This is a genomic window from Hassallia byssoidea VB512170 (assembly GCF_000817785.2).
GTDB lineage: Bacteria > Cyanobacteriota > Cyanobacteriia > Cyanobacteriales > Nostocaceae > Hassallia > Hassallia carrinoi.
This window is the reverse complement of the sequence record NZ_JTCM02000056.1, coordinates 1-42,023: the sequence shown is the minus strand read 5'-3', so window position 1 is coordinate 42,023 and position 42,023 is coordinate 1. Positions and strand designations below refer to the sequence as shown.

General features: G+C 40.9%; 28 protein-coding genes and 2 pseudogenes. 8 read left to right on the top strand and 22 right to left on the bottom strand.

Features of this window, described 5'->3' with window-relative positions:
- The first annotated feature begins 383 nt into the window (after window positions 1-383).
- The 3 genes from PI95_RS21430 to PI95_RS21420 all read left to right on the top strand — a co-directional run bounded on the left by PI95_RS21430 (window position 384) and on the right by PI95_RS21420 (window position 6,903).
- On the top strand, window positions 384-803 hold the full coding sequence (locus tag PI95_RS21430) for a carboxymuconolactone decarboxylase family protein (protein WP_039739074.1): 420 nt from the start codon (window positions 384-386) through the stop codon (window positions 801-803).
- Between the two features lie 625 nt (window positions 804-1,428).
- On the top strand, window positions 1,429-3,993 hold the full coding sequence (locus tag PI95_RS21425) for a two-partner secretion domain-containing protein (RefSeq protein WP_052324766.1): 2,565 nt from the start codon (window positions 1,429-1,431) through the stop codon (window positions 3,991-3,993).
- 204 nt (window positions 3,994-4,197) lie between these two features.
- Complete coding sequence (locus tag PI95_RS21420; RefSeq protein ID WP_336507476.1) at window positions 4,198-6,903, top strand: CHAT domain-containing protein; 2,706 nt, start codon at window positions 4,198-4,200, stop codon at window positions 6,901-6,903.
- 76 nt (window positions 6,904-6,979) lie between these two features.
- Here PI95_RS21420 and PI95_RS21415 read toward each other — a convergent pair whose 3' ends face one another.
- The 5 genes from PI95_RS21415 to PI95_RS21395 form a co-directional block, all read right to left on the bottom strand.
- Entirely contained in the window at window positions 6,980-7,642 is a 663-nt protein-coding gene (locus PI95_RS21415) for a Uma2 family endonuclease (RefSeq protein ID WP_039740458.1), read from the bottom strand.
- A gap of 45 nt (window positions 7,643-7,687) precedes the next feature.
- Window positions 7,688-8,431, bottom strand: a complete 744-nt coding sequence (locus tag PI95_RS21410) for a DUF928 domain-containing protein (protein WP_052324768.1) — start codon at window positions 8,429-8,431, stop codon at window positions 7,688-7,690.
- Window positions 8,432-8,498: 67 nt separating this feature from the next.
- Entirely contained in the window at window positions 8,499-10,859 is a 2,361-nt protein-coding gene (locus PI95_RS21405) for a CHASE2 domain-containing protein (protein ID WP_039739077.1), read from the bottom strand.
- A 20-nt stretch (window positions 10,860-10,879) separates the two neighbouring features.
- Window positions 10,880-12,103, bottom strand: coding sequence for a DUF1822 family protein (locus PI95_RS21400; RefSeq protein WP_039739078.1), 1,224 nt, complete (start codon window positions 12,101-12,103; stop codon window positions 10,880-10,882).
- A complete protein-coding gene (locus PI95_RS21395; RefSeq protein WP_039739079.1) occupies window positions 12,100-13,671 on the bottom strand; it encodes a hypothetical protein in 1,572 nt (523 codons plus the stop codon). Before PI95_RS21395 ends, PI95_RS21400 begins: the two co-directional genes overlap by 4 nt.
- 535 nt (window positions 13,672-14,206) lie before the next feature.
- Here PI95_RS21395 and PI95_RS21390 point away from each other — a divergent pair.
- The 3 genes from PI95_RS21390 (at window position 14,207) to PI95_RS21380 (ending at window position 19,138) form a co-directional block, all read left to right on the top strand.
- Window positions 14,207-16,948: a hybrid sensor histidine kinase/response regulator gene (locus tag PI95_RS21390; RefSeq protein WP_039739081.1), complete on the top strand. Its 2,742-nt coding sequence runs from the start codon at window positions 14,207-14,209 to the stop codon at window positions 16,946-16,948.
- 6 nt (window positions 16,949-16,954) lie between these two features.
- Window positions 16,955-18,163 carry a hybrid sensor histidine kinase/response regulator gene (locus tag PI95_RS21385; protein WP_039739082.1) on the top strand — a complete coding sequence of 403 codons (1,209 nt, stop codon included), beginning with the start codon at window positions 16,955-16,957 and terminating at the stop codon, window positions 18,161-18,163.
- A gap of 462 nt (window positions 18,164-18,625) precedes the next feature.
- Entirely contained in the window at window positions 18,626-19,138 is a 513-nt protein-coding gene (locus PI95_RS21380) for a L,D-transpeptidase (RefSeq protein WP_039739083.1), read from the top strand.
- A 168-nt stretch (window positions 19,139-19,306) separates the two neighbouring features.
- Here the strand turns inward: PI95_RS21380 and PI95_RS21375 are convergent, their stop codons facing one another.
- On the bottom strand, window positions 19,307-20,905 hold the full coding sequence (locus tag PI95_RS21375) for an Hsp70 family protein (RefSeq protein WP_039739086.1): 1,599 nt from the start codon (window positions 20,903-20,905) through the stop codon (window positions 19,307-19,309).
- A 45-nt stretch (window positions 20,906-20,950) separates the two neighbouring features.
- A complete protein-coding gene (gene uvsE, locus PI95_RS21370; RefSeq protein WP_039739087.1) occupies window positions 20,951-21,895 on the bottom strand; it encodes a UV DNA damage repair endonuclease UvsE in 945 nt (314 codons plus the stop codon).
- A 406-nt stretch (window positions 21,896-22,301) separates the two neighbouring features.
- On the opposite strand from uvsE, the gene PI95_RS21365 reads away from it, so the two are divergent.
- Entirely contained in the window at window positions 22,302-22,535 is a 234-nt protein-coding gene (locus tag PI95_RS21365) for a hypothetical protein (RefSeq protein ID WP_039740462.1), read from the top strand.
- 142 nt (window positions 22,536-22,677) lie between these two features.
- Here PI95_RS21365 and PI95_RS21360 read toward each other — a convergent pair whose 3' ends face one another.
- From PI95_RS21360 to PI95_RS21350, 3 genes are all read right to left on the bottom strand, one after another.
- A complete protein-coding gene (locus PI95_RS21360; RefSeq protein ID WP_039739088.1) occupies window positions 22,678-24,240 on the bottom strand; it encodes a bifunctional ADP-dependent NAD(P)H-hydrate dehydratase/NAD(P)H-hydrate epimerase in 1,563 nt (520 codons plus the stop codon).
- 3 nt (window positions 24,241-24,243) lie between these two features.
- Window positions 24,244-25,122, bottom strand: coding sequence for an SDR family NAD(P)-dependent oxidoreductase (locus PI95_RS21355; protein ID WP_039740470.1), 879 nt, complete (start codon window positions 25,120-25,122; stop codon window positions 24,244-24,246).
- 114 nt (window positions 25,123-25,236) lie between these two features.
- Complete coding sequence (locus tag PI95_RS21350) at window positions 25,237-26,169, bottom strand: hypothetical protein (protein WP_052324769.1); 933 nt, start codon at window positions 26,167-26,169, stop codon at window positions 25,237-25,239.
- 110 nt (window positions 26,170-26,279) lie between these two features.
- Between PI95_RS21350 and mnmA the strand changes: the two genes are divergently transcribed.
- Window positions 26,280-27,335 (top strand): tRNA 2-thiouridine(34) synthase MnmA, encoded by a 1,056-nt coding sequence (gene mnmA / locus PI95_RS21345; RefSeq protein ID WP_039739089.1) that lies wholly within the window; start codon window positions 26,280-26,282, stop codon window positions 27,333-27,335.
- 115 nt (window positions 27,336-27,450) lie between these two features.
- Here mnmA and PI95_RS21340 read toward each other — a convergent pair whose 3' ends face one another.
- From PI95_RS21340 to PI95_RS21290, 12 genes and pseudogenes are all read right to left on the bottom strand, one after another.
- The gene (locus tag PI95_RS21340; protein WP_063842312.1) at window positions 27,451-28,137 is read right to left on the bottom strand and encodes an FkbM family methyltransferase; all 687 of its coding nucleotides are present in this window, start codon (window positions 28,135-28,137) and stop codon (window positions 27,451-27,453) included.
- 295 nt (window positions 28,138-28,432) lie between these two features.
- Window positions 28,433-29,545, bottom strand: a pseudogene (locus tag PI95_RS35310) (Gfo/Idh/MocA family protein); the annotation flags it as partial.
- 60 nt (window positions 29,546-29,605) lie between these two features.
- A pseudogene (locus PI95_RS36110) lies at window positions 29,606-30,595 on the bottom strand (glycosyltransferase family 2 protein); the annotation flags it as partial.
- Between the two features lie 44 nt (window positions 30,596-30,639).
- Complete coding sequence (locus PI95_RS21330) at window positions 30,640-31,290, bottom strand: class I SAM-dependent methyltransferase (RefSeq protein WP_039739091.1); 651 nt, start codon at window positions 31,288-31,290, stop codon at window positions 30,640-30,642.
- 205 nt (window positions 31,291-31,495) lie between these two features.
- Window positions 31,496-32,734 carry an O-antigen ligase family protein gene (locus PI95_RS21325; RefSeq protein WP_039739092.1) on the bottom strand — a complete coding sequence of 413 codons (1,239 nt, stop codon included), beginning with the start codon at window positions 32,732-32,734 and terminating at the stop codon, window positions 31,496-31,498.
- Window positions 32,735-32,775: 41 nt separating this feature from the next.
- Window positions 32,776-34,083 carry a glycosyltransferase gene (locus tag PI95_RS21320; RefSeq protein ID WP_039739093.1) on the bottom strand — a complete coding sequence of 436 codons (1,308 nt, stop codon included), beginning with the start codon at window positions 34,081-34,083 and terminating at the stop codon, window positions 32,776-32,778.
- Between the two features lie 35 nt (window positions 34,084-34,118).
- Window positions 34,119-35,405 carry a glycosyltransferase family 4 protein gene (locus PI95_RS21315; protein ID WP_052324770.1) on the bottom strand — a complete coding sequence of 429 codons (1,287 nt, stop codon included), beginning with the start codon at window positions 35,403-35,405 and terminating at the stop codon, window positions 34,119-34,121.
- A 68-nt stretch (window positions 35,406-35,473) separates the two neighbouring features.
- Entirely contained in the window at window positions 35,474-36,178 is a 705-nt protein-coding gene (locus PI95_RS21310) for a class I SAM-dependent methyltransferase (RefSeq protein WP_039739095.1), read from the bottom strand.
- Between the two features lie 122 nt (window positions 36,179-36,300).
- The gene (locus PI95_RS21305; protein WP_039740478.1) at window positions 36,301-37,515 is read right to left on the bottom strand and encodes a glycosyltransferase family 2 protein; all 1,215 of its coding nucleotides are present in this window, start codon (window positions 37,513-37,515) and stop codon (window positions 36,301-36,303) included.
- A 36-nt stretch (window positions 37,516-37,551) separates the two neighbouring features.
- The gene (locus tag PI95_RS21300; protein WP_039739097.1) at window positions 37,552-38,154 is read right to left on the bottom strand and encodes a serine O-acetyltransferase; all 603 of its coding nucleotides are present in this window, start codon (window positions 38,152-38,154) and stop codon (window positions 37,552-37,554) included.
- Window positions 38,155-38,217: 63 nt separating this feature from the next.
- Window positions 38,218-40,404, bottom strand: a complete 2,187-nt coding sequence (locus PI95_RS21295; protein WP_039739099.1) for a GumC family protein — start codon at window positions 40,402-40,404, stop codon at window positions 38,218-38,220.
- Between the two features lie 106 nt (window positions 40,405-40,510).
- Window positions 40,511-41,320, bottom strand: a complete 810-nt coding sequence (locus tag PI95_RS21290) for a WecB/TagA/CpsF family glycosyltransferase (protein ID WP_039740479.1) — start codon at window positions 41,318-41,320, stop codon at window positions 40,511-40,513.
- Window positions 41,321-42,023 lie beyond the last annotated feature (703 nt).

The window sequence follows — 42,023 nt, the reverse complement described above, 5'->3', positions numbered from 1 at the left end:
AAGGGGAGACGCGAAGCGCGAACATAAAAAATACTCGTGGGTGGTTGCGGATCTACCTAACTTGCCTGTCCACATTTGTCGTGGGTTATTGCAGGGGGTTGCAGTGTCGGGTTGCAGTGTCGAAATAGCCCCAACAACCAGCAACAAACTTGCCCCGTCCTTTCAGGACGATTGCATTGGAAGAGGTACGAAGCCCCGACCAATGCCGTCGGACACGCAACCCCACACCCTAACCATGCAACCCTGTTTATGACTGGGAATGCTTGCTTCGTAGTCAGCGATTCATCGCTCAATTTTGTCAACAGTCCGAAAGCTTTTCCGACAAGTTTTCAAAATTAATTTGATAGACCGCTAGATTATACTGAAGCTTTTATTCTTTTATTATGTCTGACACGCAATCGACCAATCTACCCCCTGACCTTGCAGCCTTTGGTGATAGCTACGCCGAATTATTTGGTGAAGTGCCACCATTACCGAAAGCAAAATTCGAGTTTAGTAGTGAAATAGACCCGGAGGGATTGCGACTCGCGGAGAAATTTCGCGCTCACGCTTTCTACAACAAAACTTTCGACACCAAGACAACGCAATTAATGCTGTTTGGGATGCTGTTAGTTATGGGTGTCCCAGCCGCACACCACCATGCGATCGCCGCTCGTCGCGCCGGCGCCAGTTGGCAAGAACTGCATCAAGTCACCGAACTCGCATCAGCTGTCGTCGCTTTAGGTCCCTTCAACAATGGTAGCGCCATTTTAAACGAACTCCGCCACCAGGAAGGCGAACACAACCAACAAAGCAACAAGTAGTCAACGAAGAGGCAGAGGGGCAGGGAGCGGGGAACAGGGGAGAAGATCCAGGGGCGGGGTTTCCCCGCCCTTCACCTTATAAAAACATACCTACGCTCGTAGAGACGTTCCAGACCGAACGTCTCTACAATATTCCAGACCGAACGTCTCTACAATAAAGGTAAGGATTTCCCACCATTACACAAGTTTCGAGTTCAAAGGCTCATCCTTCGAGTTCAGAACATCAAGTTTCGAGTTCCGAACACGAATGTTGAGCCTCAGAACATCAAGTTTCGAGTTCCGAACACGAATGTTGAGCCTCAGAATATCAAGTTTCGAGTTCCGAACACGAATGTTGAGCCTCAGAACATCAAGTTTCGAGTTCCGAACACGAATGTTGAGCCTCAGAACATCAAGTTTCGAGTTCCGAACATGAAAGTTGAAGTTAATAGGGCGATCGCTCGCGGTGGATTGCACGCAACTAATATCTTATCCGGCGTTGACACACATATAGTAGAGACGTTCCGGTGGAACGTCTGTACATGTAAAAATTTGAAATTCATTTTCAGATTCCCCAACCCCATATTTCAACTGAGCGCCAAATAGCTGTATAGTCAATAAAAGCCTAGAGGAGCATCTCCAGTTTATGAAACTGCTTTTCATGCGCTTCTGGCTGATTCATGGCAGTGCGCTACTATTTTTATTTACTTCTCAACCAACAGTTGCACAAATTACCCCGGATGCAACCCTACCGATAAACTCCAGAGTCAGACAACAGAACAATGTAAACCTCATCGAAGGAGGAACAACCGCAGGAACAAATCTATTCCACAGCTTTGAGACATTTTCTATTCCTACTGGTGGTGTCGCTTTCTTTAACAATGCTCTAAATATTCAAAATATTATCAGTCGGGTAACGGGTAAATCTATTTCTAACATTGATGGTACAATCCGCGCTTTGGGTGCAGCAAACTTATTCTTGATTAATCCGAATGGAATCGTATTTAGTCAAAATGCCAAGTTAGATATCGGTGGCTCATTTTTGGCAAGTACTGCTAATGCCATCGAATTTGGCAATCAAGGCTTTTTCAGCGCTTCTAACCCAGAAGCACCTCTCCCCTTGCTGACAATAAATCCTTCGGCGTTGTTCTTCAATTCCTCTGCAACTGCACCAATTGAGGTTAACTCAGTTGCACCTTCACGATTAGATCCATCAAGCACATCCACCGCAAATGGTCTGCGTGTTCCAGATGGTCAGAATTTATCTTTAGTTGGCGGTGATATCAATATAAATGGTGGCGGATTATTTGCTTTTGGTGGTCGAGTAGAGTTAGGAGGATTTAGAAGTGCGGGAACAGTTAACTTAAATGGAAATGGCAGCAATCTGAGTTTAAGTTTTCCTGATGGGGTAGAGCGAAGTGACGTATCGCTGATCAATAATGCTAATGTGAATGTGCGCGGTCAAGATGCTGGCAGTATTGCGATTAATGCCCGAAATTTAAATCTGGCAAATCAAAGCCGGATACTGGCTGGGATAGCAGAAGGGCTGGGTTCAGCGAAAAGCATTGCCGGAAATATTGACATTAATGCACAAGCAGCAGTAAATGTTCAAAATGAGAGCCTTATTGATAATAGAGTACAAGAAAAGGCAATTGGACAGTCAGGTGATATTAACATTAACACCGGCTCACTATTTCTGGGCAATAATGGAAACTTGAATGCCAGCACCCGTGGAATCGGCAATGCTGGTAATATCACCATTAATGCTAAGGATACAGTTTCTGTTGATGGGGTGGGCAGTATTATTCCGAGTGCAGTATCTAGCGATGCCGAGGCTACAGCGGTGGGTAAAGCAGGTAACATCAGCATTACCACAGGGTCACTATCTCTGACTAATGGCGGTGTTATATTGTCCTTTTCTGGAAGCGGGGATGGTGGCAATATTACTGTGAATGCACGAGATACAGTATCTTTTGATGGAGTGGGCATCAATGGAAACGGCGATCCAGTGCGTAGCGGAGTATTCAGCGGTATTGTTTTACCTGAAGCCGTGGGCAAAGGAGGAGACATCAGCATCACTACTGGTTCCCTCACTGTCAGAAATGGAGCTGCATTTTCTGCCAGGACTTTTGGCAAAGGAGATGCTGGCAATATTACTATTAATGCTAGAGATGCTGTCTTATTTGATGGGGTGGGCAGAAGAGGACCAAGTGGTGCATTCACTATTGTGAGGGAAACAGCAGTGGGCAATGGAGGTGACATCAACATTACCACTAATGCCTTAACTGTGAGAAATAACGCTGAACTGAATGCTAGTAGTTCGGGACAAGGATCTGCTGGAGACATCAAAGTTGATTCTAACTTCATCCGGCTTGAGAATCAGGCAGGTATCTTAGCGACAACTGAATCTGGTAACGGTGGAAATATTACTTTAGGAATTCAAGACTTCTTGCTATTGCGTCGTGGAAGCCAAATCTCCACTAGTGCCGGTACTGCTGCTCTTGGCGGCAACGGCGGTAACATTAATATTAATGCCCCCAATGGCTTTTTACTTGCTGTCAAAAATGAAAATAGCGATATCAGCGCTAATGCTTTTGAAGGTTCTGGTGGCAAAGTGCAAATTCAAGCTTTTGGTATTTTTAATATCGAACAGCGTAGCCGAGAAGACTTAGTACGCCGCATAGGAAAAGACGATCCCCGCGAATTAAATGCTCAAAATTTACAGTCAAACGACATCACGGCAATTTCCCAGGAAAATGCGGCGTTGAGCGGACAAGTAAATATTATTACCCCTGAAGTTGACCTGAGTTCTGCGTTAGTGGAATTACCAGATGATATAAGCGATCGCTCTAATTTAATTGCTCAAGGTTGTCCGGCAAATCAAGGCAATAAATTTACAATCACCGGACGCGGAGGTTTACCACCTTTACCAACTGAAGCACTGCGTAGCGATCGGACTGCAACTGTCGAGTGGGTGACGCAGGGGGAGAGGGGGAGAGGGGGAGAGAGGGAGAGAGGGGGAGAGAGGGAGAGAGGGGGAATTACTAATTTAAGTGGCTCTAAGTTGCCAAATCAAATGGTAGCAGCTACTGGTTGGGTAATTAACAATAAAGGTGAGGTGACATTAATCGCCTCTGCACCCACAATACATACAAATAACTTTTTGTCAACGCCAGCTTGCCCGAATCAAGCACCCGTCAGTCAAGATTGAGGGATAAAGGAGATGAGAAGAAAACGGTGGCGATTTATTGTAGCGGTACGACGTTTTTTAAAGAATAAACTTCAAATTGCAGAAGTTAGGAAAAAAGGTAACAAAAAACCTTTTCTCCTCCCCCTTTCCCCTTTCCCCCTTCCCCTTTCCCCTTTCCCCCTCTTTCTAACAGTGTTATTTATCACTTGTTCAATTTCATCGCCGGTGTTTTCTCAAGTTGAACCCCCAAATGGTGAAGTATTGATTGAACAAGGTCGAAAAATGTATGAAGCTGGAGAGTTATCGACAGCGGTGATGATTTTGCAACAAGCAGCTTCTTCTTTGCGAACTCAAAAAGATAAATTAGGTGAAGCGATCGCTTTAAGTAATCTCTCGTTAGCTTTTAAGCAACTCGGACAATGGGAAAAAGCAGATCGAGCGATCGCTCAAAGTCTTTTAATCTTAACAACCTCACAAAATACTTTAAATTCGGCATCAGTTTTGGCGCAAACATTAGAAATTCAGGGAAATCTGCAATTAGAACTAGGTAAAGCAGAACTTGCTTTAGACACATGGAAACAAGCTGAAAATATCTATGCGAAAACAGGTGATGAAGTTGGCAAAACTCGCAGCCTGATTAACCAAAGCATTGCCCAACAAGCTTTAGGGCAATACATACAATCTCGGATGATATTAGAGGAAATGTACCCCCGTCTGGAGAAGCAACCAGACTCATTGGTTAAAGCTACTGCTTTACGCAGCTTGGGTGATGTGGTGCAATTGGTTGGTAATTTAGAACTATCCTTAAAAGTTTTGCTGAGAAGTCGGGACATAGCCGAAAAATTACAATCTCCTCCAGAAATAAGCGCCGCTTTGCTCAGTTTAGGTAACATTTACGCAGCTAATGGTAATAGAGAATCGCGGCTGGACGCAATAAGTATTGAAGAGTATACGCCCTTGCAGTATTTAACCAAATCTATCTTCACTCAAAATATAAAAGCTATCAAATTTTACCAGCAAGCAGCGCAATTTTACTCACAAGCCGCTACGATATCTACTTCACCGCTTGGACAAATCCAAGCACAACTAAATCATCTGAGTATGTTGTTGTCACTGCAAAAATGGTCGCAAGCACAACAATTATCGTCTGAGATACAGTTAAAGCTGAGGAAAATACCACCCAGCAAGACGGCAATTTATGCCCAAATTAACTTAGCTGAGAGTTTGGTATATTTAAAACAAGCTACCAATGCAGACATCCCATCCTGGAAAGAAATTGCTGAAAGTTTGGCAACAGCGATTCAACAAGCTAGAAGCATTGAGGATAAGCGTTCCGAAGCTTATGCGATCGGTGCGCTGGGTGGATTGTATCTGAAAACCGAAGATATAACGAACGCGCAGAAATTGACAGAGCAAGCTTTGATACAAGCTCAGGCAATTAAAGCTAAGGATATTGCTTATCTTTGGCAATGGCAATTAGGACAGATACTCAAAATTAAAGGCGATATCAGCGGGGCGATCGCCTTCTATACTCAAGCAGTAGATACCCTGAAATTTTTACGCAATGATTTGATTGCCCTAAATCCAGATGTGCAATTTAGCTTTCGAGATAATGTAGAACCTGTATATCGGCAATTAGTTGATTTACTCTTGCAACCAAAAAATGGGGAGTGGGGAATAGGGAATAGGGAATGGGGAAAGACAATAAAACAAACACATGAGGGTGAAGTCAAGACAAAAGGAGAAAGCACCACTCCCTACTCCCTACTCCCCACTCCCCAATTTTCAGTTAGTCAAGATAACTTAAAGCAAGCGCGGAATGTGATTGAAGCTTTGCAATTAAGTGAACTAGAAAACTTTTTTCGGGAAGCTTGTTTACAAGAGAAACCAAAACAAATTGATGACGTGGTTGACAAAATTGATTTGACAGCCGCAGTTATTTATCCGATTATTTTAAAAGACCGGATAGAAATTATCCTCAAGCTACCAAATCAAACTCAACTTAGCCACTACAGAACTGACGAACAAGCAAAAGAAGTTGAAAGTACGCTAGATAAATTAGGGCAATATCTCAAAGAACCGGACCGGATTAATGATGTTAAAAAACTCTCACAAAAACTGTATGAATGGTTGATTCAACCACTGGAAGCTGATTTAGCAAAGATAGACATGAAAACCTTAGTGTTTGTACTGGATGGTTCTTTGCGAAATATTCCGATGGCTGTTCTTTATGATAATAAACAGAAACAATATTTAATCGAAAAGTATGCGATCGCCTTAGCTCCAGGTTTGCAACTTATTGACCCCAAACCTTTGCAAGGTAGAGAATTAAATGTTTTAATTGCTGGAGTTAGCGAACAACGCGAAATCGAAGGTCGCTCATTTCCTCCGCTTAACAACGTGATAGTGGAATCAGAGAAAATTCACTCAACGATACCCAAAAGTCAAGAACTTCTCAATCGCACTTTTACTGAAAAAAATGTCCAAAATCGAATTAAAGAAGCACCATTTAGTGTAGTTCACATAGCGACTCATGGTGAGTTTAGTTCTAACGCCGAGAAAACCTTTATTCTCACTTGGGAACAGCTGTTGAAAGTAAAAGATTTTGATAACTTATTGCGGCTTCGTAATACAAGCGATCGCGCAATTGAATTACTTGTCCTCAGTGCTTGTCAAACCGCTAGTGGTGACAAGCGAGCTACCTTAGGTTTAGCAGGAATAGCCGTGCGAGCTGGTGCCCGCAGTACTTTAGCAACTTTATGGTCAGTAGAAGACGAATCAACTGCCGAATTAATGAATCAATTTTATCAAGAGTTAGCACAAGGCGAAGCTAAAGCCAAAGCTTTGCGTCACGCTCAACTTGCTTTATTAGCTAAATATCAAACTCCTTATTTTTGGGCACCTTATGTTTTAGTCGGAAATTGGCTTTAGATGGGCAATCGGTAATGGGGCATAGGGCATGGGGCATTGGGCAATTACCAATGCCCCATTACCCATTACCTTGATATTAAAGCGTATTTGGGTCGATTCCTTGCTGTTTTAATTTAAATAAAAGATTTTGCAATTGTTCTTCTGGTGTTGGATATCTGTTGCCATTTTGGTCATACCAATATAGCCATTCTCGCGTTAGTCCTTGATAGGTTCCTCTTGCGCGTCCAATACCTAAATTTATCTCAGGCATCCAGACTACATCGCCAGATTGTAAGATATATTGACCTTCAACTAGCCGATAAACTTCTAAACGTTGTCGCTTACGCCGCAGACGTGTAGGAGCATAAATGACATAATACAAAATGCCTAATTGGGCATAATCTACTTTCTTTTGTTCATATTCACCGTTATAAGTTTGGGAAACAACTTCTAAAGCTAAAATTGGTTCAATTCCATCTTCTTCCCAAAGAACATAACTGGAACGTCCATTTTCTTCGAGAAAACGTTCTACACCCAAACTAAGAAATCCATCCGGAACGATAGCAGGTTTACTTGGTGCATAATAAATTCCCATATTGATACCGAAAAACCAATCATCACGGTTTTGCCATATCAAAGCTAAGATAGCTAATAATAAATTAGGAATTAATATTTGCAGTTCGTTATCCACAGGTGTATCATCAGAATCAGGTAATTCTGCCGATGAAGGTAGGCAGTGTAATGGATTGTAGTTGAACATAAGCAGTCTGAAATCCTCTAAATCTCTACTCAGCGTCCTCATAGCTTAACGGTAGCTTTTCACTTCACCGACAATCGGTTGTTGGGCTAAATTCTCCAAGCCAACATCTCGCAACAAATTAGCCCAATCATTAATAAAGAGGGTATTTTTAGGTTCCGCAAAATGAAGTTTAGCTAACTCGGTCAAAGCTGAATACCAAATACCATTTTCAGCATAAATAGCAATGCGCGATCGCTTATCGTTAGCTGCTTGCAAGAGTCTCTCTAAATCTGGTTTGAGCGCTTCTCTTTCTACCCATCCATGCACAAATACTGGGTTAGATAAATTTTGCCGACTACAGTAAATTTTAAAGTACCATTGATAGCTTTTGTTAAGTTCTAAGCTGACTGTGGATGGTACGCTGAGGCTAACTATCCCTGCTGTTTCCGGCAGCTTAAAATAAGTTCGGTAAACATCATTGTTTGCTTCATCCTGCAAGGCAAACTCTCCCCCGGATGTATTACTAAACTGATAAGGGACAAAAAACCAAAACGTAGGATGTTCCTCAACCGTTAAACCGGGATTTTTAGCGGGTATTAAGGCAGTAACTGGCACTTGCACAGGTGGACATTCTCCCCGACTTCCCGTTCCTACCCTTCTGGAAGGTCTGCCTCGACTCGATCCATCTGCTTCTTTTTGATTAAAACGAATTTGTATATTAGATGAATCGAAATATGCCATGACTGGCATCATGTAGCTGATGCACAGCGATGTAAAAGTAATGGTAAATGCAATGATTGATTTTCTCATTAGTCATTGTCACCTAAAATATGAAAATCTCTCTTCCAAGCGTCCAAGCGTCCCTACTCCCTACTTTCTACTTTCTACTTTCTACTCCCCAGTTTTTAGTGTATACTGCGACAATTACACTACAAGCTAGGAAAACCAAGGCTGAGGGAACAAGCGGTATCCATATCCCTTGTATTAATATATAAAGGCAAACTCCATATAAAATAGCCAAACCGCAGGCGATCGCTATTCCTAAGTGTAATGGTGAGCGGAAGTACCAAGCAATCATACCTCCGCCAATAGACCAGCACCAGATCCAAATAACTTCACCCCATTTCGGCAAGACCGATAATAATGGTCTGCGATCCAACACAGCACTAAGAATCTGACTTACCATATGCGCTTGAACGACTATCCCTGACATCGGTTGGTAGGGCATTTTTTGGGCACTGTAGGGAGTAGACCAATAGTCATGATAACTTTCAGCTGTAGTGCCAATGATGACAATGCGATCGCGCAATAAATCTGGTGTGAGTTCATTGTTGAGAACTTGTTTAAGTGTAACTTGTGGAGCGATCGCAGGTGAGGAACGCCAGTTGAGCAGCACTTGATGACCTAAATTATCGATTCCATGATAACCCCCGCTGTTTGACTCTAAGTTTTTGAAGACGACATTGCCAAGCTGAAAGTTTTTTTCGGGATTAAGTTGTGGTATAATGCCAAAATCAGCCAAGTAACGGCTAGCTAAACGAAAGCTGAAGGATTTGTCGGTTAAACAAGGAAGTGCTGGTGCCATCGCCAATAATTGTCGGCGGATAACGCCGTCGGGATCGGTCAAAACATCACTAAAGCCTTGGCGTTGCACACTCACTTCTGGAGGTGGGGGGATACCAGGGTTTTTGTCATCTTCACTGGTTTTGCAGATTGCGAAAAAGCGATCGCTATTTTGCATTGTCTTGGCTAAAGAAGCATAATCTGCGCTGACTGGATTCTCGCGATAAATATCCAAGCCGATCGCTCGCGGTTCAAACTGTTCTAATTTTCTCACAACGAGTGCCAAAGTTTTGTCTGATAATGAAGCTCCACCTCTTTCTTTGGCGCTTTGTGTGCGAACATCAGCTTCGGTGATGCCAACCACTAAAATGCGTTGATCTTGTGCTTCATAAGGACGCGATCGCATGACATAATCGAAAGACTTCAGTTCTGACGACTGCAAAATCCCAAGCGATCGCATGGCGATTATCAAAGCGGTTACGATCAAGCTGACTTGAAAAGCGATCCGTAGAATACGACGATTTGGTGAGGATTTGCGCTTCGGAGCAACAATCGGTTTTTGCCAAACTAGCGGTGCTTCAGATGGATTTTGACACATCACAGGCAACCAACTAGCACAGGGAAACTCATTTTCTAAACCTTGCAACCTATCTTGTGCTTCTCGCACTGCCAAATAAAAAGACTCACCATCAGCAAATGCTGCGAGAAAATGCTTCAAAAATTCTTGTGCGACTAAATCCGGCACAGGTTCGCGCATGACAATCATTTGCGGAATCTGCAAAGAAGCTAAATTCCGCGCCAAGGAAAGCCCATCGCAGGAGTTAAAAATAGCTAAACGCAACCCGCGAGCGATCGCTGCTTTCAACGCATTTTTCAACTGAGGAACCGTCAGACAATCAGTTTTATTAATATGAATTCGCCCGGTTTCTCCATCAGTTTGAGTTGAACCATGTCCGGCAAAAAAGAGAATATCCCAACCCTGTTTATCCCACAGCCATTTATCTAACTCTTGTCGTTGTGGCTCTACGAGAAAAACTGTTTCAGCGCCTGGTAATTGTTCTAAAATTGCTCTATCTTTTTGGACATCAATTCCTTCACTATTGCCAATAATCGCTAAAATTCTTAACTTATCCCCTGGTTTTTTAGATAATGGCTTAACTCGTTCAATCTCCGCAGCACTGATGCCGACAATACTTGATTGATAATCTTCAAATAAATCCCACAGATGCCAAGGAAGCCGTTTTACTTCTTCGTCTTCTGTTGCCAAAATTACCCGAATTTCCTCATCAGGAGCTAATGTTGTGCGTAATTTTTGGTCAATATTGCGAAATGCCTCGGACTTCAGCCAAGTATTGATTCCCTGAGATAAATCATCACACAAATTAATAAAATCCACCGAAGAAATATTAGTTACGTCATCTTCATCTATTTCGATTTCTTCATCTTCTTTATTTACGTATTTCCGCCAACCCAAACTAGGATAAAGCGCTTCATAGAGCAACTGATAAAGTAACTGCCAACGCCTGTAGAGTTGCCAAAGCGACGATGCCGGTGGTAAGCTACCTGTAAATTGCATGGCAATGGGATTGCCTTCTTCCCATAGCTGAACTGTCACCGAGGGAAAGCCCCGCCTTAAATCACCTCTTCCCAAATTCAATACAACTAATTTACTCATGCTTGGAAATTAACCAGCGGTTAAAGCACAAAGTCTTCTTTAATACTGATATCACCAAAAGCTATTTTAATACTAAAAATTTTTCCTCGATGAGATTTAAATTTTTTTAATTGAATCAAATGATCGTGATTTCTTGATTGTACTTCCTGAAGAGTTTTCCCTGATTCCGAGAGCAAAACCAGTCTGAGATGGGGTGGCAAGTAAATTTCTTCATTTGCCGGATGCAGTTGCACGCGAATACTGATTTTTTCATCCAACTCTGATGTTAAACCCAGTAGCAGCACAACGGCAGTACCACCCAATTGCATCCCCAAATCAATCAACTTGGCTCCCTTAACACGCGGGTCGTTCAATGTCGCATCACTTCTAAATTGAATGGCTAAAGTCTTCTGTTGTGAACTCATAATGGCATCAAAAGACTGCCAACCCACCTCAAAGATATTTTCAAACCATTGGCTCAAATTATTTGCTAAAGATTGGCTGCATTCAACTTGATTGTTTTTTTGATTTTCTAGCCGTCGTTGATAGAGACGCTGCCGATATTCGTCCACTGCCAGTAGTGCTCCCCACATTTCAAAAGGTACATCTAAGCGAGGTGAATAAAACGTGAATTTACTTAATTGCTCTAATAATTTCTCTACTTGTGTACTTGATATCGATAAAGGTTCTACTTCTAGTTTCTCAACAGGGCAAACTTCTCGTGCTACCCACATCACATTCAAATCTGTAATTAAATCTTCTACATCCAAAGAGTAAGTTTGATCCAAAGAATCATATTTAGCTTCCTTCCTGATTTGTTGATGAGTTGCGTATCCCCATACCCCAAACCAGCGTTCTTCCAAGTTTAACTGCACAGCCAAATAATAGTTACCTGCCCAGTTAGGAATATCAACCCATTCTTGGGGAATCCGCAACTCTTGAAAATTACTTTTATCACTGGGAATTAGTACTAATTTAGTATCACCGATAGTTAGCATCGTGCCATTTACAACTTCCCAGACGCTGGCTAGTTGCTCGTCATCCAGCCAAACATTGACAGTTTCCCGCAAATCGGGGTCTTCTTTCAACCAAGCCAAAAAAATATGCAAAGACAGATTATTAAGGTAGGCATTCCAACTAGCAGTTGCATGAGAGTAAGACTTTAGTTTAGATAATCGCCATGCGTGTTCTTGTGCTTGGTCTGATATTTCTAACCATAATTTTTCTGGATAAATTACCATTAATTCATTCAAATCAGATGTCATCTTACTTCACCCTTATTAGCAACATAAAGTTTGCCTTTTATCCATTCATCAACCAAAATCTCTATTTTAGCTTCAACTAATTTTAGAGATGTTTTAGGTAAAATCATATTAATTTCTAATTCTTCCTGGAAACAATCTATTAAATTTTGTTTTATTTCTCGAAGCATATTAGATGCCTCAGATAAGTCAACAATCAACGGTTCTAGTCGTGGCTGTTTCAGCATATTTATTTCATTGGTCAGAGTTGAAAGCTTTTTTGAATGATTGCATTGTTCTTCAATTTTATCTAAAGTCGAGTATAACAAGTTTTGACAGAGCGACTGCAAGCACTCACCCATAGCGTCTTTTATTCGTTCAATATCTTTGTCATCATTTAGGCAAACTTCTGGGTTAATTTTCTGCCACTCATTAGCCAAGTCTTTTAAGAGATTTTTATTGTATCTTGCTAAGTGACGAGCCACTTGATATTGCTTTTGCAATTCCGGATACTTAGTTTTTAAAACTGCGACTATTTCAATTTGAGTTAAATTTAATCCTAGCAAAAGTTGAAATATTATTTGTCCGGCTTCTGGCATATTTGAAAATAACTGCCAGATGAGAGATTGGACTTGTTCTGATGCTTCTTGTTGCAAAAGTGTATCCCAAGGAGTAGGCATCAAGTCAGATATAGTATCATATTGTTCTAGAGGTAAAAAACGTTTGGTGCGGTAATCGCGAGCAGCTTTAATGCAAGTTGACAGCATATCTTGAATTTTATCTACTGAAGTTGCTGTAGAAGAATTTAGTTGATTTTGCCGTTGATTGTAGCGAAAAGTAATTTGGGTTAATTGTGTTTCACTTGGATATTTAAAATTCCTATTGACTAAGCTCTGGTTCGGTTGATAAATTTCATCTAAGCATTGCCAAACTAAGCAGTATGATAAAATTTGGTTATTGTTTATCCCTTGGTAAGTTAAAGCTTCTCGCAATTCTTTATTAGTTAAATGTTTTAACAAACCATAATCAGAAAATTTCTCTCTTTTTGCCTCTATATCTTGTCGATAAATTGTATTGCTGACAAAACGTACTAATGCAGTTTTAGCATAACCTTCTATATTGGTTTGCGGATGTTCTAAATTAAAATTTTTGAAAAGTTTAGCTGGAGGATTTGCAGCTGAATTAGCTATCTGAAAATATTCTTCTAATGGGTATTTGTGCCGGAGAAACTTAAACCTTTGATAAGTTTTTTGAGAAGCCCACAAACAAGCTTCTTGTAAGTAAGCTGATAAGTGTCTTCCCGCTATTGAAGAAGATGGAACAGAAGATTTGCCTGCGTTGGCTTGAATTTGTGTTCGTGTATCTTTTTTATTCTCTGCTTCTCTACTCTGCGAATGGGATACCTCTGTTAAAATTTTCAAAAAATATCGTGCCCAAAATTCCTTATTAGCTTCTGGTTCAGACTTGACTAAACGTTTTATATAACGCTCTAGTTCTGGATCTGTGTGCCAAATCAGGTTTCTAGCAATATTGGCGTTTCCAAAGCTCAGAAACGTCGAGAACTTTTCCACGATGTCTTCACGTTTTTTCATGAAGTTTCCTCTTGCTGGTTGTCAACGAGTGTTCATAACGTTGTGTCTGCGGTGGTTCTACTTCATTGATGGGAATCACCTGAGGTTAATTATGCACTTTTGAAAAGGGGAAAAGGGAAAAGGGAAAGGGGACAAGGGGGAGCAGGGAGCCGGGAGCGCTTCGGTGCAGAGTGAGAGGAATTTTTCCCCCATGCCACTAAAGATGACGGCAGGTGCTTCACTTGGGGAGCCACCCCGCCCTTGGGGGTTCCCCCCGTTGTAGGGAGTGGCGATTTGCTCCCAAGACCGCACTGCCTCCTCCACTTGGGGAGCCACCCCCGTGGGCGGGTTTCCCACGCCACTTGCCACAACGGGGGGAAAATACGCAAGGCAGTGGCTCGACTTGAGGGGAGTGGCGTGAAACCCCGCTCCCCGCACTGGCTCCCCTTCCCCCTTCCCCTTTGCCTCTTCCCCAATGCCCAATTCCCAATGTTAGATATTGAAATTTTCAAACTCAGTTTGGGAATTATATAGGTAAATAGCGCCAACTGATTAAATGAAAAGTATCGCCACCCGCACCCAGCTTGCCCAGAAAGTACCATTACGCCTTGTTCTGGTGGTTCCGTTTGTTTTGCAAATCTTTGCAGCGGTGGGACTTGTGGGTTATTTCTCTCTACGCAACGGACAAAAAGCGATTAATGATTTGGCGACTCAATTGCAAACCGAGGTCAGTGCCCGCATCGATCAGCACCTAGATAGTTACTTGGCTACTCCTTTTCAAATTAATCAAGTTAACCTCAGCAACCTCAAGTTAGGCTTGCTTAACCTGCGAGATTTAAAAGGTATGGGGCACTATTTCTGGAAACAAATGCAAGTGTTTGATGTGGGGTACATCGGTCACACCCTACCAAATGGGGAATATGCAGGGGCTGGATATTTAAAAGACTTCCACAATGTCACGATCGATCAACCTTCCCCCTACTCCAAAACTAAAGGCTACACCTACGCCACAGATAGCCAGGGAAATCGTACTAAACTGATAGATGTCTATGACTATGATGTTCTAAAAGACACTTCATCCAAAGATGCGATTAAAGCAGGCAAGCCCGCGTGGAGTAGCGTTTATCCTTGGGATGGCTTCCCTGACATATTAGCAATTTCTGCTAATTATCCTGTATATAACGAAACCCACACCCTCCAAGCAATCTTATGGGTTGATCTGCGGCTTTCCCAAATTAGTAATTTCTTGCGCCAAATAAAAATTAGTCGAAATGGCAAGACCTTTATTTTAGAACGTGACGGGCTGATAGTCGCAAGTTCCGCTACTGAGTCGCCTTACAAAATCGTAAATAAAGAGGCAAAACGCCTCAAAGCCACAGACAGTAAAGATATTTTAATTCGAGCCACAGCACAGCATTTAAACAAACACTTTGGCAATTTAAACAAAATCAAAGTTAGCCAGCACTTAGAATTTACTCTCAACGGACAGCGCCAATTTGTTCAAATTACGCCTTGGAAAGACAAATATGGTCTAGATTGGCTGATTGTCGTGACAGTACCAGAGTCTGATTTCATGGGGCAAATTAACGTTAATACACGCACTACTATTTTGCTTTGTGTATTAGCTTTATTGTTGGCTACGTTGCTAGGTGTTATTACCTCTCGCTGGATTGCGAAACCGATTTTCCGATTAATTCAAGCATCCGAGCAAATTGCTGCGGGAAACTTAGACTCGTCTATGGAAATTGTCGGGGTGAAAGAAATTAGTGTTTTGGCACAGTCTTTTAACAAAATGGCAGAACAATTGCAAGAGTCTTTCACGGAACTAGAAAATAGAGTTACAGAACGCACAAAAGAATTGAATTTAGCCAAAGAACAAGCCGAAGCTGCCAATCTTGCAAAAAGCGATTTTTTGGCAAACATGAGCCATGAATTGCGAACTCCTCTCAACGGTATTCTCGGCTATGCTCAAATTCTACAACGAGATAAAAGTGCTAGTTCTAAGCAACAGGATGGAATCAGTATTATCTATCAGTGCGGTTCGCATTTGTTGACGCTAATTAATGATATTTTAGATATTTCTAAAATCGAAGCACAAAAGTTAGAACTATATCCCACAGATTTTTATTTGGATAATTTTTTATTGGGAGTTCGAGAAATATGTAGCATTAAGGCAGAACAAAAAGAAATTGGTTTCGATTATCAGGCACTCAATCATTTACCTACAGCTATTCATGCTGATGAAAAACGTCTCCGTCAAGTGTTAATTAATTTGTTAGGTAATGCTATCAAATTCACGGAACGAGGTAGTGTAAGTTTTAAAGTAGGGGTAAATGGTAGTGGCAAAGAGCAATTATTAATTACCAAAATTCGCTTTCAAGTTGAAGATACGGGTGTGGGAATGACACCGGAACAGTTAGATAAAATCTTTTTGCCTTTTGAACAAGTAGGAGATAGCGCACACAAAGCAGAAGGAACTGGTTTAGGATTGGCAATTAGTCGCAAAATTGTAGAAATGATGGGCAGTCAAATTTATGTTGAGAGTACTTATGGAAAAGGTAGTAAGTTTTGGTTTGATTTAGATTTAATAGAAGCAACAGATTTAGTTAAGTTAGAAAAGACCAATTCGGAGCAACATGTAATTGGTTATCAAGGTGAAAGACGGAAAATTTTGATTGTTGACGATCGCTGGGAAAATCGTGCTGTTATTGTGAATTTGCTAGAGCCAATTGGTTTTAACTTGATTGAAGCAAATAATGGACAAAATGGTTTAGAAAAAGTTAGAGAATATCAGCCCGATCTAATTATTACTGACTTATCGATGCCTGTGATGAATGGCTTTGATATGACTCAATCTTTGCGTAATCTAGCGGAATTTAAAAATGCACTAATTATTGCTTCTTCTGCTAGTGTGTTCAGCTTTGATCGCCAAAAAAGTAGAGAAGCTGGCTGTAATGATTTTCTTGCTAAACCTGTGCAAGCAATAGAATTACTTGAGCAATTACAGCTTTATTTAAAGTTGGAATGGATTTATGAAACTAAGGATAACTCAGAATTAGTTACGGAAATTCAAAACACTTTTACTCAGGTGGATGAAATGGTTATCCCCCCAAGCCAAGAACTTACCAATTTGTATCAAGCTGCTAAAGGTGGTTATGTTTTGCGAATTACAGAGGAAGCTAATCGAATTAAGCAGCTAGACTCTAAATATACAGCTTTTGCTAACTCTGTATTAAAGTTAGCTGATGAATTTGATGATGAAGCGATCGCTAATTTAATTCAACCTTTTATCGAGTAATTTTTTATGATAGATACTCAACAAGATACTATTTTAATTGTTGATGATATTCCCACCAACATTAAAGTATTACTTGATTTTTTACATTATTCTAATTTTAGTGTGTCTGTAGCTAAAAACGGTGAAAGTGCCCTGAAAAAATCACAAGAAGAATTACCACAATTAATTTTGTTAGATGTGATGATGCCGGGAATTGATGGATTTGAAACCTGTCGTCGTCTAAAAGCTAACCCAAAAACTAAGGATATTCCAGTAATTTTTATGACAGCTCTTTCTGATGTGGTGGATAAGGTGAAAGGGTTGCAAGTAGGAGCAGTTGATTATATTACTAAACCTTTTCAGCATGAAGAAGTATTAGCCCGAATTAATGTCCATTTAGAATTGCGTAAAACTCAACTTAAGTTAGTACAGCAAGAAAAAATGTCTTCTTTAGGGCAATTAGTAGCGGGAGTTGCTCACGAAATTAACAACCCCGTCAATTTTATTGAAGGGAATTTACATTATGCTGCACAATATATTGAACAATTATTAAATTTGCTACATTTATATGAAGTTTATACCTGTGATTCTATCCCAGAAATTCAAGATTATTCCCAACAAATTGAACTAGACTTTATCAAACAAGACCTTTGCAAGCTGTTATCATCAATGACAGTGGGGACTGAGCGAATTCAAGAAATTGTGCGATCGCTACGAATATTTTCTCGCTTAGATGAAGCTGAACGCAAATCAGTGAACTTGCATGATGGCATTGATAGCACTCTGATGATTCTCAGCAGTCGTCTCAAACAAACTCAAAACTATCCAGAAATCGAAGTAGTTAAACAATACGGTAATTTGCCTTTAGTCGAATGTTATGCAGGGCTAATTAACCAAGTTTTTATGAATATCTTAACAAATGCCATCGATGCAATACAATCCTTTGTTAAAGAAAAAGGACAAATTAGAATTACTACAGAACTTACACCAGACGAAAAGAGTGTCTTAATTCGGATTGCCGATAATGGAGTAGGAATATCTGAGGATGTAAAACAAAAAATTTTTGACCAATTTTTTACCACTAAACCCGTAGGAAATGGAACAGGCTTAGGGTTAGCGATCGCCTATTCTATTGTAGTTGAAAAACACGGCGGTTCTTTAACTTGCCACTCTAAGTTAAAAGAAGGAACAGAGTTTATTATTACTTTGCCACTATATAGCAATCCGGAAAACTAATATCCCCAACTTATTGTGTGAAGTCGGGGATATATAGCGCTTCAAGGATTGAGTGAGGTTAAAGTATACCTCACCCCGATAAAGCTGTGCTTTATCTCCCCTCTCCTTTTTAAGGAGAGGGGTTGGGGAGCCAGTGCCGTGGTGAGGCAGCGCGGTCATGTTCGTTACCACGCCAGATGCAATTGTCAACTGCTATAAACCTCGATATTCTCAGGCAATCAAACCGGATTCCTATAGATAGAAATTACTAAACAGCGCTGCTATTACTTGAGAGTAGTGACTAATTAAAAAAGTTGCCTTACGATGAAATTATATAAAACTCATGCCGATTGCCGCAATCTTGAGGAATTTAAGTTAAAAGCTGAAAAATTCCTTGAAATTATATTTTGCATTCAGCGAATTATATTCGCTCTTGCATGGTGCAAAACATGAGTTGAAAAACTTAAATTGAGTATATTTGCTATGAAAAGTCTGATTTATTCTAACTGTTTGCGTACCTTAAAAGTATTGACTACTGGTGCTGCATTGACTTTGAGTTTTGTTACTATTGGGTCAGGTGAAGTTTGGGCAAAACCAAAAAGCCAAATAATTACACAACAAATCCAAACGCTACAACAATCTAATCAGCGCTGGATTCAAATTGACCTCTCAAAGCAACGTTTAACAGCTTGGGAAGGGGCAACACCTATGTATGCTGTTGCTGTTTCCACAGGCAAAAAATCTACCCCCACTCTCACAGGTACTTTTAAGATTCAATCCAAACACAAAAAAACTAGGATGCGTGGTGATGATTACGATATTCCTAATGTTCCTTATGCAATGTTTTACGACGGAAATTACGGAATTCACGGTGCAAACTGGCATCGAAAATTTGGCACTCCAGTTAGTCACGGATGTGTGAATGTGGCAGTAAATCATGCTAAATGGTTATTCAATTGGGCACCGGTGGGAACTTCTGTGGTTATACAGAGGTAGAGAGGGAGGGGGAGAGGGGGAGAGGGGGGGAGAGGGGACAAGGGGGACAAGGGGAGCCAGCGCCGTGCGGAGGTTCCCTCCGTTGAGGCGCCTGGCGTGGACAAGGGGGAAATCTGCTTTTTTCATCTCACCTATTACCCATTCCCCATTACCCATTCCCCATTCCCTCTAACTCAACTGTGCTACTAATTGATTTTCTAAGAGGGTTTCATGTGTGAATAAGTCTTCAACTGTGATTCGCAAGAAGCGTTGTTGATCGACTTGAAAAAGAATTTTGATGCGATCGCTTCCAGGATATCCTGGGGGTGTGAGTTGGGCTATTGTTCTGGCGCCGTCTTTATCGTTGAGGGGTTGGACGGTTGTTTGTATGTTATCCTGACGGCGGGTAATTAAGCGATCGCCATCAAAAAATACTTCAGTGCCGCCTGTTTCTGCTCCTAATTCCCCCATAATTAATTCTATGCTGGGCTGATTTTCTACAGAAGCGCCTAAAACTAATTCTACTGCCTGATTCATCGGGTAAGGCTGCCCCTCTTTGATGATAGGATGCCAGCTATGACGCTTGTTGCGTCGATCCCAATAGCGGATACCGTAACTATGGTAAAGAAAATCTTTGATTTCTACACCTTGGGCTAATTGTAAAGCACCTTGGGCGATCGCTTCAAAAGGACGTTCGCAACGAATTTTTTCTTCGCTAAAATACTGCTTTACCCAAGTTTGCACCGCTGGTAATTGGACTGTTCCACCAACTAATAAAACTGCATTTATATCGGCAATTTCTATTCCCTGGCGTCGCGCTTGCTGTAACAGTGTCGTCATCGATTCATCTAATAACTCAAAAAACGAGTGTTCTTTGAGAATCTTTTCTAAAGTATCGCGATTTAGTTCCAATTCGTAACTTTCAAATGTCTCATCATTAAAATAAACTTCGCTTCCTTGAGTTTGCGTTGAAAGTTGAATTTTTATCCTTTCTGCTAATCGCGTTGTCAAAGGACTTACCGCCAATCCTTGAGTTTGGGCAAAGTAATCTACCAACCAATTATCGATATCAGTACCGCCTAAATTTTGCCCTGCTTTCGCCAGGACGCGGGCAGTTTTTACCTTTTGTTTTGAATCTTCGGCTAAAGATTTATTACCCCATTTCAACAGAAAACCGACTGGTTTTTGAGTTCTTTGTACGCTTTTATCTAACTGTACCAAAGATAAATCTAAAGTTCCGCCGCCAAAGTCAATTACTAAAAGAATTTCTTCGTTTACCATCCCATAACCCAAAGCTGCGGCTGTGGGTTCATCTAGCATCCGCACAGATTCGACGGGAAGGGCTTGACAAACTTTTCCTAACCAATGACGATAAGCTTCAAAGCTATCTACCGGCACGGTTAATATTAAAGAATCTAACCCACCTTGCATTGGTGCTAATTGAGAAATCACTTCAGAAAGAAACCATTGCCCTACTTGCTCAAATGTGATATTTTGTCCATCAAGTTCGGGTAAGAAGCCTTGAATTTCTGCACCAATACCGCGTTTAAAGCTGCGGAAATATCGCGGTTCGCTACTTAAATCGAAACCGCGATCGCGCACTTGTTGCCCGACTAATACTTGTCCAATAGAAGCATCTTCAACATAAACCAAGCTGGGAATTAGTGGTGGGTTCAAACTTTGTTGAACTGACAAACCTGGTATAGTAAGGGTTTCTGCGCTGTTGGTTACAGGATTCCAACGAGCAATAACTGTGTTGCTAGTACCAAAATCGATTGCTATTGCCATAAAACGGGAAAGGGGAAAGGCGAAAGGGGAAAGGGGAAGAAAAGATTATTTTCCCATAACCCACCAAGAGCGCAAATGGGCGATCGCTTCTTCTTTACGTTTCGCTTCAATTTCTATCCAAGGTGCTTCGCGATACACACTTGGCATATCGGTAATCAATTCGCTGTGTTTTCTATCCTTAAAAGCGTTTTCACCGTTGGAAATATGCACTAATTGCCACTCTGGATTAGCCCAAGTTTCTCGCGCTGCATAAAACATTGATGCTACACTTGGGTCTTCATAGCTATCTAAATTTTCATGGCAAATGTGGTGATGAGCATCAAATACCATTGGCACACCAGTTCGCTGACACACTTCTAAAATTTCAAGAGAACTGTAAGCGTATTCGTCATTTTCAAAAGTCAAGCGGTTTTTGATGTTTTCCGGTAGTTCCGAAACTACTCGCACGAGTTGATCTGCGCGTTGAGATTTGCCACCATGAATATTCATCAAAGACCATGTGGATTGTGGCAACCCTAACAAGTCAAGCGTGTGCGCGTGTCCTTCCAGAATTTTGATACTTGATTTTACCACATCCGGCGAATCAGAACTGAGAACTACATATTGGTCTGGATGCAGCACCATTCTAATCTTCAATTCTGCCGCTTTTTGTCCGATTTTCGCTAACTCTGCGCTCATATCCTCTAATATCTGTGCGCCGATTTCGTCTTCCATGTCACTTAGAGGAAACAAACCACACGACATGCGATAAAGCCGAATCTGATTCTCTTGACAAAAAGACAAGCCAGTATCCAGACGCTGCAAGTTATCTCGATAAAGTTCTTTCAAAGCGCTTTCACGTTGTTCTGGAGTCAGTTGCAAATATCGCGTGCGCGTCATCGTCCGAAAACGCACTTGTTTGGAAAAGGTGATACACACCAACCCTAACTCAGGCGTAACCGCTTTTGGCTGCTCTACATTAGGTAGATTGTTTATCTGGATTGCAGTCATTAAATAATTTATATAGTACCGCCATTATTGATTTAACTAAATTCTGCCTCGAAAAAATCAGTATCTAAGGGCATAAAAGAAGATTGGGAATGGGTAATAGGTAATAGGTAATTGGTAATTGATCGTTACCGATTACCCATTACCGATTCCCCATTACCAAAATATCTATCCAAAGAGTTATTTTTACGAAATGTTAATTTTTTTATATATTTTAGTCGTTATTGTAACAAAAATGCCTGACTCCCCTGTATAGAATTTCAGGACTCGAATCAAAAAGCATCTTCAGATGTACCTTTTGGTAGTTTAGTCAAGTTAAGAAAATATTTATTAATATAAAGTAAATACAGACAAGTTACATATGGAAATTTCTACTCAGACATCGGATTCATCAATAAAGCAGGAAATTATGAATAACGAACAATCACCAGACTCTAAGCAATTTGTGGGAAGTCTGAAGAATGGGATTTGGCTGTTTGGTATTTCATCGTGGGTATTTGGTATAACCGATCGCAGTATTGCTTCATTTTCTGATGGGTATTTATCTGCTTTGGATCTAACGCAACTATTTACAGCGGCAACTTTCTTTGTCGCATGGATATTTTTAAAGCCAACATCAAAACCTCAATCATCAAGGAGATAATGTTGCGTGTGAGTAGCAATACTGTAGAGGAGTGCAAAGCGATCGCACAAAAGAATGTAAATTATTCTGTATTAAGTAGAGACGTTCGGTTCGGAACGTCTCTACAATATGTGTGATTTGTCGAACATGATATAAGCTGGCATCAATTCAATTCTTTCCAGGCTGATGCCAAAACAGGTATAAAATAATTTGTCAGTGTAAAAGCATCAACGCCCAATTCTGTGCGTTCACCACCCGCTAAAATAGCCGCTTGCGAATGCCACCAAGCAGCAGTTGCGACAATTTTCTCTACAGAAATATCCTTAGATTTAGCTTGCGCCAATAGTCCGCTGAGTAATCCCGTTAAGACATCACCGCTACCACCACGGGCTAAAGCTGGAGTGCTTTCAGGATTAATCCAGACTGAATTTTGGGAGTTAGCGATCGCCGTTCTCGCTCCCTTTAACAATACTATCGCACCACTTTGCGCCGCAGCTTCGCGCACTGCACGTACTCTATCTTTCATCGGATCGGGAAGATCGGGAAACAATCGCTTGAATTCACCAGCATGAGGGGTAAGAATTGTTACTGCTTGTCGTTTTTGTAAAGTGGGAATAGTTCCCATTTGTGCGAGGATATTTAAGCCATCAGCATCGAGAATTAGAGGGCGATCGCTTGACAATACTTGTTGTACAATCGGTGTGGCATCGCGTGTCAAACCCGGACCGATGGCGATCGCATTAAATGAACTCAAGTCTGTGTTTTCGGGTAATTGCAAAGAAGCGATCGCACCTGTTTGAGTTTCCGGACAACCGATAATTAGTGCTTCTGGTAATTGTGCTACCAAAAGCGGTTTTAAAGATTCGGGTACAGCGATAGAAAGCATTCCTACACCACTTACCCTGGCACCCAAACCAGTTAAAATTGCACCTCCCGAATAGCGTCGCGAACCACAAATCAGCAGTAAATGACCTTCCTTATATTTGTGGGTGACGGCGGGACGCGGTAGCGGTAAAGTTGAAAGTGCAGTGGTTTGAGTGATGCGGTGAATTCTGTTTGTTCCCACAACAGCTTGCACATCAGCCAAAGGGATATCAAAGTCGATTAATTCAGCTTTGCCAACATATTCTAAAGCATGGTCTTGCAATAAACCCAGCTTCCACAAACCCAAGCAAAACGTGTGTGTAGCGCGAATCGCAGTCCCTAACACCTCACCTGTATCTGTGTGCAACCCCGAAGGTAAATCAATGCTGACAACTGGTTTAGACCAAGAATTGATTTGATTTATAGCTTGGGCGATCGCCGAAGTCAACGTTCTTTCTAAACCAAATCCAAACAACCCATCAATCAACAGATCGCAATCTGACAGTTGCTCTATCGATTCATAACACGGGATACCCAAACTCTGAGCGTACTGCAAATGTTGCGAAGTTAATTCTTTCAGCTTGGAGAAAGAAGAATATATCTTGACATCATAGCCGCAAAAGTGCAACTCACGAGCGACAACTAGCGCATCTCCACCATTATGACCGGGACCTGTGAGAATTCCTACACTTTGCGTCTGCAAATTAGGATAAAGCGCTTGGACACGACGGAAAATTAATCCTGCGACTTTTTCCATTAAAGCTGCTACAGGCATTCCAGCAGCAAAGATCCGCGCTTCAATATCGCGCATTTGCTGGGCTGTAACTATTGTTTGGGAAATTTGTTCTTGCCTTTCTAGCATCAGTCAGGAGTTAGAGTTGGGAGTTGAGTGTGTTCTGTCGAAAAGGTGTAGTTTTTTGCCGATAATTCTATCTAACCAGCGAGTGGGCAAAATACGCGGAATATACCAATTTTGAATGGCATTAGGAACCAGGGCATATCTAGCCTTTGGCTTTTGTCGCTCAAAGACTTTACGGACAAATTCCCCAACGACAGCGGGGGAGTATCCCTGCTTGCCCGACTCAACAAAAAATGTCTGGAATCGACGAATTGGTTCTGCATAATCCGTCTCAGCATAGCGACTAGCATCCTGAGCCAACTCCTTGTCCCAAATGGGAGTATTCACAGCTCCAGGACCGATGATAACAACATCAATTCCATAGAGTTGCAATTCGCGGCGTAGACTGTGGGAAATCCCTTCAATAGCATGTTTGCTACCAACATAAGCTCCTAGAAACGCGGGTGCCGACTTGCCAGCAACAGAACTGATATTAATAATTCGCCCTGGGTTAGGTCTAGATTGCTTGCTGGCTCCTAAAAGAGGGAGAAATGCTTGAATAACAGCAATCTGTCCGATTACGTTAACCTCAAACTGGTGACGGATCTCATCCAAAGGTTGATGCATTAAAGGACCAGCTGTTCCAATTCCGGCGTTGTTGATGAGTCCAACTAACCCGTAATGCTTTACGATTCCCTCTACCTGTTGCACTGCCTGTTGAATGGCTTCCAAATCTGTCACGTCAAACAGCAAGGGAGTAACGTTCGCTCCAATATCTGTTATCAACCGATCTGCATCGTGTTTCCGGCGTATGCTGCCGAAGACATGATAACCATGATTTGCAAATTCCTTGGCGATGCTGTATCCGATGCCAGAGGATGCACCAGTTACTAAAATAGCCTTCACCTTCACCTCCTGTTTGTCTTAAACGCTCAAAACCTAATTTGGAAAGTCCCTAACTCCTAACTCTCAACTTTAACGCTACCTCAGCACTTCATTACTTCATTACTCAGCACTTTTTCACTTTCCGTAATAAACTCTGGCATTACCGAAGCCTAAATTTCGCAGATAACTGTTCCATTGTTCTGCTTGTGCGCGTTGAATAAAAGGTCCTACAGCTACATGTGGACCTCGTGGTTGGTTTCTTGGCAATATTGCGGCACTTTGTCCGATGTTGCGTCTAATTTTTTCTTCAATTATTGGTAAATCTTGCGATCGCGCCGGAATCGCTACATAGTAATAGTTACTTCTATTATTCCCAGAATAGCCTCCAGAATAACCTCCTGAATAGCCTCCTGAATAGCCTCCTGAATAGCCTCCAGGTATTTCCTGTCCGTTAGATAAACTGACAATCCGTACTTTATTTATCCCATTGTCTGCCAGTTCTCTGAGCCGCCGTTGGGCGTTATCTGGTTTACTAAAGGTTCCAGCTTGGATTACAGAACGTCCTTGATATCGTGTAAATAAAGCTGTCGGTTCAACTCGGCGTACTTGTTGCAGTAGTCCAGAATTACTATTATCGACATAAACCACGTATCTACCAAAGTTCTGGTTGTTTTGGTATTGATTTTGGTATTGATTTTGGTTTTGATACTGATTTTCATAATCATATTGTAATGGTGGGGTTGTTTGGTTGGTGGTTTGAGAATTGTAGTCATATTGTTGCCCAGGTTCAAGTTGCGGTAATGGCTGCTGATTAATCGGAATCGGTTGCAAGTTTGGTGGTGGTGGTAAAGGTTGAGCAAGCAAAACGCCACGAAGAGTGATTTGCGCTTGTGCTGGGTTAGAGTAGAAGAGTACCGAAAGTAGGGGAAGTAGCGAAAGTAGAGAAACTAAGGAAGTAAATTCTTTCCTTCTGACTCCTAACTTTTGTACAGACGCGATAACCTGTGTCTCTACTTTTGACTTTTGCCTTCTGCCTTCATATAATTGACTCGGTATTGCACTTAACATAAGTTCTGTCAATATTTCTAGATAATTTTTTACTGGAACTAATCAGTTAACCGTTGTAGTAATTACATAGTGTTAGCTTAGAATAAGTTGCCTAAGCTCGATTTACGGATATGAAAAAAGTCGTCGTTGGTCTTTCTGGTGGCGTTGATAGTTCCGCTGCTGCTGCTATCCTGCACAATCAAGGCTATGAAGTTGTAGGTTTGACTCTTTGGCTGATGAAAGGCAAAGGTCAGTGCTGTTCTGAGGGTATGATCGACGCGGCTTATATCTGTGAACAATTGGGTATTCCCCATCAAGTTGTTGATATTCGCGAAGTCTTTCAAACCAACATTGTTGATTATCTCGTATCTGGTTACAGTGCCGGCATTACACCTTTGCCTTGTTCCCAGTGCAATAAAACTGTAAAGTTTGCTCCAATGGTACAATATGCCCGCGAACAATTGGGATGCGATCGCATCGCTACGGGTCATTATGCCAAAATTAGCTACAACTCAGCTAGCAAACGTTACGAGCTTTTACGCGCTGTAGACCGCAATAAAGACCAATCTTATTTTCTCTACGATTTGTCGCAAGATTTACTTGCGGCTTCAGTGTTTCCCTTAGGAGACTTCCAGAAGGCAGACACTCGTCGCATCGCCGCTGAATATAACTTGAAAACCGCTGACAAGCCAGAAAGTCAAGATTTGTGCTTGGTAGAAAGTAACGGCTCAATGCGGGCGTTTCTAGATAAATATTTAGCACCGAAAAAAGGTGATATCGTCGATGGTGACGGCAAAGTGCTGGGACAACACGATGGTGTCCATCATTACACGATAGGACAGCGTAAAGGTTTAGGTATTGCCGCTGCGGAACCGTTGTATGTGATCGGGTTGGATGCAGTGAATAATAAGGTGATAGTAGGCGATCGCACTCTAGCCACCGAGTCAGAATGCACCGTCCAACGGGTAAACTGGGTTTCCATCGCCGAACCATCAACCCCGATTCGCGCTGAAGTACAAATTCGCTATCGCTCAAAGCCTGTACCCGCAACAATCATACCCCTAGAAGATTATAGAGTCCGCTTGGTGTTTGACGAACCCCAGTTCAGCATCACCCCCGGACAAGCTGCTGTTTGGTACGAAAAAGAAAAAGTCCTAGGTGGCGGGATTATTGAGCAGTTTAGTTAGTTGATAGTGAACAGTTATCAGCTTTTCTTTGATACTGATAACTGTTCACTTTTTAACGGGTTGTTTGCTATACCGATATTACACGTTCACTTTTGTCTTATATCTGACCATTAAACTAATAAACTAAAGTTTGAACAGGTGGGTGTATTTTGCAATAAGTTAACTCTCCAGCACTCCAAGAATCGTATTTTTGGGAAGATATAGCTTTGAAGAAAACCTCTTCGCATTCCTTTCCATGAAGTTCAATAGCAATGTAGTTAACTTTGTTTAACCATTCCTGGTAATTACACGAAAAAACTGACAATTCTGCTTTTTCAATATCAACTTTGAGAATATCAACTTTATCAATCTTAAACTGTTCAAATACACTCTGGATGTCTAAAGCATTCAAGTTCGGAGTTTCTCCTTCTTTGCAAGGTCTTACTTCAATCCCCCATTCTCCATTATCTTGTAATGGTCTATCAATAACCAATCCAACTTTACTAGACCAAAGGGCTGATTTGAGCAGATAGGCACGTTTGCCGTAAGGAGCAAGATTTATAGAGCAAAGCTCAAAGTTATCAGGATCGGGTTCAATGGCAATGACACGAGCTTGGGGGTATTTGTTCAAAAAATAGACAGCCGAATAACCTACATTGGCTCCACAGTCAACAATCCAGTTGACATTCTCAATGTTTCCCACTCCAGAATACTCTTCGTCAATAAAAATCTGATTAAATACCCAACTATCACTCGTTCCATAGCGACAATAAACTGGATATTGAAGCGTTTTTACAGATAAATGAAGTTTCTTACCTTTCATGTTAATTCCCAGTCGAGAAAGAAAGGGGTAAAACAAAGATTTTAATTTGTAGGTAATTGCTTGCCAAATTCCTATCTTCTTACATGCTTTCAGAAAGTATTCAGCAAATAATTTGCTATTGTTCTGGTGATTTGTTGGTTGTATAGTTGTGTTCATAAGTAATGGGGAATGGGGAATGGGGAATGGGGAATGGGGAATGGGGAATGGGGAATGGGGAATGGGGAATGGGGAATGGGGAATGGGGAATGGGGAATGGGTAATGGTCAATAAACTTTTAACTCTTAACTTTTAACTTTTAACTTTTTGCCCAAGGCATTGGTTCAATTGGCTCAAAGGAGGTTGTCATTTTATAAGTACAATTTGTTTCTAAAGCGTTATGTATGGCAAGCACAAGTTCGTTGTTGTGCAGAGAAAATTCTGCTGAAAGTCGGGGAGAACGTTGTTGTGCGATCGCTGATGCCATTTCTGCTACACCTCGGCAAAAATCCATTTTGTGAGCTCCTCTATATCCCAATCGCGGGGCTTTTTTTGCTAGGGGTAATGATTGCTTCCAAATGCCTTCCCAGCGCTTGTAACCGATGTTTATACTGCGTCTGATATAAACTTGCGCTCCATAAAACCAAGCGTCATCAATGCCCAGCACGCCTTCATCACCGATAATTTTTAATGAGTGGTCATGAGGTGCAATAATACTGCATGTCAGCCTTGCAACTACGCCTGAGGCGAACTTGATGCAAGCTACGGAAAAGTCGGGAGCGTTAATATCTAATTTGACATCGGTTTCTTTATCTGGTATAATGCATGAGGAAAATGCACTGACGATTTCCGCTGGTCCAAAGAATGCAGTCAGCCAGGTGACATAGTAACCTGCATGTTCTAAAGTGCATCCAACTTCAAATTCGTCTTTATAAGGCCAAGGTGTGCCTGATTCATTTAACCATTTGCTGTATGGCATTTTGTGGACAAGTCCATCGTCCATTTCTGCATAGACAAGTCGAACTCTGCCGATTTGATTTTCTCGCAAAGCTTTCCACACGGTTTGTGCTGTTTCGCTCAACAAGCTGCATGGTGCGGAAGAAAGATATAAACCGCGCTGTTTAGCTAAGTTAACCAGTTCGTGTGCTTGGGACATCTCCATTGCTAAAGGTTTCTCAGAATAAACGTGTTTACCAGCTTCTAAACAAGCTTTGGAAACTGCATAATGGCTGCTAGGATTTGTCAGATTTAAGACGATATCGACTTTTGGATCTTTGAGAATTTCCTCTAGGGAATCATAAATATGAGGAACGTTATAAAAGGCAGCAAATTTAGATGAGCGATCGCTAATTCGATCCATTACTCCTACTAGTTCTAATTGCGGATGAAGTGGTAATGTTTGCAAATAATAATCTGCAACAAAACCACTACCCACAATTGCAATGTATTTCTTATCTTTTGCGGAAACTGCGTCAGGTAAATTATTTGAATTTGCGCTTTTATACTCAACTATAGTGCGCTGTTTATTTAACAACCGAGAAACGTGAAATTTAATTTGACCTTGTAATTGTGGGAATTTGTCCAACGCACAAAACACAGAATAGGAAATTGCATCTCTAGATTTATATCCACGTTGTCGCCAATAGCGATACATGCGGTAAATTAACAACGTATAAGCGATTACTAATAGTAAAATGCTGAATCCCCAAGTAAACCAAGCGGTAGCGATCGCTAACAAAGGTAAAAGCAAACCCCATAACCAAATACTGCGACTTTCTTTTACCCAATGTTTTTCTGGGGTGGAACCGTGTAACCACGCACCTTCAGCATAAGCGTGACCACCACGAAGCGATCGCTTCCACCACTGACTCAAGCGAGTAATTTGAGCATCGTGCAATGTCATCTCAGCATCGATACGGATAATTTTCCCACCTGCTTGACGCAACCGCACGCACAGTTCTGGCTCTTCACCAGCAATTAAAGTTGAATTGAACCCCCCAACCTTTTTGAATGCCTCCACGCGCATCATAGCGTCGCCTCCACAAGCTTTCGCCTCACCAACGGGAGTATCCCATTCCATGTTGCAAAAGCGATTATAAATCGAGTGATTCGGAAATTCTTCGCGCCGCCGACCACACACTACTACAACGTCAGGATAAGCAATTAATTCATCTACGGCACGTTTCAACCAGTTTTCAACTACGCGACAGTCCCCATCGACAAATTGAACAAATTCAATGCTTGGTTCAAGTTCTAATAGAGCAGCAAATCCGGCATTTCTCGCACGAGCGGCAGTAAAGGGAACTGATAAATCAAGCTTGACTACATGGACACCAAAGGATTTCGCTAGCTCGACACTATTATCTGTGGAGCCTGAGTCAACATAAACAATTGTTCTACCTTCACCTACTACTGAAAGCAAGCAATTTTTGAGACGATTTCCTTCATTGCGTCCAATAACAACTACTCCAATTTGATGCATGTTTATCTCCGTAGCGAATTTGATACATGTAGAATTAGATTCGATCATGCAGATGGAAAAGGTCGATAAACAGCGTAGGATTTTTCTAATAAGAGCTTTCGCTCAATGTAAAGGCTGGAATCTGGAAATAGTTCAGTCATCTGCTTTCGAGAAATTACTGTTGTACCTTTTACCATTTCTGTCCAAACTGGTAACTTTTTCTCCCAAGAGCGGTGCAGACTTTCGCGCACAGATTGCGGTAAATTCCAGTAGAATAATACACCGCTGTGGGGTTCGAGGGGCCAGCGATCGCTTGGAGTTTGCACCCAGTAACCTTGACCTAATCGACGCACTTCAGCAGCAAAAGCAGCTTGCTTTTCTTCGTTGCCTACGTGTTCAATTACAGAGTTGCTAAACACAATATCAAAGGATTTATCTGCGAAGGTATTTGATAAATTAGTGGCATCACCTTCTACAAAGGTAAAATCGCCAATTTTCCCGGTAGTTGTATAGGAACCTGGTAGGTTAACTAAGGTTATATCAAAGTCATGATCGAACCACTTCCACATATTTGGGAATCCACCCAAGTCAATAATTCTAGCTTTTTTTGGAGGCTTGACCAGATCCATAAATTGTTTCATCCGTTCTGTTCGCCAACTTTTACCGAAGGAATTGTCTTTAACCCAAATTGATGCTTTGGCATAAGCTATATGCATTTGAAAAACCTCTCTTGATATTAATAATTTTTTTGGCGCAGATGAGTTTTGAGATTTTTTTTGAGAACGAACCGCATTGGCGCTAGCCTCTCCCTTTGGGAGAAGACGCAAAGAGCGCATTCGCGCAGCGTCTCCGTAAGGAGAAGATAAGAGTAAAACAGAGTTATTACGAATAATTTGTTAGATTGCAGATAATTTATTAGTTTTATCCGGAGTTCAATTTTTTATGTGGCTTTCTTGGCATTGCTGACAGAGCGGTAGTTATATACATGACTAAATAAATGTTAGCTAATCGGGTAAAATAACTTTCCATCATATTATTTAATGTCAAAAATAATAGTACAGCTAGGGGCCAATAGTCTTCGGGATTTTTCGACCCATAAGCAAATTTTAGAGCGCGATTATAAACAAGAATAAAGCTAATTATAAAAAGTGATAAACCGATAAGACCGCTATCAAGAATTAAATCAATGTAGCCGTTATGAGCATGAGGTGGAAGATAGCCTTCTGATACTGCTTGACCGGCAGCGATCGCAAACTTACTACCCTTTGCCCAAAATGCACCGCGTCCAAATCCCAGCCAAGGTCGCTCTTCTAATTGAGTGAATATAAAATGCCACATGGGTAAACGTCCTGTCAAAGTGACATCTTTTCCCAAGCCACTTAAAATAGATACCCAGAAAGTTAAAACTATTGTGGAAATAGATCCAAGAATTAAAATTCCAATATCTAAATAAACTAAGCTAATTTTTCCTCGCCAACGATAGTTACGATAAAAGTATAAAATAAATATAATAATTAAAGAAATAATTAAAGAAGTTTTGGAATTTGATAGCGGTATCATCGATATAGATAGCAAAAATAAACCCCATTTATATAGGCGTTGTTTTTGATTTTCGCACTTGAGTAAATAAAATGCTAAAGAACTTAAAACCATCATACTGCCAAAAGTATTTTTATAATCATAAATTCCTTTCCATACTCCTGGGTGGTCGTAAATATGCTTGCCTATAGTTGGGTATCGAAAGACAACAAATATACTAAAAATAACTCCTAAAGCTAAAGTTGTAGCCACAAGTTTTAATTGCTGTTTCACGCTATAACTGGTAGCAAAATATAAGCCAAATGTTACCATTTGCCATATTTCCTGCATATTTTTGAGGGTGAAGTCTGGATACTCAGACCAAACATAGGATGTTAATATTATTAATACCAACATCAAGATAAATACGTCACGAGTGATTGCGACTAAGGCTTTCTTCCAGCGGACGCAAATTAAAAAGGCGGAAATTGCCCAAACAGAATATCTAATCGCTGTCACAAAAACTACCGGAAGTAAGCCGGGAGCATCTCCGTTTCTACCAACATCAAAGCCTCTGGTAAAAAAAGTTAAACTTATAATTACAAATATTTGTTCAGCTAGTTCTAAATATTTTCTTTTCATAATAATCAACTTCTAATTTCTGGGACTTGATTAGCCCAAGTTTAAATTAATGTTAGATATTGTTTAATTAAGTCACTTCGGTGTGTAAAAACAACTTGTTCGTCGAACTGCTGACCAGATAATGCAGCCTGAGAAATTAAGTCACTCAATTTTGCTCGGTCTAAATTGAGTTGAACCATCAAATAAGCTAGCTTTTGCCAATCATTCATCGGCACAAATGCACCACCACCGTATTCTGATACAAGTCCTTCCGGGTAGAGACTGCTGTAACCGACTATCGGACAACCACAAACTAAAGACTCAACTAAACATCGAGGTGATTCTGGGGTTTTGTGGCAAAACAGAAAGATATGATGTTTTTTCATCGTCTCTAAAAGTTTGTTTTGGTCATCAACAAATCCAGCGAAATGGACTTGCTCGGCAATACCCAATTTATCGGCAAGAGATTTCATTTCCAAAAGCAATGGTCCGTCACCAAGCCAAGTGGCTTGGATGTTAACGCCAACTTGTACCAGACGATGTACCACTCTTAACCAGTCGAGGGGTCCTTTCATTTCGGCAGCTCGTCCTGCGTAGCAAATCAACAAAGGTTCACCTTGTAATAGTGAATTTATCTTTCGCTCAAGACTGGAAGCATCAATGAGATCGGATTTTTTCGTATGAATGTCGTAAACACAATGAGGATTTTTGCAGAAAGGTGAATATGCCGAATAGCAGTCCTGTCCTTGAAAAAGTCCTAGGTGGGAACGACTAACTAAGTATTGCTGGTAGGGTTTGAGGAACAAAAGAGTGAACAAATCTTGGAAGCGACGCTTGAGTGATGTTTTGTTATTTTTGTTGAATGTTCTTAGCATGACTTCGTATTCAACGCGATCTGCCCAGATAGAATAAGGTCGTTTGAGTTTGATGGCTTCCAGACAAGCGATCGCTCCCCAATCTCCAATAATTCCGCAAATGGCAAAACAAAGATATTCACACTCTTGGATCTTTGCAGTCAGTAGTTGAGATATGCTCTTGAAAGTTTGAATAAAGTCTGGCAATTTGTAAGCATAAGGCAGGGGAACTAATTCTAGTCGATCTGCACAAGGCAAATCGGCGATCGCTTTCCATGTCGTTGAAGTCTGAGTTTTTTCGGTTATGTGTTCTGGCATCAAAGGACAAGCCATAACAACGCGATCAAAATTTTCTGCCCAACGAATCAAACCGTCGCAGGTTTGCTCATCAAATCCTAGGCGTCCTTTTACTTTCACAAGCGGGACAGGCATTACTAATAAAATTTTCTTTTCGATTGCAGAAGTTTTATTACTAAAAATTTTATTGTTTGGCTCTACTCTAAGTTTTTCAATCATGACTGCCAGTTCATCTTTACTAAAATCTGATTTCGCTAGATTGAGGTATTTGTAATTAGCGACTTGAATTTACTGTTAGTTTTGAAATTTGACACACTGCAATGTTGATAAATCTCTAGAATGCGGTCGATTTTGCGTTCCCAGTCAAAATGCTGACGGACGCGCTGTTGTCCAGCACGACCCATTTGCGATCGCAACTCTGGATAATGTGCAAGTTTCAGCATGGCATCTGTGAATCCATTAATTAATGCTTCCCTAGAAGTCGGTTCAATTAAAATCCCACACGTTGTATCCAAATAATCCGCTGGACCACCCCATTTAGTTGCAATTACTGGTAATCCCATTGCCATTGCTTCTAAAACCACCGCCCCGCCACACTCCAACAAACTGGGCAAAACTAGTGCCGATGCATGTTCTAGTCTCATAGCGCACTCTTTTTGAGACAGCCAGCCAAAAAATTTAACTCGCTCTCCCAAGCCTAAATTCACAGCTTGAGCTTCTAATTCTTGCCGCAAATTCCCATCGCCGATAATTTCCAAACAAGCATCTGTTTCGGCGGCAACACCTTGAAAGGCTTCTACCAGTAATTCTACGGCTTTCCAGTCTACTAGCCGACCAATAAATACAAACTTCGCAGCCTCTGATGGTATCTTTTCGGCTGCGAGGAGTTGCCACACAAACAAATCCACGCCGTTTTCTACCAATTCGATAACAGTGCCAGTTACGCCCGAAGGTAGTGCTTGTTTTGTGCGTTCATTGGCAACTAGCAAAGTCTGTGCCTGAAGTTTACCGGGCATCACACGATTCCAGATATCTGCCAGTTGTCGCCCCAGTGAAATCGTTAATTTGGCGCTTCGGCTCTCGCGATCGCGAAAGGCGGGAGGGTATTCTATATCACCATTCATCGGACCGATGACAACCGGTGCGCCGACACCGTACATCAGCGAAGGAAATTTGGGGGAAACTGGTATCGGTTCATGCACTACATCTATGTTGTGTTGGCGCACCAGTTTCCGAACTATCGAGCGTTGGATGTTTTGCGTATACAGATGACTGATTAACCCTGTTGTCATCACTGCTACCCGTGAGGGCAAAAACTGCCCGAAACGCCAAAGAAACTTATGTATCCAGGTATCGCTGACAAAGTACATGCGATCGCATTCTTTTGGCAAAAGCGATTGTAGTTCAGCTTGAGTGCGACCGTGAACTACTAACCACGCTTCGATGTTGCGATCGCGTAGTAACCTGAAGTAGTTTAGCGGCAGAAACGCCTCACCACCAAATTGACTGGAAGCGTGTTCAGCAACAATCACAACTCGCATCTTGAGGTTCCTTGTAAAACAATAGGTGAACAGGTGATCCAGTAGTTAATCAATCTTTTTTTTGAAACTTACATTTTCTTTTGCATAACCACAATAAAATCTGTAAGTTCAGCATCAACCTTGCCAAAAGTCAATGCTTTGACAACTGGTGACATCATTTTCCATCCTTTATCAATCAGCCAATGACGCGATCGCAGTTTTTTCTGTCTGGGATTTTCATAAACATGCAAGCGTTCTATTGACAAATCATTTTCCGCTGCAAATTGCCTGATAGCTTCTGGTGAAATCGAAAACCGCAAATATGTTTTAAAAGGTAAACGGTCATCAATTCCCGCTAGCTTTTCACCAAAAATATATTTATAAAACCAAACATGAAAAGCATGGGGTGTAAACTTTGTCACCAATCCTTTCAAAGACATGACATTAGGAATCGCCACAATCATAATACCATCTTTCTTCAATGCTTTTCGGCAATTATCAAGGACTTTTTCCGGATTGGAAAGATGTTCTAAAACCCACCAACAAACAATCAAATCAAACTCCGATTCTGGCAAATCATAACTTTCTACATCCGCCAAAATCTTTTCATTTAAAACCTCGTTTCTATCAAGTTGCTTTTGTGAGATATCAAGCCCAACTATGTAAGAATTTGCTGGAATTTCAATATGAGAACAAGAACCACAGCCAATTTCCAGCACCTTAAAAGGTTGACGCTGCCAAATTAACTTCTCAACAACTGATTGCAACTTCGGGTCTTCTTCGAGTACTACCATGTCATCTCTCCTTAATTAAATTATGCAAAATTGCTCTTCTTCTTTGCGACGGCAGTCGCTACAACCGGGGGAACCCCGGCAACGCGCTGCCTCGTCTTAGCGTCTTTGCGTGAGAAAACCCTTTATCCAACAGGTTTATTAATTTCCCGCTCAGTACGCACCCAACTGCTTTGAGGTTGAACCAAAAACTTCAGATAAAGCGGAATCTTCCAAAAAATGTAAAAAGGAATAGTTAATAATTCCCCCAAAGGCAAATCTTGACTACCAAACTTCACCCAAGCTGTAAAAATTGCTGTTAGCAGAAACAAACCTGCTGTAGCTAACAAAATCGCTGGCATCCACAAAGCCGCCAAGACTCCAAACAGCAGTGAACTCGTCATCAGCGCCAACCAAATAACCACAAGTAAAGATAAAGGTGGCAGGGACATATCTAAAGCGCTCATCAACAAATCTAATCTTTGTTGATGTATTGCTGCTTTAAATAACAAGGGTACATAAGTTAGTAAAGTTTGTAAATGACCATGTTCCCAACGAGTTCTTTGACTGGTAACAGCACGCTTTTGCTGGGGAAAATTCCCGGTAATATTTGCTTGTGGACAAAAAATTGGTGGGTGTCCAGCTATGGTCAAATCCAAGCTCAGTTTCATATCTTCAACGATGTAACCAGTAGCTAAATCAACCGAACGAATGACAGACCAAGGGAAAGCCATTCCTGTACCGGTTAATAAACAAGGTAGTTTCAATTGAGTTAATCCACGCGCACGAACTAAATTTTTCACTTTGAAAGCAAATACTGAGATTGATTCTTTCGGGCTAGAATTAGTAGGTTTTGCCATCAAATAGGTAGCTTGCACGGGTCTTTTTGTGGCGATCGCACTCTGAGTTAAAGAAGCGATCGCACCTTGATGAACTCTACAGTCAGCATCAACAAACACAACGACATCGGGTGGATCGCAAGAAAGAAATTTAATGCCATAATCGAGAGCGTATCCCTTACCGCGCAGCATCAAATCGTGACGCTCGATGACTGTAGCACCCGCAGCAGATGCAATTTCCGCCGTGCGATCGCTGCAATTGTCAGCAATTACTATTAAGCGATGTTCGTTTTTTAATTGTGATTTGATGTCTAGTAGTGTGGAACCAATGACCAATTCTTCATTGTGTGCTGGAACTAACACCGCAACTTTAGGATTTTGACTTCCATTCGCAACACAAGCAAGTGGAAACAAAGCCGCGATACATTCCCCCAGCAAAACTAAGCTGAGAATAACCAACCCTAATGCACTAATTAACAAAACAGCATCAACGAATAAAACCGCAAACTGGTTAATTGACATTTGTTGCATCCTAAATTGGTTACTTAGTCAAGCTGTTTATAGCTGACTGAGTTCACCGATATCAAATTTGTGATGATTGTCAGAATTAATGATTTTTGCCGGAATACCAACTGCTGTTGCTCTTGCCGGAACATTACTTAAAACTACAGCATTCGCACCAATATTTACATCATCTCCAACAGTGATGTCACCAAAAATTTTTGCACCAGCACCAACATTGACACGTTTACCTAACTTTGGTGCATCAAGCGGACGATTTAAATAACGATTACCTAAAGTAACACCTTGGCGAATAATACTTTCATCGCCAATTGAAGCGTATCCATGAATTACAATTCCTCCTTGGTGTTCAATAATTACGCGACGACCAAGTTGGACAGTAAACGGTAGCTCAATTCCATAGGTATTGCGAACTTTCCGAAATAACATTTTATATAAAATGCTGAACGGTGCCCGCACAAATTTGGATTTAATTTTCATTGTCCAAACACCAAAACGGTGAACTGCTACTGCGCGAAATCCTGGTTTAGTCCAATCTCGTCCATGAGCAATCCAGTCTTCTTTCACAAGCTGCCAAAGACTTAAAGTAAAAAGTTCCGCCTCGCTTGCAGTTACTCTCCCAAAGGGTGATGCACTCATCGCTCTTGTTCCTAGTTCAGTTTTTTATGAATAAACTCGCGAGTTTTTTCAACTTCTCATTAATTAAGGTATCGACGCAGTATCTACTTTTTCCACACCGTTTTCTGTACGGGAGTTATTGTAGTAAAAATAGTTATCAGGCTCGTGCTTGACATTAACAGCATTGGCAACAATTCCTAAGATATTAGCTTCAGAACGTGCCAGTAAAGATTTAGCAGCAGTAGCAGTATTTGAATCAACAACCCCCGGTCTAACGACAATTAAAACTCCGTCTACCATGTTGCCTAACACTGCTGCATCAGCACTTCCTATAAGGGGTGGAGTGTCAAAAATAACACAATCGTAAGTTTTAGATAATATGTCAATAAAAGATGTCATCCGCTCTGAGTCAATTAAAGCTAACGGATTTGGAGGCATAACTCCGGCAGTAAGTACAGATAAATTATTTGCTATTTTTCGTACTGAATTGGTGAATTTGTTTTCTCCTACCATGAAGTTACTTAAACCGACTGAGTTTATTAAACCCCACAAATGATGTTGGGAGGGCTGACGCATATCTGCATCAACTAACAAAACTCGTCGTCCAGCTAAAGACATTACCGCAGCTAAATTAGCAGCAACTTCTGTTTTTCCCTCTCCAGAGACAGAACTCGTCACCACAATTGTAGAGATTTTTCTATCTAAACTAATAAATTTCAGATTTGCTTGCAGCATTTGGTATGCTTCGTGAATTACAGTACGCGGAGAAGTCGCCACAATAATTCGCTGTGAAACTTTTTCTAAGCTACTATCTAGAGGAGTAGATGTATTATTATTTTCAAATTTGGGAATTAGCCCTAACAATGTATAGCCAAAAAGCGCTTCAGCTTCTTTAGTTGTCTTCAATCTTCTATCAATTAAGTCAACGAAAAAAGCAGATGCTACGCCCAAAAGTAAACCAACAAATCCGCTACCTAATGTGATTACGAATCTCTTCCTTTTAACTGCTGGGCTAGGAGCAACTTTCGCATATTCGACTACTTTAGCATTGCCAACAGTTTGATTTTCTGCTACTTGAATTTCCTGTTGTCTTGTCAAAAGATTTTCGTAACTTTTTTGGGCGATTGATAGTCCTCGTTCTAAATCTCCTTGTTGTTTTTCTAAATTTGGCATCACATCGGCTCTTCTCTTATAAGAAGCTATAATCGCAGATAAAGCTTCTACTTTTTTTTCTAAACCTAAGCGTTGTGACTGTAATCTGACAAAATCTGATGTTAAGTTTTGCTTGATTTCGCCCATTTGCAATTTCCCTGGAGCAATCGCAGCTTTATATCCTAAAGATTGAGATATTTGCTGTTGCAATAAAGAATTTATATTTGCTTCTTGGCTTTCGAGATCGACGACGGCTGGATGTGTTTCCGTGTAACGAGCTTTCAAAGCTGCTAGCTGAGTTTCTACCTTTTGCAGTTCAGCTAAAAGTCCCTGCACAGCAGGTATTTGACTTAATGAAGTGATATCCACCGCTTGATCTACAGGTAAATTCATTTGACGGCGTATTTGTATTTCCTGAGCACTTGCATCCGCTAATTCCGAACGAGCTTTGGCTAATTCATTCTCGACATCACTGATATTTTTCACTGATGCTCTTGTTTCTTCTGCAAGTTCGAGAATTTGATTTTTTAGCTTAAATTCTCGCAAAGCTTCTGCTGCTTTCTCTAATTGTGCTTTAGCTCGTGGCAATTCTTTTTCAATGAATCCACCGGCGGAGATAGCTTGAGTTCGGTTACTAAGAATGTTATTGGCAATGTAAGATTTCATCACCTGATCGACTATTGCTTTAGCCGATTCCGGATTATCAGATGTGTAAGAAACTTTGAGGACATCAGTACCGACAACTGCTTCCGTCTTGATAGAAATTGCATCTGGACTCAAAGGATTGCCCTTTTTATCCTTTAAATTGAGGGTTTTGATCACGTCTAGGATGACCGGCTCAGACTGCATTACTATCGCTTGCGTGTCTAAAGGATTAGCCTCACGTTTGATGGATTCAAGATGCCCTATTTTTTCGCCTACTCCCGTCAGTGATGAAGTTTGGTTGGATTGGAAAAGAAGTTTTCCACTTCCTTCGTAAACGGGTGGTTGCATAACGAAATTAATTCCACCAAGGGTGGCAAAAACTGCAAACACTCCTGAAGCTATCAGCCAGCGACGTTTGAGAACTAGCAAATATTTTTGAACATCTATCTCTTCAGGATAGTTTTTTGTCTCCATACAAATTTCTTACTGTAGATGAATGCGTGGTTGGAGTATTAATGAAATTGGAATGTGAATACTTTGAGTAAAAACTTGGATCAACTTTTATTGAAACTAAAAGTTTTTACATTTTTTTACTCTTGATCAAAGATGCGAGGTTACTACCCTTATGTCTCTTAACTGCTGACCAAGGATTTTCATAAAGCTGAAATCTTTGCTTCACAATTAGCCACAAAAATGGAATAGCATCCAACAGATACCTCTTCCAGAGTCGCTGAGGTTCGCTTAACAGCCGATAAAGCCACTCTAGACCAACTTCACTCATCCACTTTGGCGATCGCTTGATATTACCTGCCTCAAAACCGATAGTTGCACCAATAGCCAAAAATACTTTCACATTCTTCAATTGCTTTCTATATTTAGCAATCCACATTTCTTGTTTGGGTGCACCTACACCAATTGCTAAAACTGTAGCATCTGAAAAGTTAATCAGATTAACAATCTCTTGACACTCTTCTTCATTTTTCTCAAATCCAAAGGACGGCGAGTGCGCCGCAACTATAATATCTCTACCAACCTTTGAATTAATCTTTTGTTGAGCTATCTTAACTACATCTGCCTCAGCGCCCAGCAAAAATATTTTGATTTTGTCATCATGCTGGTAATAATTGTAAAACGCTGGAAACAAATCTGAACCCGAAATTTTCTCCTGTATTGGTGTTCTCAAAAAAGTCGATATATACATCAAAACTTTACTATCGCAAACTCTATAATCTGCCTCTTGGTAAACAAGATAAAAGTCTTGATTTTTCTGCAATTTCATCACATGATCTACGTTCGGGGTAAACACAACACCACCGATTCGCAGATTTTCTAGCAATTCGACCATTGTGATGTTGTTGATGGTCACATTTAGTAAGTTAACCTGTCTCATCACCATCGTTCAAACAACTGAACCTACAAGACAAAACTGTTTTTAGTGACTAACATATATCAGTTGTTTTAATTAGATAAATCGAAAAAAACATGACGCACCCTTGATTACAAAATACAGCTTTCCCAGATTACAATTTCGACAAGGACTGAAAAAAAGCTATTTCACCAAAACTAATTTTTAATTGCTTAGTTGCTTGGTTATTTACTGTGGATATATACATTTTCTATTGGTCAAAAATAAATATACCTTTTTCTATGTATATTTAAAAGAGGTAATATAAAGTTAATATGTAGAGAGTAAAAACTTTCTTAAAGAAACTGTAAAGTTTTGCTGAAAAGCCCGGATTTCTCGAAAAAACTTTGAAGTTATATAGTTTAACTTAATCAAGCAAATATTTTGCTGTGTCCGGGTTTCGGCATTTCGAGAGAAAGATTATTTACTCAGAAATCTGATTGCGGGATTTACGGTTACGTAAATACCGCATACTCTTGACAAAAGCAAAAATGTAGGAAAATAAAGCTGAATACTAAGCCAAAAAACATCTGACTTAGGGGGGAATTTATTAGGGAGTGGGTAATGGGTAATGGAAAATGGGGCATAGGGCATTGGGCATAGGTTTGGGTTTCACACTCATGTAGACAAAAATGGACAGGCTTGTTTTAAAGATCCTCAACACGATAGCGAGTCACAAAGGATGTTC

Excerpts from the sequence above, each read along its gene's own strand:
- PI95_RS21295 (WP_039739099.1), bottom strand. The coding sequence starts at position 40,404 with ATGGAGACAAAAAACTATCCTGAAGAGATAGATGTTCAAAAATATTTG.
- PI95_RS21365 (WP_039740462.1), top strand. The coding sequence starts at position 22,302 with ATGAATAACGAACAATCACCAGACTCTAAGCAATTTGTGGGAAGTCTG.
- PI95_RS21360 (WP_039739088.1), bottom strand. The coding sequence starts at position 24,240 with ATGCTAGAAAGGCAAGAACAAATTTCCCAAACAATAGTTACAGCCCAG.
- uvsE (WP_039739087.1), bottom strand. The coding sequence starts at position 21,895 with ATGACTGCAATCCAGATAAACAATCTACCTAATGTAGAGCAGCCAAAA.
- PI95_RS21380 (WP_039739083.1), top strand. The coding sequence starts at position 18,626 with ATGAAAAGTCTGATTTATTCTAACTGTTTGCGTACCTTAAAAGTATTG.
- PI95_RS21375 (WP_039739086.1), bottom strand. The coding sequence starts at position 20,905 with ATGGCAATAGCAATCGATTTTGGTACTAGCAACACAGTTATTGCTCGT.
- PI95_RS21290 (WP_039740479.1), bottom strand. The coding sequence starts at position 41,320 with ATGAGACAGGTTAACTTACTAAATGTGACCATCAACAACATCACAATG.
- PI95_RS21330 (WP_039739091.1), bottom strand. The coding sequence starts at position 31,290 with ATGCATATAGCTTATGCCAAAGCATCAATTTGGGTTAAAGACAATTCC.
- PI95_RS21305 (WP_039740478.1), bottom strand. The coding sequence starts at position 37,515 with ATGTCAATTAACCAGTTTGCGGTTTTATTCGTTGATGCTGTTTTGTTA.
- PI95_RS21300 (WP_039739097.1), bottom strand. The coding sequence starts at position 38,154 with ATGAGTGCATCACCCTTTGGGAGAGTAACTGCAAGCGAGGCGGAACTT.
- PI95_RS21405 (WP_039739077.1), bottom strand. The coding sequence starts at position 10,859 with ATGAGTAAATTAGTTGTATTGAATTTGGGAAGAGGTGATTTAAGGCGG.
- PI95_RS21325 (WP_039739092.1), bottom strand. The coding sequence starts at position 32,734 with ATGAAAAGAAAATATTTAGAACTAGCTGAACAAATATTTGTAATTATA.
- PI95_RS21400 (WP_039739078.1), bottom strand. The coding sequence starts at position 12,103 with ATGACATCTGATTTGAATGAATTAATGGTAATTTATCCAGAAAAATTA.
- PI95_RS21415 (WP_039740458.1), bottom strand. The coding sequence starts at position 7,642 with ATGTTCAACTACAATCCATTACACTGCCTACCTTCATCGGCAGAATTA.
- PI95_RS21350 (WP_052324769.1), bottom strand. The coding sequence starts at position 26,169 with ATGTTAAGTGCAATACCGAGTCAATTATATGAAGGCAGAAGGCAAAAG.
- PI95_RS21410 (WP_052324768.1), bottom strand. The coding sequence starts at position 8,431 with ATGAGAAAATCAATCATTGCATTTACCATTACTTTTACATCGCTGTGC.
- PI95_RS21425 (WP_052324766.1), top strand. The coding sequence starts at position 1,429 with ATGAAACTGCTTTTCATGCGCTTCTGGCTGATTCATGGCAGTGCGCTA.
- PI95_RS21320 (WP_039739093.1), bottom strand. The coding sequence starts at position 34,083 with ATGATTGAAAAACTTAGAGTAGAGCCAAACAATAAAATTTTTAGTAAT.
- PI95_RS21315 (WP_052324770.1), bottom strand. The coding sequence starts at position 35,405 with ATGCGAGTTGTGATTGTTGCTGAACACGCTTCCAGTCAATTTGGTGGT.
- PI95_RS21395 (WP_039739079.1), bottom strand. The coding sequence starts at position 13,671 with ATGAAAAAACGTGAAGACATCGTGGAAAAGTTCTCGACGTTTCTGAGC.
- mnmA (WP_039739089.1), top strand. The coding sequence starts at position 26,280 with ATGAAAAAAGTCGTCGTTGGTCTTTCTGGTGGCGTTGATAGTTCCGCT.
- PI95_RS21390 (WP_039739081.1), top strand. The coding sequence starts at position 14,207 with ATGAAAAGTATCGCCACCCGCACCCAGCTTGCCCAGAAAGTACCATTA.
- PI95_RS21430 (WP_039739074.1), top strand. The coding sequence starts at position 384 with ATGTCTGACACGCAATCGACCAATCTACCCCCTGACCTTGCAGCCTTT.
- PI95_RS21340 (WP_063842312.1), bottom strand. The coding sequence starts at position 28,137 with ATGAAAGGTAAGAAACTTCATTTATCTGTAAAAACGCTTCAATATCCA.
- PI95_RS21310 (WP_039739095.1), bottom strand. The coding sequence starts at position 36,178 with ATGGTAGTACTCGAAGAAGACCCGAAGTTGCAATCAGTTGTTGAGAAG.
- PI95_RS21385 (WP_039739082.1), top strand. The coding sequence starts at position 16,955 with ATGATAGATACTCAACAAGATACTATTTTAATTGTTGATGATATTCCC.